This window comes from Cellulosimicrobium sp. Marseille-Q4280, assembly GCF_943181405.1.
Classification (GTDB): Bacteria; Actinomycetota; Actinomycetes; order Actinomycetales; family Cellulomonadaceae; genus Cellulosimicrobium.
In genome coordinates, this window is sequence record NZ_CALPBY010000005.1 from 171,425 (window position 1) to 228,133 (window position 56,709).

The following is a 56,709-nucleotide window of genomic DNA, read 5'->3' on the forward strand; positions in this document are numbered from 1 at the left end:
GCCGCATCCTCACGCTCAAGGTGCGCCTCGGCCTGTTCGAGGACCCGCGCCGGCCCGACGTCGCACGCCAGCAGGCCGTCATCGCGTCCGGCGAGCACACGGCCGTCAACCTCGACGTCGCCCGGCGCTCGCTCGTCCTCCTCACCAACGACGGCACGCTGCCGCTCGACGGTGGTCTCACGGCCGGCGACGACGTCCGTGCGGTCGCGCGTGCCGGCTCGCCGGCCCGGACGGTCGCCGTCGTCGGTCCCAACGCCGACGACGACCACACCCAGCTCGGCGACTGGGCCGGCGCGTCCGGCCAGGCCGACTGGCTCCCGACGGGGCACCCGCGCGAGATGACCAGCACCGTCCTCGACGGGTTCCGCGACCACGTGCCCGCGGGCTGGACCGTGACGCACGCACGCGGCGCCGACATCCTCACGCTCGAGCCCGACCCCGAGGGCGCGTTCTTCCCCGACGGCCAGCCGCGTCCTCAGGTGGTGGTGCCCGCGTCGCCCGACGACGTGCTGATCGCCGAGGCCGTCGCGGCCGCCCGGGACGCCGACTACGTCGTGGCGGTCGTCGGCGACCGGATCGAGCTCGTCGGCGAAGGACGGTCCACGGCGACGCTCGAGCTCGTCGGCGGTCAGGTCGCGCTCCTCGACGCGCTCGCCGCGACGGGCACCCCGCTGGTCGTGGTGGTCGTGGCGTCCAAGCCGCTCGTCCTGCCGCCGTCGGCGCGCGACGCGGCCGCGATCGTCTGGGCCGCGAACCCGGGGATGCGCGGCGGGCAGGCCGTCGCCGAGCTGCTGCTGGGGCTGGTCGAGCCGGAGGGCCGGCTCCCGATCTCCTTCGCCGAGCACGCCGGCCAGCAGCCGACGTTCTACAACCAGGTGCGCGGCCAGCACGGCGACCGGTACGCCGACCTCACGCAGCGCACGGCCTTCGCGTTCGGCGAGGGGCTGAGCTACACGACCGTCGAGTACGCGGACCTGCACCTGCAGGAGCCGGTCGTCGGGGTCGACGACGTCGTGCGCGCCCAGGTCACGCTCCGCAACGTCGGCACGCGGCCGGTACGCGAGACCGTCCAGGTGTACGTGAGCGACGTCGTGACGTCCGTGACCTGGACCGACAAGGAGCTCAAGGCGTACCGCAAGGTCGAGCTCGCGCCGGGCGGGACGGCGGTCGTCGACCTCGAGGTGCCCGTCGCCGACTGCACGCTCGTCGACGCCGCGGGCCGGCGGGTCGTCGAGGCCGGCGACTTCGAGCTGCTCGTCGGACCGTCGTCGCGCGACGAGGTGCTCCTGCGCGCCGGCTTCACCGTCAAGGTCTGACGGTCCGTCCGGTCGCCGAGGAAGAGCCTGCCGGGCTCTCCCTCGGCGACCGTCGTGGCGGTCAGGCGCCGCTCGTCACCTGCTCGCGGACCTCGGCGATCTGCTCGCGGTCCACCCGGGCCGCGCGCAGGCGGGACGCGATGACCGCGCCGAAGGCGATCCCGGCCGCGACGACGGCGATGCCGATGCGCAGCACCTGGTTCGCGTCCTCCGGCACGCTGAGCAGGACGACCGCCGGTGCGATGAGCACCGACACGAGGTTCATGACCTTGATGAGCGGGTTGATCGCGGGGCCCGCGGTGTCCTTGAACGGGTCGCCGACGGTGTCGCCGATGACCGTCGCGGCGTGCGCCTCCGACCCCTTGCCGCCGTACGCGCCGTCCTCGACGATCTTCTTCGCGTTGTCCCAGGCGCCACCGGAGTTGGCGAGGAACACCGCCATGAGCACGCCGGCGCTGATCGCCCCGGCGAGGAAGCCGGCGAGCGGCCCGACGCCGAGGCCGAAGCCGACGGCGATCGGCGCGAACGCCGCGAGGAGGCCGGGGGTCGCGAGCTCGCGCAGCGAGTCGCGGGTGCAGATGTCGACGACCTTGCCGTACTCCGGGCGCTCCTCGTACGTCATGATCCCGGGGTGCTCGCGGAACTGGCGGCGCACCTCGAAGACGATCGCACCGGCCGCGCGCGTCACGGCGTCGATGGCGAGGCCCGAGAAGAGGAAGACCGTCGCCGCACCGAGGATCAGGCCGACGAGCGTGACGGGCGAGATGATCTCGTAGTCGAGCATCGACGTGACGAGACCCGTGCCGACCCCCTCGATGTCCCGCAGCGCGTGGTCGACGGCGTCCGCGTAGGAGCCGAAGAGGGCCGTCGCCGCGAGCACCGCCGTCGTGATGGCGATGCCCTTGGTGATCGCCTTCGTCGTGTTCCCGACGGCGTCGAGGTCGGTGAGGATCTGCGCGGCGTCCGACTCGTCCGCCTCCGAGGCCTCGCCGAGCGACATCTCGTAGATGCCCTGGGCGTTGTCGGAGACGGGCCCGAACGTGTCCATCGCAACGATGACGCCGACCGTCGTGAGCAGGCCGCACCCGGCGAGCGCGACGAGGAACAGCGCGAGCCACACCGAGCCGCCCGCGAGCAGGAAGAGCCCGCAGATCGCGGCCGCGATGACGCCCGCCGTGTAGACGGCGGACTCGAACCCGACGCCGATGCCCGACAGGACGACCGTCGCGGCACCGGTGCGCGAGGTGGCGGCCACGTGGAGGGTGGGCTTCGACGTCGTGCCCGTGAAGTAGCCCGTGATCCACAGGATGATCCCGGCGAGGACCACACCGATGACGACCGCGAGGCTCGCGACGACGCGCGGGTCGGCGGCGATCCCCGAGAGGTCGCCCAGGTCCGCGGTCCCGTCCATCTCGCCGAACGAGGACGGGAGGTAGACGAAGGCGGCGACGGCGGCGAGCACCGCACCGACGAGCGCCGAGAGGTAGAAGCCGCGGTAGATCGCCTTGAGGCCGCTCTCCTCGCCCCGCACGCGCGTGATGAACACGCCGAGCACGGCGACGAGCGCGCCCATCGCGGTGACGATCAGCGGGAAGACGAGGCCCTCCTCGCCCATCGCGGCCTTGCCGAGGATCAGCGCCGCGACGAGCGTCACCGCGTAGGACTCGAACAGGTCGGCGGCCATGCCCGCGCAGTCGCCGACGTTGTCGCCGACGTTGTCCGCGATCGTCGCGGCGTTGCGCGGGTCATCCTCGGGTATGCCCTGCTCGACCTTGCCGACGAGGTCGGCACCCACGTCCGCCGCCTTCGTGAAGATGCCGCCGCCCACGCGCATGAACATCGCGAGCAGCGCCGCCCCGAAGCCGAAGCCCTCCAGCACAGCGGGCGCGTCCCCTCGGTACAGCAGGACGACCCCCGCCGCACCGAGCAGACCTAAACCCACGACCGACATCCCCACCGCGCCGCCGGTGCGGAACGCGATGCGCGCACCCTCCGACCGGCCGCCCGGCCGGGTCGCGGCGGCCGCGACGCGGACGTTCGCGCGCACGGCGAGCCACATGCCGAGGTAGCCGATCGCGGCCGAGAAGCCCGCGCCGACGAGGAACGCGATCGAGCGGCCGACGCGCACCCCGCCCTCGCCGGGCAGGAGGAACAGCAGGCCGAAGACGATCACGGCGAACAGGGCGAGCGTGCGGAACTGCCGGTTGAGGTAGGCGGCCGCACCCTCCTGCACCGCCTGCGCGACGTCGCGCATCGCGTCGTTGCCCTCCCGCGCGGCGAGGACCTGTCTGCGCAGGACGACGGCGAAACCGAGGGCGACGAGCGCGATCAGCGCGATCACCCCGACGATGGTGAGACTTTCGGAACCGAGGGTGGGCATCCGTCCTCCTTGACGACTGCGGCCGAGCCGGTCCCCTACCGGCACGATGGGGAGGAGTCTACGCACGTGTGTCGTACGTCACGACCACTCGTGCAGCCCGTCACAAGCGCGCCCCTCACCTGGGCCGCGCCCCGGCACCCCGCGCCGCGTCAGTCCGCGAGGCGGAACGCGAGCTCGTGGTCCCACTCGGCCATGTCGGGCTCGTCGGCCGGGTCGGTGAGGTAGGACTCGACGCGCGCGCCCCAGGACCGCTGCTCGTCGTCGGCGTCCCAGACCAGCCCCTGCGCCGCGGCCCAGGCGAGAAGCTCACCGGTCGCGCGTTCCAGGTCGTCGGGATGCCCGTGGTGCTGGACGACGACGTAGCGTCCGGCCGGCAGGACGCCGCCGTGCGGTCGGGACGCCGAGTCCTGGTCGGCGGACATGGCGTCGGTGCCGAGGTCGGGGATCGCGTCGAGCGACTCGACCGGGACGCCCGCCTCGACCACGAGCTCGCGCTCCATGTCGATCTCCCGGTAGCGGAGGAAGGGCGCGCCTGCCGGGGTCACGCCGCGCTCGCCGAGCCAGGTGAAGAGCTCGGGAAGGCGGTCCGCCACCTCAGAGATGGTCGTCATGGTCACGGTCCGGGTCACGCCCACGTAGGGCTGCGCGGCGCGGTCCTGGATCTGGGGGGTCTGCTGCTGAGCCATGCCGTCCCGACCGGGCTCGTGCCCCGGACTCATCGCTCAGGTCGTGCGGACCAGCCGCGCGACCTCGTCCGGCCGGGTCAGGGGGAACAGGTGACCCTGCTTCGCGACCCCGACCCGAGGCAGGTCCAGCCGCTCGGCGAGCTCGCGCTGCTCGCGCAGGAACCGGGCGCTCGCACGCGTCCCGGTGACGAGCAGCGGGCGGGCGGACGCGGGCAGGCGCCGCCCGTCGTCGAGCAGCCCGCGCACACGGGGCGCCTGCGCCCAGCTCGCCGCCCACTGGTCCGCGATCTCGAGCCACCCGGGGCGGCCGCCGTAACGTTCGGCCGCGACGTCGCGGGCGAGAAGGTCGGGCCGGCGCGCGACGGCGCGGACGGCGACCCGGCGCAGCGCCGGTCCGCTCGGTGCGAGGACGTCGGCGACGGCGCCGACGACCGCTCGTCCGGCGCGTGTCACACCCGTCCCCGGGTGCAGGGCGGGGCGATGCCGCTCGAACGGGCTGGAGGGGTCCAGGAGGACGAGGCGCCGCACCTCGCCGGGGTGGAGCAGCGCCCACTCGAGCGCGGCGAGACCGCCCGCGGAGTGCCCGACGAGCGCGACGTCGTCGGACCCGTCGACACCGAGCGCGGAACGGAGCGCGTCCGCCGGGTCGGTGACCGGTGTGCGCCACGCGTCGAGGACGCGGACGTCGCCGTCCGGACCGATCGCCCGGGCGAGTGGGGCGTAGTCCTCCGCCGTCAGGGCGAGCCCCGGCAGCACGACCCAGATCATCGCGCTCTCCTCTCGCTGCCCGGCGACGCCGTCACGACGGTACGCGGTCGACCTGGACGCTTCCCGGACGTCGGCCGAGGAGGGACCGTGCGGCCCGGTGCGAGACTGGCACCATGCCCGCACCGACCGCTGCCGCGCACGAGCACGCCCTCGACCTCATGTCCTTCGTCCAGGCCTCGCCGTCGTCGTTCCACGCGGCGCACGAGGTCGCACGCCGCCTCGTCGCCGCGGGCTTCACCCAGCTCACGGAGTCGGACGCGTGGCCGTCGCACGCGCCGGCGACCGGTCCCCACCGCGAGCCGGAGCGCGTGCACGAGGCGGGCGGGCGGTACGTCGTCGTGCGCGACGGCGCGGTGATCGCCTGGGTCGTGCCACGGGGCGCGACCGCGACGATGCCGTTCGCGATCCTCGGCGCCCACACGGACTCGCCGGGGTTCAAGCTCAAGCCGCGGCCGAGCCTCGTGCGCGAGGGCTGGTGGCAGGCCGGCGTCGAGATCTACGGCGGGCCGCTGCTCAACTCGTGGCTCGACCGCGAGCTCGAGCTCGCCGGGCGGGTCGTGGTGGGTGACGGCACGCGACCGGGCGACGTGCACCTCGTGCGCACCGGTCCGCTGCTGCGCATCCCGCAGCTCGCGATCCACCTGGACCGCCAGGTGAACGAGGGCCTCGCCCTCGACAAGCAGCAGCACACCCAGCCGGTCTGGGGGTTGTCGTCGACGGCGGGGGCCGCCGGCTCCGACCGAGCCGGGACGCACGACGGACCGGCGGAGGCCGACGTCCTCGCCGAGCTCGCGCACCACGCGGGGGTCCGCGCGAGCGAGGTCACGGGCTACGACGTCGTCGTCGCCGACACCCAGGAGCCGCGGGTCTTCGGGGCGCGCGACGCGTTCCTCGCGTCGGGGCGGCTCGACAACCTGATCTCCGTCCACGCCGGGCTCACGGCGCTGCTCGAGGTCGCCGACGGGTTCGGCGGGGACGACGCGGCGACCACGATCCCCGTGCTCGCCGCGTTCGACCACGAGGAGATCGGGTCGGAGTCCCGCTCGGGGGCGTCGGGACCGTTCCTCGCCGACGTGCTCGCGCGGATCGACGCGATGCAGGGCGTGACCACGGAGGAGCGTCACCGCCGGCTCGCCGGGTCGCTGTGCGTGTCGAGCGACGTCGGGCACTCGGTGCACCCCAACTACCCCGAGCGCCACGACCCCGCGAACCGCCCGCTCGCGGGCGGCGGCCCGATCCTCAAGATCAACGCCAACCAGCGGTACACGACCGACGCGCTCGGCGCCGCGGCGTGGGCGCGCGCGTGCGCGGCGGCGGGGGTGCCGAGCCAGGAGTTCGTGTCGCGCAACACGGTCCCGTGCGGCTCGACGATCGGGCCGCTCACCGCGACGCGCCTCGGTATCCGGACCGTCGACGTCGGCGTGCCGATCCTCTCGATGCACTCCGCGCGCGAGCTCACGGCCGTCGTCGACCCGTGGTACCTCGCGCGGGCCGTCGTCGAGGTGTTCCGCGGCTGACCCGCTCCGCTCGGTCCCTCACCCCGCGCAGCATCTTCTGCGTCATGAGGAAGCTCACGGGTTGCACGGCCTCGACGACGGCTCGCCCCGGCCGGCTCGTGGGACGGTAGCGCTCGCGCACGAGGAGCCGCGTGCGCGCGCCGCCCCCGTCTCCCGGCGGGAGTGCGCGGAGGACGAACGCCCACGAGAACGCGAACGGCATCACGTCGGGCTCAGCCGGACCCGGTACGCCGAGCAGCACGAGGTGGTCCTCCGGCTCGAGCAGCGCGACACGCAGGGCGGCCTGCGCTGCGAGACGGACGTCGTCGCCGACGGCGAGCGACTGCCACCGCTCCCCGATCGTTCCCGCGCTGCGGATGCCGAGGCCGGCGAGGTTCTCCAGCAGGTCATAGGAGTAGAAGCCGCCGCGCCCCTGGCCGAGCTGCACGAGCCACGGCCAGACGTCGCCCGGCGGGGCGTCGATCGTCACGCCGCGCGTCGCGACGACGCGCGCGTGCGGCACGAGGTCGTCGCCGGGCAGTCGCGCGGCGTGCTCGTCGTCGCGCGTGCCCCACGTCTGCGTCAGGCGACGCGTGAGCAGCAGCACGCCGACGCCCGCCGCCACGGCTCCGAGCACCCCGCGTCCCGTCCTCGCCATACCTCGATGGTCCACCCCCGAGCCCGGCCCGCGCGAGGGCCGCAGGTCCCGACCTCAGGGTGGGCGCGGGGTGGAAGACTCGTGGGCGTGCACCACGCTCCCGCCCCGCCGACGAACGCGCTGCTCCGCGTGCTCCTCGCGGGCGGCCGCCGCGCGGACCGGCTGACGCACGTGCGGGAGCTGCCGGCGCGCGACGGCGTGCACGGCGACTGGCCCGCGTGGTCGGACGCCGCGCTCGTGGCCGGGTACCGCGCGCTGGGCGTGCAGCGGCCGTGGGTGCACCAGACCGTCGCCGCCGACGCCGCGTGGTCGGGCCGGCACGTCGCGCTCGCGACGTCGACGGGGTCGGGCAAGTCCCTCGCGTTCTGGCTCCCGGCGCTGACGTCGGTCCGGGCCGACGTCGCGGCCCGCACGCTCGACCCCGGACGCATCGAGTCCGTCGCGCGCCGCGGGTCCGTGCTGTACCTCTCGCCGACCAAGGCTCTGGCGGCCGACCAGCTCGCCGGCCTCCAGCGCCTCCTCGACGCGGTCGGGACCCAGGACGTGCGGGTCTCGACGTGCGACGGCGACACGTCGCCCGACGAGCGGCGGTGGGTGCGCGAGCACGCGGACGTCGTGCTCACCAACCCGGACTTCCTGCACTTCGCGCTGCTGCCGAACCACCGCCGCTGGTCGCGGCTCCTGCGCGACCTGCGCTACGTCGTCGTGGACGAGGGCCACGCCTACCGCGGCGTCTTCGGCGCGCACGTGTCGCTCGTGCTGCGGCGGCTGCGTCGTCTCGCCGCGCACTACGCCCGCGAGGGGGACCCCGCGCCGACGTTCGTCGTGGCCTCGGCGACGACGGCGGACCCCGCGGTGAGCGCGGCACGGCTCGTCGGGGTGGAGCCGGCGGACGTCGTGACGGTCGCGGGCGACACGTCACCGTCCGGGCACCGGACGTTCGCGCTCTGGGAGCCGCCCGTCGTGGCCGGCTTCGGCGCGGCGGCGGGGTCGCAGCAACCGGAGGAGCACGTCGACGACCCGGCAGTGCCCACGGTGCCGACCGAGGTCCAGGAGGCCCCCGAGCACCCGCGGCGCAGTGCGACGTCGGAGGCGGCGGACCTGCTCGCCGACCTCGTCCTCGCCGGCGCGCGCACGCTCGCGTTCACGCGCTCGCGCCGGGGCGCCGAGGCGGTCGCGACGCAGACCCAGGACTACCTGCGCCCCGTCGACGCCGACCTCGCGCGCCGCGTCGCCGCGTACCGGGGCGGGTACCTGCCCGAGGAGCGCCGCGAGCTCGAGGAGGCGGTGCGCTCCGGCGCGGTCCGGGCGCTGGCCACGACGAACGCCCTCGAGCTCGGCGTCGACATCTCCGGCCTCGACGCGGTGCTCGTGGCGGGCTGGCCGGGCACGCGGATGTCCGTCTGGCAGCAGGCCGGCCGCGCGGGACGTGCGGGCGCGGACGGGCTCGTGGCGTTCGTCGCGCGCGAGGACCCGCTCGACACGTACCTCGTGCACCACCCCGAGGCGATCTTCGACGCCCCGCTCGAGGCGACGGTCTTCGACCCCGCCAACCCGTACGTCCTCGCACCGCACCTGTGCGCCGCGGCCGCGGAGGTCCCCCTCCGCTCGGAGGACCTCGCCGCGTTCGGCGACCCGGCCGCCGTGACCGACCTGCTCGGCGTGCTCGTCGCGCGGGGAGCGCTGCGGCGTCGTGCGTCGGGCTGGTACTGGACGCACGCGCAGCCCGCCGCGGGGATGACGGACCTGCGCGGCTCCGGCGGCTCTCCCGTCCGCGTGGCCGAGGCGCGCACGGGCCGCCTCCTCGGGACGGTGGACGCCGCGTCGGCCGACGGGACCGTGCACGACGGCGCGGTGTACGTCCACCAGGGCGCCACCTACGTGGTCGAGCACCTCGACCTGACCGACGGCGTCGCGCTCGTGCGACGCACCGACGTCGACTTCGGCACCTGGTCCCGTTCCGTCACCTCGATCACGATCGCCGACGACCCGGGGCCCGGTGACGCGGCCGCCGGGCGCGAGGTCGTCGAGCGGCGCTGGGGGCCCGTCGGCTGGGGGTACGGGCCCGTCGACGTGAGCTCGCAGGTCGTGAGCTTCCAGCGCCGCCGTCTGCCCGACCTGCAGATCCTGGGGTCCGAGCCCCTCGACCTGCCCGAGCACACGCTGCCGACCATGGCCGTGTGGTGGACGGTGCCCGAGTCGGTGCTCGAGGAGGCCGGGGTCGACGCGGACACCGCGCCCGGCGCGCTGCACGCCGCCGAGCACGCGTCGATCGGGCTGCTCCCCCTCCTCGCGACGTGCGACCGCTGGGACCTCGGCGGTGTGTCCACGGCGCTGCACGTCGACACCGAGCAGGCGACGGTGTTCGTCTACGACGCCTACCCGGGCGGCGCGGGCTTCGCCGAGCGCGGGTTCGAGCTGGGCGCGACCTGGCTGCGCGCGACGCGCGACGCGATCGTGCGGTGCCCGTGCCACGACGGGTGCCCCGCGTGCGTCCAGTCGCCCAAGTGCGGGTCGTACAACGCGCCGCTGGACAAGGACGCCGCCGTGCGGCTGCTCGACGCCGTGCTCGCGTACTCTCCCGACTGACCGGGCCGTGGCGTGACCACCGCCCGACCACGACGGCGCCCTGCGCCTGAGTGGGCACGCGGCGCCGACGTCCGCCGAGGACGTGTCTGCCCATTGTCGGGCGCGCGACGGGGCGGCGTGATGCACGTGGGCAGCTGCCGTGTTCGTCTGCGCCAGGGCGGTGGGTGAAACACTGGGCCATGTCTTCCGCCAGGCCCAGCGTGCTCTTCGTGACCGATCTGTCGTACGAAGCGCGAGGGCGCCGGTACGGCGATGAGGACCTCTACCTGTCCTCTCGATTGCGCGAGACCTTCGACGTGGCCCTCTGTCACCCCGTGGACGCCCGGGCGCTGATGGACCGGTTCGATGTCGTGCTCGTCCGCAACAGCGGTCCGGTCATCTACTACCCGCAGCAGTACCAGGCGTTCCGCGAGCATGCCCTGGCGACCGGAGCACGGGTCTTCAACGACCTGACGGGGAAAGCCGACATGGCAGGCAAGCAGTACCTCGTGGACCTGTCTCAGGCCGGATACCCGGTGATCCCCACCGTGGATGGCATCGAGGGCTTGGACCGGCTCCCGGACTGCGAGTCCTACGTGGTCAAACCCAAGTTCGGCGCCGATTCGGTGGGCCTGAGGATCCTGGACCCGACGCAGGTCCGAGGTATCGACGATGACGACGTGCTGATCCAGCCGCACGTGGAGATCGACTATGAAGTCTCGTTCTACTTCATCGACCGAACCTTCGAGTACGCGTTGTACGCACCCGATTCCGCGCAACGGTGGCGCCTGAGGGCGTATGAGCCGACCGAGACCGACCTGAGTTTCGCCCGGCGCTTCGTCGACTGGAACGGGATCGCTCACGGCATCCAGCGCGTCGACGCGTGCCGCACTTCCGAAGGGACGTTGTTGCTGGTCGAGCTGGAAGACCTCAACCCTTACCTGTCGCTGGACAGCATCAGCGACGAACGCCGTCGGACCTTCGTGCGGCACCTCACCGGCGCGCTGTCGGAACTTGCCTCCACCGACCCCGGCGCGGTCGGTGATGACGCCGTCGACCTGCCGACCCGGTAACCAGGATGCCCTTCCTCGGGACCTTGGATCAGCGCTCCGAGGTGCGGATGCCCATTGCGGCGCAGCGGTTCGCCAGTAACCCGGTCGATGTGGGAGAGCCGGTTGGTCCGGCAGCGCGCCGCTGCACAGGTCCAGCCGCGATCTACAGCGACTTGCGCGAGCCACAACCGGTCGCGGGGCGTCAAGACAACGTCAGCGTGGGACACGAAGGCCTCCGGTCAGTGAAGCGGTGAACGAGACAGCTCCACTTCGCATCCGGAGGCCTTCGTCTGTCAGGCAGACTCACCGATGCCGGGCGGCGGTACGACCTCCCTGGGCATCACACCTGGTCGTCGAGCGACTGCTGCGCCGTCCACTCCCAGAGGCTGAGGCCCTCCGGCGTGGTCGGAGCGTTGCGTGCCTGGTAGATCCACGACCAGTGCCCGGGGTAGGTCACCCCGTCCCACGTCACGTCGTCGTACAGCGACAGGATCGAGCCGGGCAGCTGCTCGTGCGCCCACACGCTGGTCTCGGCGTACGGGACGGTGGGGTCGTTGCGCGCGTGGACGAACCACGTCGGCGTGCCCTCGAGCGCGGCGATCTCGGCTGCGTCGATGCGGTAGGTGCCGCCCGTGTAGTACGCCGGCGCCGAGACGGCGAGGGACGCGAAGTCGTCCGGGTAGGCAGCCACCAGGCGGGTCGCCATGTACCCGCCGGCCGAGGCGCCGGCGACGTGGATGCGGTCCGTGTCGACCTTGTACCGGCCGGCGATCTCGTCGACCAGGGCGCGCAGCCGCTCCTGGTAGCCCGCGGAGTCCGCGTTGTACCAGGTGTCCGGGACCTGCGGCACGAGCACGTACGCGCCGCCGAGGATCTTCTGCGCCTCCGGCGTCGCGAAGCCGAGCGCGCCGCGGTTGGCGCGCAGCGGCGGCTCGTTGTCGTAGTAGCCGCCCAGCCCGCCCTCACCGTTGCCGTGCAGCCAGACGACGAGGGCACGGTCACCGCCGCCGCGCCGGTCCGGCGTGAACAGGCGGTAGTTGAGGCCGGTGCCCGAGACCCCCGCGCGGAACGCGTCGACCTCCGGGTCGACGAGGTCGCCCTGGACGAAGCCCCGGATCGTCACGTCGCGGCCGTTGCGCAGCTCGAGCGGGGCGTTCTGCACCATCGTGTAGGTCAGGTCGAGCAGCACGTTGCGCCCACCCACGGGCTGGTAGGTGAGCGTGTCCGCGCCGGGCGTGCCGAACCCGGACGCGAGCTCCAGGTGGATGTCGCCCGAGCGGGTCAGCTCCACCCCCGTGAGGGTCCGCTCGACGTCGAACACCTGCTGCGGCCGGCCGCCGCGGTCGACGTCGTCCGGGTAGGCGCCGACGGCCCGCACGGTGAACGTGCCGGTGCTCAGCGACGCCGGGTCGATCGTGCGCAGCCGGTGCGCGTCGATCGTGATGCCCGTGACCTGCTCCCCGGAGTCGAGCACCTCGGCGTCGAGCGTGAACGTGGTCTCGGCGACGCGGCCCGGCGGGTCGTCGCGGGGAGCGGCGACGCCCGGGGCGGCGACGGCGGTGAGGGCGAGCGACGCGACGGCGGCCGCCGCGATGCGCCAGCGGTGCGGCAGGACGTGCATGGTGCCTCCAGATCATCGTTGACCACGCCCGGCTCCGGGCGCGAGGACCTTCCGAACGCTACCGACTTCACCCGGGCTCGCCCGGGGGCAGGGCGTCACGAGGTCGGACGCGTCCGCCTGACGAAGCCCTGCGGCAGCGCCGACCTCGTGCTCACCCTGCCCGGGCCGTCGCCGGTCCGGCCCGCGCGGCCCCTGCCGCCTCGCCGAGCGTGACGCCGAGCACCGAGACCGTCGGCCCGGACACGACGTCGACGCGGACGGCGCCCGCGCCCGTCTCGGTGCACGCGACGACCCGCACGCCGTTGCGGCTCGCCGTCTCGCGGGCGCGTCCGCACGGCTCCCATCCATCGCGCAGCGCCGCGGCGGCAGCGAGCGCGGCGAGGTCGGCACCGGCCTGAGCCCGACCCCGCGCGGCCTGTGCCTGCGCGAGCCCTCCGAGCCCGACGAGCACGACGAGCAGGGCGGCGACGATCCCGAGCACGAGCACCGTGCCCGCCCCGTGCTCGCCGTCCGACGACCGCTCCGCGGCCGACCCGACGCCCGGGAGGCCCGGCCCGCGTCCTCCTCGCCGCCCGGTCACGGCTCGCCACCCGGCCACGACTCGCCGCCCGGTCACGGCTCGCCGCTTGGCCACGGCTCGCCGGTTGGTCACGACTCGCCGCCCGGTCATGGCTCGACGCGCGCCACGGCGTGCCCGCTCGCGCGCAGCGGCGCCGCCGAGAGCCAGCCCCCGACGACCGGGCAGCTCACGGTGACCTCGACCCACGGCTCGCCGCGCACGACGGTCACCTGCGCGCCGTCGCCCGCGACGTGCTGAGCCGTGGAGCGCACGGTCGCGTCGTCCTCCCCGATCGCCGCTGCCCGCGCTCCCGCCCTCGCCGCGTCCGCGGAGCGCATCTGGGCGCCCGCGGCCGCGGCGAGGGTGAGCACGGCGACGAGGACGAGCACGACCGCCGGCAACGCGACCGCGAGCTCTGCGGTGACGGCACCTCGCTCGCGCGCTGCAGGGCCGGGACCCCACGGTCCGCGGAGGGTCGCGACCGACCGCCGTGACCGCTCTCGTCGCACGATCAGCCCAGCGAGAGCGCGCTACGGACGATGCCGAGCAGCAGCTCACGCACCTCGCCGCTCCGGAGCACGACGATCAGCAGCCCGGCGAACCCCGCCGCGGCGACCGTCGCGATCGCGTACTCCGCGGTCGCGAGGCCCGCCTCCCGGTCGTGCGCGCCGTCGGCTCCGGTGAGCCGCGCAAGCACGCGGCCGGCAGCCTTCTCCGGCCTCCGGGGCCGGCCCTCTCCTGCCGTCTCCTCCGTCGCCGGGGCTCCGCCCCACGTCACCGACCCCTTCGACGCCACGTGTCCCGCCGACCTCTCGGTCCTCGTCCTGGTCATGACCCTCTCCTTCTCGCGGCCCGCGGTCGCGGGCGGTCCGGCCACTCTGGCGAGAGCAGGACGGACGGCGCAGGCGTCGCCGGGCGCGCGGTGGACGGGACACCTGTCGGCCGGGCCTGTGGACGGCCAGGACCGGCGCACTCTCCCGGGCCCCGTCGCGCCGGTTCCGAGAGCGGCTGCGCATTCTCTGCCAGAGTGGTGTCGATCTGCGCCGGTCTCGCGCGTCATCGTCACGAGACCTCGACCGAGGTCCTTCGTCCGGGCCGACCGGACGGCGGCACGACGTCAGGAGACGACCATGAGCACCGAGTACGTCATCCTCATCCACGACGACGAGAGCGCGTGGGTGGACCCCTCACCCGAGCTCCGCGCAGCCACCTACGCACGGCACGACGAGTTCGCCCGCCTCTCCGCGGCCGGTGGCCACGAGGTCACGGGTGGCGGCGAGCTGCGCAAGACGTTCACCGCGCGGGTCGTGCGGCCCGGCGCCACGCCGGACCAGGCGCTCGTCACCGACGGACCGTTCGCCGAGCTCGCCGAGCAGGTCGGTGGGTACTACGTCGTCCAGACCGCGGACCTCGACGGCCTCGTGCGCGTCCTCGCGACCGCGTTCGCGGGCAGCCCCGAGACGTTCGAGGTCCGCCCCGTGGTGTCCGAGGAGGAGCACGCGGCCGGGCACGACGCGAGCGCCGACGTGGCCGAGGTCGGCGCATGAGGTTCATGGTGCTGCTGTACGAGGACGAGCAGGTCTGGGCACGGATGCGTGACGCGCACCGCGACGAGTACCTCCGGCGCCACGACGACTTCGCCGCCGCGGTGCGCGCGCGGGGGACGATCGTGGCCGCCGAGGCGCTAACCCCCGTCGCCGCCGCCACGACCCTGCGCCGTGCCGACCAGCGCGTCACGGTGACCGAGGGCCCCTTCGCGGAGACCGTGGAGCACCTCGGCGGCTTCTACCTGGTCGACCTGCCCGACCTCGACGCCGTGGTGGACGCCGTCGCCCTCCTGCCGCCCTACACGGTCGAGGTCCGCCCCGTGGTGGACGTCGACGACCTGTGAGCCCCGAGGAGACTGGGCACACCGCCGACGACGCGCTCGCCGCTGCCTGGCGCGAGCACTGGGCACGGCTCCTCGGTGCCCTCGTGGCCCGCTACCGCCGACCGGACCTCGCCGAGGACGCGCTCGCCGACGCGTTCGCGGCGGCCGCCCGGACCTGGCCGGCGGACGGCGTCCCCGCCAACCCCGCCGGCTGGCTGCGCACCGCTGCCGGCCGGCGGGTCCTGGACCGTCTCCGGGCGGAGGCGGTCGCCCTCCGGAAGGAACCCCTGATGGTCGTCGAGGAGCGTGGTCGGCCCGGATCACCCGATCCTGGCGACGACCGCGACGAGGGCGCGCACGTCCCCGACGAACGTCTGCGGCTCGTCTTCGCGTGCTCCCACCCCGCGCTGGCCCCCGAGGCCCGCGCGGCGCTCACGCTCCGGTTCGTCGCCGGTCTCGGGGTACCCGACATCGCGCGGCTGTTCCTCGTGCCCGAGGCGACCATGGCGGCGCGCATCACGCGGGCCAAGAAGCGCCTCGCGGCGTCGGGCATCCCGTTCGCGGTGCCTGCGCCCGAGCACCTCGACGAACGGCTCGACGTCGTCGCGACGGTGCTCTACCTCGTCTTCACCGCCGGCTACGCGCCCGGGACGGGGCCCGACCTGGTCCGCGTCGAGCTCGCGGGCGAGGCGATCCGCCTGGTCCGTCTCCTCGACGAGCTGCTCCCGGGCCGCCCCGTCGTCCGCGCCCTCCTCGCGCTCCTCGTGCTGCAGCATGCGCGTCGCGACGCGAGGACCGGCCCCGACGGCGCCCTGGTCCTGCTCGCGGACCAGGACCGTTCGCGGTGGCACGCCGACGAGATCGTCGTCGGGCTCGAGGTCCTCTCCTCCGTGCCCGACGACGCTGCCGGGCTCGCGCAGGACTACCTCCTCCAGGCGCGGGTCGCCGCGGAGCACGCCGTCGCACGCACCGCGGGCGACACCGACTGGGCCGCGATCGCGACCCTCTACGCCGCTCTCGAGGACCACACCGGCTCGCCCGTCGTCCGCCTCGCGCGCGCCGTCGCGGTCGCCGAGTCCTCGGGTCCGGAGGCCGGGCTCGCCCTGCTCGACGGGCTCGACGCCGCCCTGCCTCACCACCACCGGCTCCTGGCCGTGCGCGGCGAGCTCCTCGCGCGCTCCGGGCAGGCCGACGCCGCGGTCGCCGCGCTGGAGCTCGCCATCGAGCGGTGCGCCAACGACGTCGAGCGCGCGCACCTCGAGCGCCGTCGCCGGGAGGTCGCCGGCGGGTGAGCCGTGGTTCAGCCGCCGAGGAGACCCGAACCGAGCGAGAGCAGCACGGGCAGCAGGCCCACGAGGACGAACGCCGGCAGGAAGCACGCGCCGAGCGGCAGGACGAGGTGGACGCCGAGCCGGGCCGCGGCGCTCCGCGCGGCCGCCGCACGGTCCTGCCGCAGCGCGTCCCCCGCCGCCCGCAGCGAGCCGACCGGTCCCGCGCCGTGCACCCAGGACGGCCGCAGGGCACGGCGCACCACGTCGAGGCGTCGGGGGACGTCGTCCCACGCGCCGTCCCAGGCCGACCCGAGCACGAGCGCGGCGCTCGCCCGGCGCAGGCACGCGCCGTCGGGCCCGCCGACCGCGGCACCCACGGCGTCGAGGGCCCGCGGCACCGACGCCCCCGCTCGCACCGCCGCGGCGAGGAGCTCGAGGATCACACCGGTCTCGATCGGCGTCTCCCTCGCGGGGCGTCCGGCAGCGCGGTCGGCCGCACGCCGGACCGCGCCGTTCCGCGCGATCCCGCGCGACGCCGCGCCGAGCCCGACGACCCTGCGCTCGGCCGCGGACCGGGCGAGCCACCACGGCGACGACGCGACGAGGACGCAGCCGGCGACGACCAGCGCGAGCCCGCTCACGGCTCCTCTCCCGCGACGCGCGCCCGGTCGACCAGCCGCGCGGACCATGCGCGACCGACGGCGAGCAGCAGGACGCCGAGGAGCAGGGCGCCCGTCCCGACGCCTCCGTCGAGCGCGGTGGCGACCGGGTCCGCACCGAGCACGTAGCCGAGGAGGACGCCCACGGCGGGCAGCCAGAGCAGCACGCGCGTCGTCGCCCGAGGTCCGGCGAGAGCCGCCTCCCGCGCGGCGCGCGACTCGGCCTCGGCGGCGATCGACGCGGCCACCTCGTCCAGCACGGTGGCGAGCGGCGCCCCCACGTCGCCCGCGACGCGGCACGCGGCCACCACCGCCCGGGCCGTGGCGTCGCCGCCCACGTGCGCGGCGAGGTCCGTCGCGCGCGGTGTCCCGGTCGCGTCGACCCGTACGCCGGTCGTGCGCTCCCAGGCCGCCCCGGGCGGCTGGCCCGCACGCAGCAGCGCACCGACCTGGGTCACGACGAGGCGCACGGCGTCCGCCTCCGCCGGGTCGTCCCGACGACTTCCCCGTCGCCGACCACGGCGGTCCGCCCCGCCCGAGCGCCCGCCGACCGCTCGCGCCCCACCCGCGAGCGTGCCGGGCGCGAGGCCGCCTCGCACCGCCACCGACGCACGACGCCCGCCCGGGTCGACGACGCACCACACGGCGAACGCGACGAGCACGCCCACGACGGCCGTCACGCCACGCTCCCCACGTTCGTGCCACGCACGCTCATGCCGACCACCGGCGCACCAGCTCGCCCCACGCCGGACCCGGCCGGGGATCACCGCTGCCGTCCCACGACGCGGCGAGGTCGACGACCAGACCGGTCCGGTCGTCCCGGCGGACGAGCCCGACCTGGGCGAGGAACCGTCGCCGCGCGACCTCGACCCCGCCACGCCGCAGGTGCAGCACGACGTCGAGGCCGCTCGCCGCCTGCGCCGCCACCGCGACGCGGTCCATCCCGGCGAGCGCCGCGAGCGCCTCCAGCCGCGCGGGGATCACCCCGACGTCGTTGGCGTGGAGGGTCGCGAGCCCGCCCTCGTGGCCCGTGTTCAGCGCCATGAGGACCTCACGGACCTCGGCTCCCCGGCACTCGCCGAGCACGATCCGGTCGGGCCGCATGCGCAGCGCGGCGCGGACGAGGTCCGCGAGCTCGACGCCGCCCGCGCCCTCGACGTTCGGGCGGCGCGCGGTGAGCGGCACGACGTGCGGGTGGTCGGGCACGAGCTCCCGGGCCTCCTCGACGCACACGACGCGCTCGTCGTGCGGGACGAGCGCGAGCAGGGCCGCCAGCAGCGTCGTCTTGCCGGTGCCCGTGCCGCCGGAGACGAGCATCGAGGCGCGCCGCGCGACGAGCACCCGCAGCAGCGGCTCCCACGTGGGAGGGACCGTCCCGTGCGCGACGAGCTCGGCCAGGCCGAACCCGCTCGGCCGGAGCACGCGCAGCGAGATGACCGCACCCGCGGCGCACACGGGCGCGACCACGGCGTGCAGGCGGGTCCCGTCGGGAAGGCGCGCGTCCACGACCGGGCTCGCGTCGTCGAGCCGCCCGCCTCCGGCCGCCGCGAGCCGGGCGGCGAGGGCGCGCACGTCGTCCGGACCACCGAGCGAGACCGGCACGCGCTCGAGCCCGGAGCCCCGGTCGACCCACACGTCGTCCGGTCCGTTGACCAGGACGTCGGTGACACCGGTCTCCTCGAGCAGGTGCTGCAGCGGCCCGGCCCCGTAGAGCTCCGCCCGCGCGGCGCGGGTGAGCTCGCGCAGAGCCGTGGAGCCGATCACCCGGCCCGAGGCCCGGAGCGCGTCGGCGAGCCGGGCGTCGACACGACGTGCATCGTCGTGCCCGGTGCCGTCGTGCCCGGTGCCGTCGTGCCCCGCGCTGTCGTCGCCGGGCTCCCGCCCTGCGCGCGCGAGCCGGTCCCGCACGCCGTCGAGCAGGCCCGCGGTCGTGGACGTCATGCCCGCCTCCCCGGCTCGAGGTAGCGCGCTGCGAGCACCCGGCCCGCGCGCTCGACGGGACCGCCCGGGGGGCACGGCCCGTGGCCCCGCTCGACCGCTCCCGCGACCCGGCGGTCCCACCGGACGCTCGCGGCGACGTCGAGGCCGACCGCGTGCGCGACCTCCGCCACGGACAGCCGTCCGGGCGCGGGGTGCCGCACGACGAGCGCGGCCGGACGACCCGCGAGGTGTGCGCCGAGGGCGACCGCTCCGCCGACGGCGGGGACGTCGAGCGGCGTCACGACGAGCACCTCGTCGCACGCGGCGAGCAGCTCGCCGACGGGCCGCCAGAGGGTCGCACGCCCGACGTCGAGCACGACGAGCCCGCCGCGCGGCACGACGTCCTCGGCCAGCGCCGCGACGACGTCCACCACGCTCTCGGGCACGGGACCGCCCTCGGTCGTCGCGCTGACCACCGCCACGTCGGACCAGCGGGGCAGCCTGCCGAGCAGGTCGACGCCGTCGAGGCGGCCTCGCGCGTCGCCCAGGTCGGGCCAGCGCACGCCCGGCTCGTCCTCGACGCCGAGCAGGACGTCGAGCCCGGCACCCGCACCGGCGAGGTCGACGAGGCACGCGGGCGCGCGGCGTCGGACCGCGGCGCGCGCGAGGGCGGCCGCGGCGACGCTGGCTCCTGCCCCTCCCCGCGCCGCGGCGACCCCCACCACCGCACCCGTGCTGCCCACGTGCCCTCCGTCCCGCGTCCGCCCGCCCTGCCCGCCCTGCCTGTGCCCACCGACCTGTCTCCCGGCACCTGCTCCCCGAGCGGTCCCGTTCCGCACACCCTGGGTCCTCGCGGAGCGGTCGCGCGACCGGCCCGGCACGCCCTGTGGACGGCACCCCGGCACGCCGGGCCTGTGGACGGCCACGCTGCGCCGCTAGGCTCACCGCGTGAACTCGCCGACGGACCACTCGCCACCGCGCACCGACGGTCGCGTCGCCGCGTTCTTCGACCTGGACAAGACGATCATCGCGACGTCGTCGGCCGCGGCGTTCTCCCGACCCTTCTTCGCGGGAGGCCTGATCAACCGTGCCGACGTGCTGCGCAGCGCGTACGCGCACTTCCTGTTCATGGTGGGCGGCGCCGACGCCGACCAGACCGAGCGGATGCGCGCCCACCTGTCGAGCCTCGTGACGGGCTGGGACGTCGCGACCGTCTCGCGCATCGTCGAGGAGACCCTGCACGAGCACATCGACCCGGTCGTCTACGCGGAGGCGGTCGAGCTCATCGACTCCCACCACGCGCACGGCCACGACGTCGTCGTCGTGTCGGCGTCGGGGAGCGAGGTGGTCGAACCCATCGCGGCGGTGCTCGGCGCCGACCACGCCATCTCGTCGCGCATGGCGATCGAGGAGGGCCGCTACACAGGCGGGATCGACTTCTACGCCTACGGCGAGAACAAGGCCGCCGCGATCCGCGAGCTCGCCGAGCGTGAGGGCTACGACCTCGGCGCGAGCTACGCCTACTCCGACTCGGTCACCGACGCGCCCATGCTGGCGGAGGTCGGCCACGCGTCCGTGGTGAACCCCGACAGGGCGCTGCGTCGTCTCGCCGCGGAGCACGGCTGGGGCGTCCTCGCGTTCACCAAGCCCGTCGCGCTGCGCTCCCACCTCGCGCCCACGACGCCGGCGCTCGCCGCCGCGGGCCTCGTCACGCTCGCCGTCGTGGGCTGGGTCGTGTGGCGGGCGGTGCGCCGCCGGCGCCGCCACGGGCGCGCGACGGAGGCCTGACCGGACGTCCCGGACCAACCTCGCGAGGCGGGCTCGAACACGGGTAGAACACGCTGTGAGGGTCTGCCCACGGGCTTGCGGACCGGCCGTGGCGGGGCTCTCATGGAGGGACAACAGCATCGCGGAGGTACCCACGCGCAGGTAGTCCACGCGGAGGACTCGCTGACCGGGCGGGACGGCCACGACGGCCCCCCGAAGCCGTTGCAGCGGCTACGAACCGAGCACGCCTTGATAGCCACCGAGATGCTGGCGGGACGGCGCCCGAGAGGGCGCCGTCGTCGTGTCCGTACGTGCCGGCCGCCCGCCGGCGCCTCGGTCCTGGGCCGATACTGGTGCTCATGACCTCTGCGCCGAGCGTGTCCTCCTCCATCACCGTCCGCCTGCAGGTCGAGGCGCGACCCACGGCCGTGAGCGAGCTGACGACGGCGATCGAGCACACGGGCGGCATCGTCTCGGCGCTCGACGTCACGGCGTCCGGGCACGAGCGCATCACCGTCGACGTCACCGTGGCGACCCGCGGCGAGGAGCACGCGGGCGAGATCGTGGCTGCCCTGCGGGGTCTGCCGGGCGTCGTCGTGGAACGGGTCTCGGACCGCACGTTCCTGCTGCACCTCGGCGGCAAGCTGAAGATCGAGTCCAAGGTGCCGATCCGCAACCGCGACGACCTGTCGATGATCTACACGCCGGGGGTCGCGCGCGTGTGCGAGGCCATCGCGGCCAATCCCGACGACGCGCGCCGCCTCACGATCAAGCGCAACACCGTCGCGGTCGTCACCGACGGATCGGCGGTCCTCGGCCTCGGCGACATCGGCCCCCTCGCGTCGCTGCCGGTCATGGAGGGCAAGGCTGCGCTGTTCAAGCGGTTCGCGGACATCGACGCGTTCCCCATCGCGCTCGACACGACCGACGTCGACGAGATCGTGCGGACCGTCAAGGCCATCGCCCCGGTGTTCGCGGGCATCAACCTCGAGGACATCTCGGCGCCGCGCTGCTTCGAGATCGAGGCGCGGCTCCGCGCCGAGCTGGACATCCCGGTGTTCCACGACGACCAGCACGGCACGGCGATCGTGGCGCTCGCGGCACTGACGAACGCCCTCAAGGTCGTGGGCAAGAACCTGTCCGACGTGCGGATCGTGCTGTCGGGCGCGGGCGCGGCGGGCACCGCGGTGCTCAAGCTGCTCCTCGCGGCGGGAGCGCACGACGTCGTGGTCGCCGACGTGGAGGGCGTCGTCCACCCGGGCCGCCCCGGGCTCTCGCCGTCGCTCGCGTGGACCGCGGTGAGCACCAACCCGCGCGGCGTCACGGGCACCCTCAAGGACGCGGTCGTCGACGCCGACGTGTTCGTAGGCGTCTCCGCGCCCGACATCCTGACGGGCGACGACGTCGCGCGCATGGCCCCGGACTCGATCGTCTTCGCGATGGCGAACCCCCGCCCCGAGGTCGACCCGGTCGAGGCGGCGAAGCACGCCGCGATCGTCGGCACCGGCCGGTCGGACTTCGCGAACCAGATCAACAACGTCCTCGCGTTCCCCGGCGTCTTCCGCGGGTTGCTCGACGCGCAGTCGCACGTCATCACCGACCGCATGCTGCTCGCCGCGGCGCGCGCGCTCGCGTCGGCGATCCACGAGGACCAGCTCAACCCGACGTACATCATCCCGAGCGTCTTCAACCCCGAGGTGACCAGCCTGGTCGCCGCCGCCGTGGAGCGGGCGGCGCGGGAGGGGGACGACAGCGAGCCGGCGGCCCTGACCGGCGGCGTCCCGCGCGTCGCCCCTTCCCCCGGCCCGTCCGCCACCACGGCCCCGACCCCCGCCACGGAGGCCTGAGCATGCAGCGCGTCACGACCCGCAACGCCGCGTTCCAGCAGTGGGAGGCGCTGCTGAGCAACCGGACCAAGCGGCACCGCGCCGGCGAGCTGGTCGTCCAGGGCGTGCGCCCGATCACCGTCGCCGTCGAGTCCGGGTGGACGGTCCGCACGTGGCTCGTCGACGCCGACCGGTCGCTGTCGACGTGGGCGCACGCGATGCTCGACCGGGTCCGCGCGCACACCTACGCGGTGTCGACCCCGCTGATGCGCGAGCTCGGCGGCAAGGAGGACGACGCGCCGGAGCTGCTCGCCGTCGTCGAGATGCCGCCGGACGACCTCGCACGGATCGCCGTCGGCGCGGCGGGCACGGACGGCACGCCGGGCACGGCCTTCCTCGGCGTCGTGCTCGACCGCCCGAGCAGCCCCGGCAACGTCGGGACCGTGGCACGCTCGCTCGACGCGTTCGGCGGGAGAGGTCTGGTCGTCGCGGGCCACGCCGCGGACCCGTACGACCCCCGTGCGCTGCGCGCCAGCACCGGGTCGCTGTTCTCCGTGCCCACCGTCCGCGTGCCGTCCGGGCGGGAGGTGCTCGACTGGGTCGCCGCGCAGCGCGCCGCGGGAAACCCGCTCACGCTCGTCGGCACCGACGAGGACGGCGACGTCGAGCTCGCCGAGCACGACCTCACCGGCCCGACCCTGCTGCTCACCGGGAACGAGACGACCGGGCTCAGCGCGGGCTGGCGCGAGGCGTGCGACGTCATGGTGAGCATCCCCATGGGTGGCTCGGCGAGCTCGCTGAACGCCGCGAGCGCCACGACGGTCGTGCTGTACGAGGCCGTGCGCCAGCGCCGCGCGCGCTGACGCCCCGAGCGCCTTCGCGCACGTCGCCGCGGATTTGCGAGCGTCCCCGCCAAATAGCGGTCACGTGTGACCGTGCTCACGGGGACGGGTCTAGACTCCCCAGGGTCGGGGCCCGTCGCGGCGGGCGCCCGGCCGCCGCGCGCCCGCCGCCGCACCCCGGCAGCCCGCGCAACGCGCCGCACCAGAGTCGATGCGCACCGGAGGTCAGCGTGCCAGAGAACGAGTCCGACGCCGCAGCAGCGGCCGCCACACCCAGCCTGGAGAACCTTCTCCACGAGACCCGGAGCTTCGCGCCGAGCCCTGAGCTCGCCGCGCAGGCGAACGCGCAGCCCGGGATCTACGAGGAGGCCGCTGCCGACCGGCTCGCGTTCTGGGCGGAGCAGGCGAGAGACCTCGTCGCGTGGCGCACGCCGTTCACCGAGACCCTCGACTGGTCCCAGGCCCCCGTCGCGCGGTGGTTCGCCGACGGCACGCTCAACGCCGCGTACAACGCGGTCGACCGCCACGTCGAGGCCGGCCTGGGCGACCGCGTCGCGCTCCACTTCGAGGGCGAGCCGGGCGACACGCGCACGGTCACGTACGCCGAGCTCCAGCGCGAGGTGTCGCGCGCAGCCAACGCGCTCGCGGCGCTCGGCGTGACGACCGGCGACAGGGTCGTCATCTACCTGCCGATGATCGTCGAGGCCGTCGTCGCGATGCTCGCGTGCGCGCGCATCGGAGCCCCGCACTCCGTCGTGTTCGGCGGGTTCTCCGCCGACGCGCTGCGCAGCCGCATCGCCGACGCCGAGGCGACGCTCGTCGTCACGGCCGACGGCGGCTACCGCCGCGGGTCCGCGTCGGCGCTCAAGCCGGCGGTCGACGACGCGCTCGCTCCCAAGGAGGGCGCTCCCGCCACGACCGTGCAGCACGTGCTCGTCGTGCGCCGCACCGGCCAGGACACCGCGTGGACCGAGGGCCGCGACGTCTGGTGGCACGACGCGCTCGAGTCAGCCGACACGACGCACGAGCCCGTGTGGGTCGAGGCCGAGCACCCGCTGTTCATCCTCTACACGTCCGGCACCACGGGGAAGCCCAAGGGCATCCTCCACACGACCGGCGGGTACCTCACGCAGACGGCGTTCACGCACAAGAACGTCTTCGACCTCAAGCCCGAGACCGACGTCTACTGGTGCACCGCCGACGTCGGCTGGGTCACCGGCCACTCGTACGTCGTCTACGGGCCGCTGCTCAACGGCGCGACCCAGGTCATCTACGAGGGCACGCCCGACACCCCGCACCAGGGCCGCTGGTGGGAGCTCGTCGAGAAGTACGGCGTGTCGATCCTCTACACCGCGCCCACCGCGATCCGCGCGTGCATGAAGTGGGGCGCGAAGATCCCCGCGAAGTTCGACCTGTCGTCCCTGCGCGTGCTCGGGTCGGTCGGCGAGCCCATCAACCCCGAGGCGTGGATGTGGTACCGCCGCGTGATCGGCGGCGACCGCACCCCCATCGTCGACACGTGGTGGCAGACCGAGACCGGCGCGATCATGATCTCGCCGCTCCCCGGCGTCACGGCCGCGAAGCCCGGCTCCGCGCAGGTGCCCCTCCCCGGGATCTCCGCGACCGTCGTCGACGACGAGGCGCACGAGGTCCCGAACGGTGGCGGCGGGTACCTCGTCGTCTCCGAGCCGTGGCCGTCGATGCTGCGCGGCATCTGGGGCGACCTCGAGCGCTTCAAGGACACCTACTGGTCGCGGTTCCCCGGCATCTACTTCGCCGGTGACGGCGCGAAGAAGGACGAGGACGGCGACATCTGGCTCCTCGGCCGCGTCGACGACGTCATGAACGTCTCCGGCCACCGCCTGTCGACCACGGAGATCGAGTCGGCGCTCGTGTCGAACGACCTCGTCGCCGAGGCCGCCGTCGTGGGCGCGTCCGACGACCTGACCGGCCAGGCCGTCGTCGCGTTCGTCATCCTGCGCGGCGAGCACGCGGAGCGGGCCGCCGACGAGGAGGGAGCCGCGGCGGTGCAGGCCGAGCTGCGCAACCACGTGGCCAAGGAGATCGGCCCGATCGCGAAGCCCAAGAGGATCCTCGTCGTCGCCGAGCTGCCGAAGACGCGCTCGGGCAAGATCATGCGGCGCCTCCTGCGCGACGTCGCGGAGAACCGGGCCGTCGGTGACGCCACGACGCTCGCGGACTCCTCCGTCATGGACCTCATCACGACGGGTCTGCAGAAGCCGCAGTCGTCGGAGGACTGACCGGCCTCGCGCCGAGCACGACATGAGGGTCGTCATCCGCTGGATGGCGACCCTCAGGTCGTGCTCGGCAGCGGGTGGGTGTCGTGCTCACCGCGTGGTCCCACGGGTCCCGGTCTCGCCTAATCGGTTCAGTCCGCGCCCGACGCCGGTCGGTCGGCCCACGATGTCGGGGCACGCCGACCCGGGCGTGCGTCGCCGACAGAGACGAGGACGTCCGATGAGCCGCTCCGCTCCCCTGCCAGACGCCGCCCCCCGCCCGCCGGGGTCAGGTCGGCTCGCCCCGGTCGTGGCGGCCCTGACCACCGCCGCTCTGCTCGCGACGACCGCGGCCGTGGCGACCGCGACGGCGCGGTCCGCCGCCGCCGCGGAGGCCGACGTGCCGCCCGGCATCCACGTGGTCGACGGCCGGATCGCCGAGGCCGACGGCACGGATCTCGTGCTGCGCGGCGTGAACCACGCGCACACCTGGTACACGCACACGACCGACTCGTTCGCCGACATCAAGGCCGCGGGCGCGAACTCGGTTCGCGTCGTGCTGTCCAGCGGCGACCAGTGGACGCGCAACACCCCGGAGGACGTCGCGAACGTCGTCGACCTGTGCGAGGAGAACCGCCTCGTCTGCATCCTCGAGGTGCACGACACGACGGGCTACGGCGACCAGTACGCGCCGGCAGCCGGGACGCTCGACCAGGCCGTCGACTACTGGGAGGACCTGTACCCGACGCTCGCCGGGACCGAGGACTTCGTCATGGTCAACATCGGGAACGAACCGTTCGGCAACGACGCGACCGTGAACCAGCGGTGGGCCCCGGAGACGTCCGACGCGATCCAGCGCCTGCGCACCATCGGGTACGAGCACGCGATCGTGGTCGACGCCCCGAACTGGGGGCAGGACTGGACGAACATCATGCGCGCGGAGGCGGCCGGCGTGTTCGCGGCCGACCCAGACGCCAACACGGTCTTCTCCATCCACATGTACGGCGTGTACGCGGACCCCGCGACGGTCACGAGCTACCTCGAGCACTTCGTGGACGCCGGGCTGCCGATCATGGTCGGCGAGTTCGGCTGGAGGCAGACGTCGTCCGACGTGGACGAGGACGTCGTCCTCGCCGAGGCCGCGCGGCTCGACCTCGGCTGGCTCGCGTGGTCCTGGAGCGGCAACACCGACCCGTACCTCGACATGGTCCTCGGCTTCGACCCGGCGACCCCGAGCGCGTGGGGGACACGCATCATCGACGGACCGCAGGGCCTGCGGGAGACGGCGGTCGAGGCGTCCTGGTTCGACGGCCCGACCGACCCGACCGATCCGACCGACCCGACGGATCCGACCGACCCGACCGACCCGCCGGCCGACGACGTGTGCACCGCGACGGTGCGGGTCGCGGGCTCGTGGCCGGGCGGCTGGCAGGGCGAGCTCGTCGTGACGGCCGGCGACGAGGCGATCGACGACTGGACCGCGACGTTCGCCCTCCCGGCCGGCGTGACCGTGGCCCAGCTCTGGGGCGGCGTGCACACCACCACCGCCGCCGGCGTCCAGGTGACGAACGCCGCGTGGAACGGCTCGCTCGCCGCGGGCGGCTCGGCCACGGCCGGGTTCATCGGCACGGGCACGGCGCCGAGCACGGCCCCCGAGGTCGCCTGCACCTCGGGCTGACGCGCTCGACCTGCCGAGCCCCGGGTCGTGCGCCGATCAGCGTCGTCTGAGGCGCACGACCCGGGGTTCGGCGTGCTGGACGGCGGAGATGCCGTCGGCGTTCGCGCCGAGCGACCGGGGAGACCCGCAGAGGTCGACGGCGTCGCGGACTACCCTCACGAGGTGGCCCTCTCCGACCGCGCCCTCCTGCTCGAGCAGCTCGACCTGCGCACCGACTGCTCGCGCTGCACGGGCCTGTGCTGCGTCGCGCTGACGCTCACGCGCTCGGCGGACTTCGCGATCGACAAGCCCGCCGGCGAGCCGTGCCCCAACCTCCGCGAGGACTTCGGGTGCGCCATCCACGCCCGGCTCCGGTCGTCCGGGTTCCCCGGCTGCACGGCGTACGACTGCCTCGGCGCGGGCCAGCGCGTCACGGCGGTCGTCCGCGCCGCGCACGGCGGCGCGACGTGGCGCGACGACCCTGCGGCCGCGCGCGACGCGTTCGCCGCGCTCCCCGTCGTGACCCAGGTCCACGAGCTCCTCTGGTACCTCAGCGAGGTCCTCGCCCACCCCGACGCCGCCCCTGTGCACGACGACGTCCGCACGGCCCTCGACGGGACCTCGCCACTCGCGGACCTCGCCCCCGCAGACCTGCTCGCGCTCGACGTCGACGCGGTACGCCGTCGGGTCGGCCCGGTGATCGACCGGGCGAGCGCGCTGGTGCGTGGTGCTGCCGCCGGTCGTCGTCCCGCCGCCACCCGCGAACGTCCCTCCGCCACGCGAACTCGTCCTTCCGGCACCGGCACCGGCACCCATGCCGCACCGAGCACGTCACGTCCCGCGGCGACCGTGCGCCGTCGGCTGCGACCGGGAGCGGACCTCGTCGGCGCGCAGCTCCGAGGCCTCGACCTCACCGGTGCCGACCTGCGGGGCGCCCTGCTGCTCGGCGCCGACCTGCGGGGGGCGGACCTCGCCGCCGTCGACCTGCTGGGCGCGGACCTGCGGGGCGCGGACGTCCGTGGCGCCGACCTCTCCCGCGCGCTCTTCGTGCTCCCGGCCCAGGTCGGCGCGGCGCAGGGCGACCCCGCGACCCGGCTCCCGGCTGTGCTCGACCACCCGTCGCACTGGACCTGAGCGCGACCGTCCGGTACCTGGTGCGCGGATCAGCAGCGCGAGCCGACGACGGCGAGCACCGGGTGCCCACCACCGCACGTCCTGCCGAAGGGTCGCGCCTCAGCGTCGCCCCGCGTCGCCGGTCCGCTCCACCCTGCCGAGCCTGAGCGCGGCGGGCACGGCGACGACGAGGAACGCCACGAGGATCGCCGCCGCACCCCAGGCGAGCGCCGAGTACGACCACAGCGCGATCACCCCGCCCGCGAGGAGCCCGCCGAGGGCGCCCCCGGCGTTCATCGAGAGGTCGGAGACGCCCTGCACGGCCGTGCGCGACGACGCGGGCGTCGCGTCCACCAGCAGCGCCGATCCGGCGACGAGACCGCACGACCACCCGATGCCCAGCAGCACGAGCCCGACGGTCAGCCGCGCCGAGTCGTCGCTCGGCGCCCCCGCCACGACGACGGCCGCCGCGAGCAGCACCACGCCGCCGACCACCAGGACGCGCGCGTGGCCGACACGGTCCGCGAGCCACCCGATCACCGGGCTGAGCGCGTACATCCCGGCGATGTGGGCGCTGATGACGAGCCCGACGACCTGGAGCGTCGCCCCGCCGTGGTTCATGTGCACGGGCGTCATCGACATGAGCCCGACCATCACGAGGTGGCTCACGACCACCGCTCCGAGCGCGAGCCGGGCCGCTCCCGACGACCGCACCACGTCCCACCCGGCCCGGATCCCGCCCGCGGCTCGTCCCGTCGCCGGTCCTGCTGCTGTCCCGGGCGCGGGCGCCGCTGCCACGGCCGGCGGCACGGTCGGCGGCACGGTCGGCGGCACCGTGCCCGACGGCGCACGGGCCGCGGCGGCGACGTGCAGCGGGTCCGGGCGCAACCACACCCACACGACGAGCGCTGCGGCGACGAACGCGACGGTCGCGAGGAGATAGGGCGCGGCGGTCGGCCCGGCGTCGCCCGCCACCTCGGCGGCGGTGTGGCCCGCGTGGTCCGAGGTCGTGGCGGCGCCGGAGCCGACACGGTCGGCGAGACCGCCGAGCGTCGGCCCGAGGACCGAGCCGATCGTCGTCGCCCACACCACGACCGACAGGTCCGTCGCCCGGCGCTCCGGCGTCGCGAGGTCGGTCGCGGCGAACCGCGACGCGAGGCCCGCCGCGGAGCCCGCGCCGAACAGGACCATCGCGACGACGAGCGCAGGCCACGACCCGAGCCACGTCGCGACCGCGGCCCCGAGGGCCCCGACCGCGGCGAGCCCGAAGCCGCTGGTGAGCGAGCGCCGTCGGCCGTGCCGCGCGGCCAGGCGCGCGAGGGGCAGCGCCACGGCCGCCGCACCCACGACGGCCGCGGTCTGCGTGAGGCCCGCCACGGCATCGGACCCGGACAGCTCGGACGCGATGAGCGAGCTCACCGCGATCCCCGTCGCGACGCCGACGCCGGCGAGCACCTGGCTCGCGGCGAGGGTCGCGACCGTCCGGCGCTGGGTGCGGGCGATGTCGGGGCTCGTCGTCACGTGGCGACACTAGGTGCCGGGCGGCCCGGGTGCGAGCACCGGCCCGGGCCGCCGGTCGACCTCGGTCGTCAGCCCGCCGTCACGTCGTGGTCGGTGAAACGGTCCGTGAAGAGGTCCCCGGCCGCGACGTCGCCCAGGTCGCTCCCCTCGCCGGCGAGCACCTCGACGAGGTCCGCGACGAACGCGTCGACCCGCGCCATGTCGTACGTGCTGACGGACCCGTCGTCCTCCGGAGCGAGCAGACCCTCGTCGACGAGCGTCTCCGCGCTGTACGCAGCCTCGCCCGCGGAGTACGGCGAGTAGGAGCCGTCCTGCTCGACGACGCCCACGATGATCTCGTTCACCGCGTCCGGCGAGGCGGCGTAGTCGGCGTTGGCCTGCTGGATCATCGGCACGAGCAGCTCGAGGCACGGCGCGAGCTCGTCGAGCCGGTCCGCGCGGACGGACACGTTGGACGCGTACACGTCGTACCCGGCGTCCTTGACGTAGGCGAACCCGACGGGCTTCGCCCACGCCGGGGTCTCGTGCTCGTAGGTGTACGGCTCCGAGTTGCCGAAGCCCTGCTGGACGACGGTCGGGTCGCCCACGAACCGTGCAGGGTTGCCGTCGTAGCTCGTGTCGACCTGGTCGGCGTCGAGGAGGTCGTGCGCGACCATCCACGCGGGGTAGATCTGGTCCGCGGAGACGACCACCGGGGCGCCCGAGGCCTGCACGTCCTCGATGCCGGTGAGCTCCGGGTGGGACTCGGGGTCCCACATGAGGATCGCCGGGCTGTGCTTGAGCAGCGGCGCGACCCCGACGACGGGCGCCTCGGCCGCCGCCGCGACGAGCTGGTCGCCGTGCACGAGCCCCACGGTGATCGCGTCGTCGACGTACATCTGCGACGGCACGGACTGGAACCCGATCGCCGGGCCGCCGGCGCGCAGCGTGAGCGCCACGCCGGTGTCCTCGCCGCCGGAGACGAGCGGGCCGGTGACCGAGTGCTGCTCGGCGTCGACCGTCCACCCGTCGCCGAGCAGCCCGAACACGCCGCCCTGGTCGGACTGCGGCTGCCACTGGAGCTGGACGACGACCTCGTCCGGGCACGTCCCGGCGAGGACGCCGTCGCCGGACGCGGCGGCCGTACCGGACGCGTCGGCCGCGGAGCCCGGCTCGGTGGCGTCGCCGCACGCGGACAGGACGAGGAGACCGACGACGGCGACCGGCAGCGTGCCGAGGCGCGTGCGGGAACGACGTGGGGGAACGGTGCGGGCGGTGCGGGGCGTGACCATGGTGGCGCTCGCTCTCTGACGGGGGCGTGACGACGCTCACTCTGGCGCCCGAACGATGACATGCAATCTCCATCTGGTTTCGGGACTGTAAAACCTCGATCGCATACCGCGATGCCCCTTGACGGCACTAGGCCGTGCTGGATTACATGGCATCACCGTCCAGCGACACCGCCAGGGACCGGACCTCCAGAGGGAGTCACCATGACCGACACCTACGCACTCGCCGAGCTGCAGAAGGAGTCGAGGATGGGCGGCGTCGGCACCGAGAACGCCGACCGCACCATCCCGCGCATCGACCTGTCCGACTTCGAGTCGCGGCGCGCCGAGATCACCGAGGAGCTGTGGACCGCCGCGACGGAGATCGGCTTCTTCCAGCTCGTGAACCACGGCATCCCGCAGGACCAGGTGGACCGCGTGTTCGCCGAGTCCGCACGGTTCTTCTCGCTGCCCGACGACACCAAGGCCCGCTACCCGCTCGCGCCGGGGACGAACGCCGGCTGGGAGAAGCTCTCGCAGACCCGCCCGTCGGTGGGCACGCCGGACCAGAAGGAGTCCTTCCAGGTCACGCGCCCCCGCATGGAGGGCCTGTGGCCGGACGACACCGAGCTCGCGGGCTTCCAGGACTTCGTGCTCGGGTTCGAGGCGCAGTGCTGGGACCTCGCCATGCGCGTCCTGTCCTGCTTCGCCGAGAAGCTCGGGTTCGACCGCGACTTCTTCGCCCGCGCGCACGACCCGGAGTCCGCCGAGTACCAGTCGACCCTGCGGCTCATCCACTACCTGCCCGTCCCCGAGGAGCAGAAGGGCCGTCCCGGCGTCTGGCGCGCGGGCGCGCACACCGACTTCGACTGCCTCACGCTGCTGTTCCAGCGCGACGGCCAGGGCGGGCTGCAGGTGTGCCCCGGCCGCGACGCCGACGCGCAGGAGTGGACGCCCGTCACGCCGTCGGACGACGCGATCACGTGCAACATCGGCGACATGCTCATGCGCTGGAGCGACGACCGCCTGCTCTCCAACTTCCACCGCGTGAAGCTCCCCGGTGAGGGTGACTACACGGGGTCGCGCTTCTCCATCCCGTTCTTCGCGCAGGCGAACCGCGACGTCCTCATCGAGACGCCGCTCGGCACCTACCCGCCGATCACCGCGCACGACTACCTGCAGGAGCGGGTGCGCGCGAACTACCGCAAGGGCTGAGATGCAGGGCGCCGGCCTCGGTTACAGTGCCGCATGACCACCGCCGAGACCGGCGCCCTCCTCGCCGAGTCCGTGTACCGCTCGCTCGTCGACAAGATCTTCGAGGGCGCGCTTCCGCCCGGCGCACCGCTGAGCGTCCCCGCCCTCGCCGCGAGCCTCGACGTCAGCCGCAGCCCCGTCCGCGAGTCGGTCCAGCGCCTCATCCACGAGGGCCTCGCGGTGCACGTCCCGCACGCCGGCTCGCGCGTCCTGCGGCTCGACGAGGACGCGGTGCGCGACGTCCTCGCGGTCCGCGAGGTGCTCGACGGCCTCGCCGCCCAGGAGGCGGCGCGCCGCGCGTCGTCCGCCGAGGTGGGCGAACTCGGCGGCCTCGTCGACCGTCAGGCCGCGCTCCTCGAAGAGCCGGCCGACCCTCTGCGTGACGCCCGGCTCGACGTCGAGCTCCACTCCCGCGTCCGCGAGCTCTCCGGCAACCGCCCCCTCGTCGACGCCCTGCGGCGCCTCGACGCCCAGGCGCACCTGTACACGTCGGGCATGTGGGCCGAGCGGGCCAACCGCGCGCACGCCGTCGTCGAGCACCGCCGCATCGTCGAGGCCGTCGCGGCAGGCGACGCCGACGGCGCCCGCACTGCCGCGAGCGCCCACGTCGCCGCGATCGGCGTCCGCATGCGCCGCTGGCGCGCCGCCCCCGACACGGTGTCCTGACGCTCCGCGAGCCGTGCGAGACTACGCGCGTGACCAGCGATAACGGTGCACCGCGGCGGCGGGCATGGAAGCGAGACTGGAGCGCCACCGTCGTCACCATGATCGTCGCCGTCCTCCCTGTCGCCGGGGCGTTCGGCCTGGGCGTCCTGGGCATGCACATCCGTGGAGATCTCTCCACCACAGGGCTGCTCTGGGTCTTCGGCGGAGTCGTAGTCCTCGTACTCGCGATCGCCACGGTGATCACCGACGCCCAGCATCGGCAGTTCCAGGCGGTCGCTCGCGCGTTCCCACGCACCGTGCGGCTCATTGTCGGGCCGATCGGCATGGCCCCGGCGGATCCCCCGGTCAACCACCGACGCATCCGGTCGCTCAAGGACCTGCCGCCCCTCTACGTACTCGTCATCTCGCAGGCGCAGGTCGACCTCCGAATTCTCTCGACCCTGGCCCTCGTCACGCGGCTGCGACGTGAGGGCCTGTCCGTCCGTGAGCGGTTCGAGACCTTCGGCCCTATCCACGACCGCAGGACGATCGAACTGACGAACCACGGTGACCGCATCCACGTCGCCGTCCAGGCGTCGCCGCCCGGCCGGTTCGGCCAGCGTGCGGCGCTCCGGAGCCATGACCTCGCCCTCCGTGCTCTCGGCCGGATCTCCCCGGACCTCAAGATCTCCTCGCCCTCCTGATCGACGTCAGTGCCCCCGGCGCCGCGCACCGGAGGAGACGAGCTCCTCCGCACTCACCGCGAGCCGACGCCCGTCCGCGTGGGCGGCGCGCTCGATGCGCTCGGCGAGCTCGGCGTCGGCCCGCCCGGCGAGGGGCGCCGTCGCGCGGCCGTCCCGCGCGACGCACCGCCCGCCCACGTAGGTCGCCCGCAGGTTGCGCAGCCCGCACGCGAGCACGTAGGTCGCGACGACGTCCCACACGGGTCCGGTGCTCGGCGAGCGGTGGTCGACGAGCACGAAGTCGGCGTGCTTGCCGACCTCGAGGCTGCCGACGCGGTCGGCGACGCCCAGGACCTCGGCTGACCCGAGCGTGTGCAGGCGCAGGACGTCGCGCGCGGACATCACACCGGCGTCCTGGTGCAGCGCGCGCTGGGCGTACAGCCCCTGGCGCATGTTGGCCCACGGGTCGGAGATGTCGGTGCACGACTGGTCGTCGAGGCCCACGCCGACCTGGATCCCGGCGCGGCGGTACCGCACGACGTCGGCGTGGCCCGAGCCCAGCCGGCCGTTCGAGGTCGGCTGCCAGACGACGGGGCTGCCGGCGGCGGCCACCCGCTCGACCATCTCGTCGGTGGGGTGCACGAAGTGCCCGAGCAGCAGGTCCGGACCCAGCGCGCCGGCCTGCTCGTACCACGCGAACTTCGCGCGCTGCACGTCGAGGCCCTCGGCGGTCTCGACGAAGTGCGCCTGGTCGGTGAGGCCGTGCTCGCGCATGACGTGTACCTCGAGCTCGGCGGTCCGGGGCTCGCTCGCCCACTGCACCGCACCCATGACGGACACGCCGAGACGCTGGTCGCGGCCTGCGCGCTCGGGGGCGCGCGCGGCGTCGACCATGCGGGCGAACCGCGTGAGCACCTGGTCCTCGGGGCCGGCCTCGTCGTCGAGCCGGATGGCATGGACGGCGCGCAGCCCGGCGTCGACGGTGCCGTCCATCTGCCGCGTCGTGTACTCGTCGGGGTGGACGCGTCCGAGGACGTTGCGGGCGGTCGCGGGGTCGTAGAGCCACGTGACGCCGGACTGCATGAAGTTGTACGCGCTCGTCACGCCGTTGGCGAGGAAGTCCATCGAGCCGTGCAGCGTCGCCCAGTACATGTCCTCGGCGTCGGTGTGGCGGAAGAGCTCCATCATGGAGCGCACCCACGGGTAGAGCGTGGCGTCGGGCGCGATGCCGCGCAGGCCGGACGTGAACAGGTGCGAGTGGGCGGACACGAAGCCGGGCGCGACGATCGCGCCCTGCGCGTCGAGCACGGGCGCCGTCTCCCACCCGGGCGGCGGCTCGCCGGGGCCGGTCCCGGTGATGCGCCCGTCGGTGCCCACCTGGAGCCAGCCGAAGTACCACTCGGGGCCGCCGTCGGCGCCGGGCAGGACGAGCGCGTCGACGACGGTCAGCGCGGGCGCGGGGGTGCTGGTCATGGGTGGAGGACTCCGTCCTGGACGTGGTCGGCCGGGAACAGGTCGACCGGGTAGGGTGCCGGCGCGGTCGACGGCTCGGCCACCGCGTCGAGACCGGGGGGCGGGACGAAGAGCCCGTGCGGGTCGAGGCGGCCGCGCAGCGCTCGGACGCGCTGCACCCCTCCGTCGGTCCAGCAGCGGGCGAGCCGTTCCGGGGTGCGGCGCAGGTCGGTCTCGCCGACGTAGTGGCCGGTCGTGAGGTCGGCGAGCGGCGCGAGGGCGCGGCTCGGCCACGCGAGGTTCGCCTCGTCGTCGACGCCCGGCTCCCACACGGCGTACGCCGCGACGGTGAGCGTGCCGAGCGGTCGGTGCAGCGGGGGCGACGGCGCGGGCGGGCCCGGCAGGGCGGAGCGGCGGTACGACGCCGAGCTGACCAGCACGCTCGACGTGCCCGACAGCGCCTGGCCGAGCCCCGTCGCCAGGCGCGGGAGGACCTCGGCGTACCCGGCGGTCGTCCAGGCCTGCTGGGCCACGCAGCCCGGTCGGACCGGCCCGACTGGCCCAACCTGCCCGACCGGCCTCTCCGGCACCGTGTCGGCGCGCAGGAGGCCGGCGATGCTCGTCGCGCTGCGCACGACGGCGGTCGCCGCCGCGGGCAGCGGGCCGTCGAGGGGCGCGAGCAGGGTGTCGGCGTGCGCGGCGTCGCGACCGAACGCGGTGAGGTTCGCGACGACGGCCGGGGTCCCACCCGCCACCGGGACGAGCACGAGCGTGAGCTCGACCTGCGGTGCGACGACGCGCGCGAGCGCGTCGGCCCAGGCGCCGACGTCCGTGAGCCCGGCCCGGCCGTGGTCACCGGCGCCGCGAGGCCGCAGGTGGACCGTGCGGCGTCGGACCACGGGCTCGGGCCACAGGCGCAGCCGGAAGCACGTCACGACGCCCGGGAACGCAGGGCCCGCGCCGCGCAGCACGGCGAAGGCCTCGGGGTCGTGCTGCGCGTCGACCTCCACGACGCGCCCGTCGGCGAGCACGACCTGCGCGCCGACGACCGACTCGCACGCGCTCCCCCACTCCCCCTGGTTCCAGCCGTTGCCGCCGGCGAGCAGGAAGCCCCCGAGCCCGACGCCCGCCTTGTGCCCGACGGGGAACGCGAACCCGGTCCCGTCGAGCGCGTCGGCGAGCGCGAGCGAGGTGGCCCCCGGCCCGACGTCGGCGGTGCCCGACGCCGCGTCGAGCACGACGCCGTCGAGCCGGGAGACGTCGAGGGCGAGAGCCCCGTCGCGCAGCGCGGTGAAGGCCGTGCCGTGACCGCCCGACCGGACGGTGACGCCGGTCCCGCGCGCACGCGCACGGCCGAGCGCGGCCACGACGTCGTCGACGCCGCGCGCCCGCACCACGAGCGCCGGCCGGTCCGCGGGGGCGACGCCGGAGACCGCCAGCCCACGACGCGCCGCCTCGTAGCCGGCGTCGGACGGCACGACCGTCGGAGGGGCCGTCACGGCAGGCACGGCAGGCACGACAGGTCCGGTCACGCGGGCGCCCCGGGCAGGAGGAGGCGGTGGAACGCGCGGTCGAAGTGCACGAGCGCGCTCGCAGGGTCGACGGGGCCGGCCCCGTCCGTCCGCCCCGTGGTGCCGCGGTGGACCTCGGCGACCTGCCCCAGCAGGAGCACGTGGTCGCCGGCGTCGATCTCCTGCCACGTGTCGCACTCGAGTGCGTAGCGCGCGTCGGCGGCGAGCACGGGGATGCCGTGCCGCCCGGGCCGCACGTCGAGCCCCGCGAACTTGTCCGCCGCCTTGGAGGCGAACACCGAGGCGGTGCGTTCGCGGTCGTGGTGCAGGACGTGCAGCACGAACGCGTGCGCGTCCCGCAAGGTCTGCAGGGTACGGCTGGTCCGCCCCACACCGACCGCGACGAGCGGTGGGTCGAGGCTCACGCTCATCACCGCGGTGGTCGTCAGCCCGGCGGGTTCGCCACCGGCCGTCGTCGTCACCACGCACACCCCGCTCGCCAGCCCGGCCATCGCGTCGCGGAAGCCGTCGACGACGGCCTCGGGACGCGATGTTGATGTCATCAACATGCGCCCATCGTGTGCCTCCGATGTTTCGCTCGCGTCACACCGGCGCACGGAGTCTGTTACGGCTCGCACGACCCCGCACCGGACGCCCGCGGCAGGGCCGCGCGCTCCCCTACCATCGAGCCATGGCCGCCACCAGCGACGACGCCCCCGCCGCGCCCGACGGTGCCGGCAGGTCCCCGGACCCCCTCGACCGCTCCGTCGAACGCCTGGGACAGAGGATCCGCACGCTGCGCCACGCGCACGGGCTCACGCTCGTCCAGCTCGCGGAGGCGACGGACCTGTCGCACTCGTTCCTCAGCCAGGTGGAGCGCGGCCGCGCGCGGCTGAGCATGTCGTCGCTGTTCCGGGTCGCGACGACGCTCGGCACGACGCAGCAGGTCCTGCTCGCCGAGGCGACGACGCCCGCGGCGGGCGCGTCGCCCGTCCTGCGCCGCACCGACGAGGCGTCCGCGACCGCCGGGGGCGGCACGGTGCGCGCGCTCGCCCCCGCGGGCGACCGGCCGTTCGACCCGCTCGAGTACACGGGGACGTCTCAGGACCCCGGCGAGTACTGGGTGCACGACGAGGACGAGTTCGCCTACGTCGTCGAGGGGCGCGTGCTGCTCGACCTCGACGGCGTCGTCGACCTGCTCGAGCCGGGCGACTCCGTGTTCTACCTCCGGGGGACCGGGCACCGCTGGGCGAGCGCGGACGGCGGCCCGTACCGGCTGCTCGTGGTCAAGCAGCGACTCGCTCGACGCGACGCGTGAGCACCCGCGCGACCTCGCGCTCGTCGGCCGTGACCAGTCGCCCGTCGCGCACGACGACGCGCCCGCCGACCACGACGTGCCGCGGTCGGCGACCCGGCGACGCCCACAGCAGCCCGGCGACGGGGTCGGCCACGCCCGCGTCGGGGACGCCCGAGACGTCCCACACGCAGAGGTCCGCGGCGGAGCCGGGGCTCAGCCTCCCCAGCTCGGGACGGCCCAGCCCGTCGGCCGAGCCCGCGGTCGCGGCGTCGAGCACCTCGCGCGCCGCGAGCTGACGGCCCGCGAGCGCCGACACCTGCATCGCGAGGCGTGCGTCGGCGAGCAGGTGCCCCGCGTCGTTGGACCCGCCGCCGCTCGTGCCGAGCCCGACGCGCACGCCCGCCGCGAGGAGGCGCGCGACCGGCGCGACGCCCCAGCCCATCGGCACGTCGCAGCCGGGCGCGTGCGTGGCGCTCGCACCGGACGCCGCGACGCGCGCGATCTCGTCGTCGGTCACGTCGCACAGGTGCGCGACCGCGACGTCGGGCGCGAGCCATCCCCAGTCGGCGAGCAGGTCGAGCGGTCGCCGACCGTAGCGCTCGAGCGCGGCGGCGACGTCCACCTGCTCGTTCGCCTGCGTGCGCCGGCGCAGGCCGCGGCGTGCCGCGACCTCGCCGAGCAGGCGGAAGGTCGTCTCACCGTCGCTGTGCACGCCCGCCGGCCCGACGGCGACCTGGACGCGGCCGTCCGGGCGCACGCCCCCGGGGCTCGCGCCGACGAGCGCGGCGGCGATGGCGTCGGCGCTCAGGGCGGCCCGCTCGGCGTCGTCACCGGCCGTCCCGCGGACGAGCACGAGCCGGGCCCCGACCTCGTCCGCGGCAGCCGCCGCGGCGCGCGCGAGGTCGACGGACCCCGCGACGTCGACGTGCGCGGGCCACGTCAGGTGGTGGTCCGCGACGGTCGTGACGCCGCACAGGAGCGCCTCGGCGAGCCCGGCTCGCGCGGCCGCGCCGACGAGCTCCGCGTCGACGTGCGCACGCTCGTACGCCGCGGCCATCGCGGGCAGCCAGTCGCGCATCGGCACCCCGCGCGTGCCGGGAAGGGTCCGGAACGCCGTCTGCAGCAGGTGGTGGTGGGCGTTGACGAGCCCGGGCGTGACCACGCACCCCGTCGCGTCGAGGCGCGCCCCGTCCGGCCCGGCCGCACCGCCCCGGCCGACGTCGGGCCCGACGTCTCGCGCGGCGTCGGGCCCGACCGCGACCACCCGTCCGGCCGCGTCGACCACGACGTCCCCGCCCGGCTCGGGTCCCGCCTCGCCCGGACCGCCCGGGCCGGTCCGTACGGCGAGCGCGCCGGTGACGACGAGGCTCATGCCCGGTCGCGCGCGACGAGCCCGGCCGCGCCGTCGGCGGGGGTCGTGAAGCGGGACGCCTCGACGAGCGTGCGCGCGAGCTGACCCACGGCGTGCTCGAACATCTCCTTGCCGGCCTCCGCGCTCGCGCCCGTCGGGTCGCCCACGTGGCCGTCGGGGCCGAAGTCGCTGGACAGCCACCCGAACGAGACGGCCTTGCCGAACCCGATCTGCTCGTAGGCGAGCATCTCCTCGGGCACGCGGCGCACGGCGAGCTCCAGGTGCACGAGCTCGGGGCGCAGGTGCAGCATGAGCGACGTCTCGCCGTGGCCGCCGTGCACACCCAGACCGTGCTCGTCGCCGTGGGCAGGCGCGCCGCCCTGGTCGCGCGGCGTCGCGACGTGCGCGAGGAACGTCCGCAGCCCGAACCGGCGTCGCAGCTCGCGGTTCGCCACCTGGGCCAGGGCCGAGTTCCCGCCGTGGCCGTTCACGAGCACGAGGCGCTCGATGCCCGACGCCGCGAGCGAGCGCCCGACGTCGACCAGCACCCGCATGAGCGTGTCCCAGGACAGCCAGACGGTCCCGGGGAACCCGGCGTGCTCGTCCGACTTCGTGTACGCGAGCCCGTCGAGGAGCACGACCGACGCCTCGCCCGAAGCCGTCACCGTCTCGACCGCGGCAGCCGCGGTCTCGCTCGCGGTGACGTAGTCGGTCGAGACGGGCAGGTGCGGCCCGTGCTGCTCGACCGCGCCCAGCGGCAGGACGGCGACCGTGCCCGCCGGGAGCGCGGCGACCTCGGGCCAGGTCATGTCGAGGAACCGGGGCACGCGGGGCGCCATCAGCGCACCCCGATGTTCAGGCGCGTGTCGGCGGGCGGGTCGTCGACGAGCTTGCCCGGGTTGAGCAGCCCCTTCGGGTCGGTCGTCCGCGCGGTCTCGCGCGCGAGCTCGACGTTGCGGTCGACGTACCACTGGTGCGGCGAGTGCACCCCGAGCCCGAGCGCCTCGAGGCGCGGGATCCCGGCGAGCACCTCCTCCTCCGACACGTAGTCCGCCACGACCATCGCGAGGGGCGCGTGCCCCATGAGCTCGACGTGGAGGTGGACGTCGCCGTCGTAGACCGCGCGGACGTCGTCCGGGGCGTCCCAGTGCGCGAGCCCGCCGGTCTCCATGTGGAACCACGAGCGGTCCGGGTGCGCCTTCTGCAGGAAGTAGACCGGGTGGTTGTAGGACATCGAGGAGAGCTTGTCGGTCTCCGCGTAGTCCGCGAGGCTCGCGACGACGGCGCCACCTGCGGCGACGACCGCGGCCTCGACGTCGGTCACGGTCGACGCCTCCGCGATCACGCGCAGGCTGAACCGGTCCGGGTCGAGCGGGACCGACGCCGGCAGGCTCGGGACCAGCGCGGGCGGGTCGGCCGACGCGAGACGCGGCAGGACCGGCAGGTCGAGCAGCGCGCGGTGCACGCTCGTCGTCGAGGCCCAGTCGTCGAACGCCGCGTAGATCGCGACCCAGTCGCGCGCCGGGTCCGTGGCGACCTCGACCTCGACGACGACACCCGTCACGCCGTACACGTGGACGTAGGGCGCGACGTCGGGACCGCTGACCGTGAAGGTCGTCCCGCTGCCGTCCATGGGGGCGACGGTCAGCGACAGCACGAACCCGTCGGTCGTCGACCCGTGCTCGATCGTCCCCGTCCCGGCGGAGCCGCCGCCGACGAACCCGCCAATCGTCGACCCCTTGGTGGACGGGTAGATCCAGATGTCGCGGCCCGCAGCCCGTGCGGCCACGTCCATCGCGGTGATCTTCGCCCCCGCGCCGGCGGTGACCGAGCCCGAGTCGTTCACCCGGATCGTGTCCAGGCCGCGCAGGTCGAGGACGAACCCGCCGTCGAACGGCGTCGCCTGCCCGTAGTTGCCGGTGCCCGCCCCGCGCGGGGTCACCGGCACGTCGTGCTCGTACGCGACCCGCAGGACCTGGGCGACCTCGTCCGCCGTGCGCGGGCGCACGACGGCGTCCGGCATGAACCGCCCCGCGGGCACCTTCTCCTGCAGGACCGGGGACATGCGCGACCAGTCGGAAGAGGTCTTGAGGAGCAGCTCGGCGTCGGTGGACACGGCCTCCGGGCCGAGCAGCTCCGCGACCTGCGCCGCGGCGAGCGCGGACCGGACCGCGACGGTGTCCTGGGCGCGGCCCGCGGAAGCTCCCGCGGGGGTGCTCGTCGTGCTCGTCATCTGCGCTCCTCAGCTGCCCATCGAGACGGAGTCGTCGATGAACTCGTTCGTGTACAGGGTCTCGGGGTCGATGTCCGCGGACGCGATCTGACCCGCGTCGACGAGGATCGGGCCGAACGTGCCGACGATCTCGCTCATGCGCTCCGGGTCGATCTGGCCGAACACGCCCGACGCCGGGTCGTCCGTCACGAGGCCGAGGTCCTTCTGCGCCTGGACGGAGAAGTCCGCGACCCCGAGCGAGTAGGTCCACCCGGTCTGGTACTGCTCGACGAGGTCCACGATCAGCTCGTTCGCCGCGGCGGGGTCCTCGAGGTAGTCGATCTGCGACTGCTGCATGATCGGGACGAGCTTCGCGAGGCAGTCGGCGTTCTCCTCCAGCGTGTCCGCGCGCACCGTGAGCGCCTCGGGGTAGACCGAGTAGCCCACGTCGGCGAGCAGCTGGTAGCCGACCGGCTTCGCCCACTGCGGGATCTCGTTCTCGTAGATGTACGGCTCGGCCGTCGCGAAGCCCTGCTGCATGATGCTCGGGTCGGAGACGAACCGCTGCGGCGTGCCCTCGTAGCTCAGGTCGATCTGGGACTCGGTGATGATGCCCTGCGACTCGAGCAGGCGCGGGAACACGTCGCCGGACGACACGAGCGGGTCGCCGCCGGCGGCCGCCTCCTCGATCGTGGTGGCGCCGTCGTGGCTCTCGGGGTCCCACATGACGATCTGCGGGCTGGTCGTGAGCTGCGACGCGACGGCGACCACAGGGTTGTCGGCGAGAGCCGTGATCTGCGCGTCGGTCGTGACCGCGCCCAGCATGATCGAGTCATCGAGGTACATCAGGGACGGCACGGGCTGGAAGTTGACGTTCGGCCCGCCCGGCCGCACCTCGACGTCCACGCCCGTGTCGACGCCCTGCGCGACGAGCGAACCGGTGACCGACTTGGTGTCCGTGTCCACGGTGTAGTCCGCCCCGACGAGCGCGTACATCGCGCCGTGCTCGGACTCGGGCTGCCAGTCCTGCTGCATGACGACGGTCGCGGGGCACACGTCGGACAGGTCGAGCGGTCCGCCGGCCTCGGCGGCTTCGACGTCGAGCTCGTTCCCGGCGGCGGGGTCGCCGCCGGCTTCGCCGCTGCTGCACGCGGCGAGGGCCACCAGCGGGAGGAGGGACAGCGCCGTGAACGCGGCGCGACGGGGACGCGAGAGGGTCATCGAGTGCTCCAGTGCTGGGAGGGGACCGGTGGGAGACGCGGCGGGCGAGGGGTGGTGCGGGGCGAGACGGGCTGAGGCGACGGGGCCGGTCAGCGCCCGGCCGTGCCGTACCAGCGGCCGATGACGGCCCGGTCCAGCGCGGCGAAGACGGAGAACACGACGACGCCGAAGAGCGCGGTGAGGATGATCGCCATGAACAGGGCGTCCATGTTCAGCCGCAGCGTGTAGGTGCGCAGGAGTCCGCCGATCCCGGGCGACCCCTGCTGGAAGAAGAAGTCGCCGACGATCGCGCCGATGACGCTCAGACCGGCGGCGTTGCGCAGGCCCGTGAAGATCGAGGGCAGGGCGGCGGGGAACTGGAGCTTGAAGAGCCGCTGGGCGCGCGTCGCCCTGTTGAGCGTGAAGAGGTCGTGCGCGGCGGCGCTGGCGGACTGGAGCCCGAACAGGGTGTTCGAGATCATCGGGAACAGCGCGATGATCACGCAGACGACGATGCGCGCGCTGAACCCGTACCCCATCCAGATCCCGATGAGCGGCGTCAGCGCGAGGATCGGGATGGTCTGCAGGATGACGGCGTACGGGTAGAGGGTCTTCTCCGCCCACCCGGACTGCACCATGACGACCGCGTACCCGATCCCGAGGACCACGGCGATCCCCAGGCCGCACAGCGCGACGCCGACCGTCTGCCACAGCGCGTCGAGCATGGGGCCCATGACGTTCGGGTTCCCGAGCGTGTTCGCGAGCACCTCGTGCACCGGCGGCAGGAGGAACTGGCGTTCCGCGCTCAGCACGACGAAGCTGACGAGGTACCAGACGGCGACGATCCCCCCGAGCGCCGCGAGCACCGGGCCGACCTTGGCGAGCGCGGCCGACGCGCGCCCCCGTCCGCGGTTCCCGCCCCGCGCGGACGTCCGTGCCGCCGGGCCCGCCGTCGGCCCGCCGGCCGGCTCGTCGGCGGGCGGGGTGGCGGGGACGGTGGGGGACGGTGGAGCGGACGACGGCGCGCCCGCGGGCACGGGGGACGGCGCGGCGTGGCCGCTCGTGCGGACGTGCTCGGACGTGGGCTGTGAGGTGGACATGGTGGCCTCCTGCGGTCCGGTCTCGGTGACCGGCGGGTCAGTGGGCGGTTTCACGACGGGGACGCTCACGAGTGCTCCCCGAGGGCGGCGGACACCTCGCCGGTCAGCGCGGCGAACTCGGGCTCGAAGCGCAGCTCCGGCGGGCGGGGGTAGGCCCACGGCACGGGGATGTCCGCCACGATGCGACCGGGACGGCCGCTCATCACGAGGACGCGCGTGGACAGGTAGACGGCCTCGGACACCGAGTGGGTGATGAACAGCCCGGCGAACTCCTTGAGGGCGAACAGCCTCTGGAGCTCGGTCTGCAGGTGCAGGCGGGTGATCTCGTCGAGTGCGCCGAACGGCTCGTCGAAGAGCGCGAGGTCGGGCTCGGCGACGAGCGCCCGGGCGATCGAGACGCGCATGCGCATGCCGCCCGAGAGCTGGCGCGGGTGCTGCTTCTCGAACCCGGTGAGCCCGACGAGGTCGAGCGCCTCCTGCGCGGCCCGCCGCCGGTCGGCCTTGCCGACACCGCGCAGCTCGCCGACGAGCTCGACGTTGCGCAGCGCGCTGCGCCACTCGAGGAGCGTCGCCTCCTGGAAGACGTACGACGTCGAGTGCGCGTTGACCTCGATGCTGCCGCCGCTCACGTCGTCGAGCCCGGACGCGAGCCGCAGCAGCGTGGACTTGCCGCAGCCGGACGGCCCGACGACGGAGACGAACTCCCCCGCCGAGACGCTCAGGCTCACGTCCTCGAGCGCGACGGTGCCGGTGGCGAACTGCTTGGTCACGTCGTCGAGCACGAGCGTGCGCGTCATGGAACGGGGTCGCGTGGTCGTGGTGCTCACTGGTGTCACCTCACGAGCTGGTCGGGCCGGTGGGCCGCGGGCGCGGCATCCCGGGAGTGCGGGTCGGTGGGCCGGGTCGCGACGGGGTCGAGCGCGAGGGCGCGGGTGACGCGCGTGTCCGCGACCACGCGCCCGCCGCTCAGGACGACGCGCGCGTGCTCGCCACCGGCGAGGACCTCGCCGAGCGCGGCGTCGGGGACGAGGACGAGGTCGGCCCGCTGCCCCACCGCCACGCCTGCCGGCGGCAGGCCGAGCACGGTGCGTGCGCCCGCGGTGACGGCGTCGAGCGCCTCGCGGGCCGTGAGGTGCGCGGCCGTCATCAGGAGGGACGTCGTCTCGAAGGGGTCGCAGGTGCCCACGGGGTTGAAGGGGTCGCGGACGTTGTCGGCCCCGGCGGCCACGGGGACGCCTGCGTCGATCAGCGCACGGACGGCGGTGAGCCCGCGCGGGGCCAGGTGCGTGGCGTCGCGGCCCTGGAGGTACAGGTTCGTGATCGGCAGCGTGACGACCCCGAGCCCGGCCCGCGCCACCAGGTCGACGAGCGGGACGAGCCGTTCGGGCGGCAGCGCGCCGAGCCGGACGGCGTGGCTCGCCGTGACGCGCTGCTCGAGGCCGCGCGCGATCACCTGGAGCGCGACGTCCTCGACGTCGAGGAGCCCGCCCGCCGGGAGCGTGGTCTGCTCGTCGGCGTGCAGGTCGACCGGGAGCCCGGTGCGCTCCGCGAGGTCCAGGACGCGCCGGATCTCGACCGCCGGGTCAGGCGCGAGGTGGGGGCAGCCGCCCAGGACGTCGACGCCGCGTGCCACGGCCTCCGCGTAGACGGCGTCGCTCGTGTGCGAGCCGCCGAGCAGGCAGACCTGGAGGGTGACGGAGCCCGCGAGCTCGTCCCGCAAACCGAGCAGGGCGTCGAGCATGCGCAGCGGGTCCCCGACCGCAGGGGCGTCGACGTGGGTGCGGATCGTCGTGATGCCCCGCGCGACGTAGCGCTCGACGGCGCGGCGCGCACGGTCGGCCACGTCGGCACCGTCGATGCCCGGTGCGAGCTCGCGCCAGCGCGCGACGGCGCCGACCAGGTCCTCGCCCCCACCGGGGTCGAGGCGCGAGGCCGTGAGGGTCTTGTCGAGGTGTGCGTGCGGCTCGCACGCGGCGGGCAGCGCGAGCCAGCCGCGGGCGTCGAGGAGCAGCCCGGGCACAGCGGCGGCGTCCCGGGTCGCGGTGGCCGAGACCGCGACGACGCGGCCGTCGGCGATCCGGAGGTCGACGGTGCGGCCGTCCACCGTGCGGACCCCGAGCACGCCGGTGACGTCCGCGCCGGCGAGCGTCGCGGCGCCGTCGGGCGCGCCGACCGGAAGGACCGCTGCCTCGTCGTGGTGCACACCGCCTCCTCTCCGTCGTGTGGACGGACTCGCAGAAAATGTTGATCAGAGGAACATCGAGAACGCTAGGCGGGGCCTGTTTCGGCCGCGTAACCGTGGGGGCGCGGGTGTGTGAACGCGACGAGGACGGGCAGGATGGAGTGGTGGACACCTCGATCCTCTGGCACCCCGGACCGCTGATCGACGACGTCGAGATCACCCAGGTGCGCGAGCTCGCCGCCGCGGCCGAGCGGGCCGACGGCGTCGCCCCGCTCTCGGAGCAGCCGCTGCTCAACCTGCGGGAGGCGGACGACGACGTCGTCCACCTGCTCTCCTGGTGGCGCGGCGACCTCGCCGGCTACGCCCAGGTGGACCGCCGCGGGCCGGTCCCCAGCGCCGAGCTCGTCGTCCGGCCCGAGCACCGACGCCACGGCCTCGGGTTCCACCTGCTCGCGAGCGCGACCGCCCGCGCGCAGGAGCGTCGCGACGTCGTGCCGACGGACGGGCAGCACGACGCCCGGCGCGACGACGACCGGGCCGCGCTGCACGTGTGGGCCCACGGGGACCTCCCCGCGGCCCGGGCGCTCGCGGCGCGGTCGGGGTTCGTGCCCGTGCGCGAGCTGCTCGTGCTCGCCCGGCCCCTGGGCGGCCCGGACGAGCACCCGTTCCCCGACGTACCGCCGGACCTGCGCCTGCGCACTTTCGTCCCGGGAGCCGACGACGCGGCGTGGGTCCGCGCCAACGCCCGCGCGTTCGCGCACCACCCCGAGCAGGGGCGCCTCACGGTCGCCGACCTGCGCGCGCGGGTGGACGAGGACTGGTTCGACGCCGCGGGGCTCTACCTGCTCGAGGACACCGGGTCCGTCAGCGGGGGGACCGCCGGGCCGGACGGCGCCGTCGTCGGCTTCGTCTGGACGAAGATCCCGACGGGCACCGCTCCCGACCCGGCCGTGTCCGGCGGGCCGACCGAGCCACCCGCGGAGGGCGAGATCTACGTCGTCGGCGTCGACCCCGACGCGCAGGGGCGCGGCCTCGGGACCCTGCTGACCGCCGTCGGGCTGGCTCACCTGGCCCGCGCGCGCGTGCGGGAGGCGGTCCTCTACGTCGACGGGGACAACGCGCCCGCCGTCCGGACCTACGAGCGCGCGGGCTTCGTGCGCCGCACCGCCGACGTGCAGTACGCGGCCGCGCCGAGGGCGGACCGACCGACCGGCCGGTGACCCGTGTCACGCACCGTTCACCAACTGGTGCCACCATGAACCCATGACCGAGACGTCCACCCAGCGCACGCTCGACCCGGATCTCGCGGCGCACATCGCCGAGCACATCGCCGAGGAGCCGGAGCTGGAGATCGCGCCGGTCGACAGCGCGCCGCTGCCCGACGACCGCTTCGCGGACCGCGAGCTGAGCTGGCTCGCGTTCAACCAGCGGGTGCTCGAGCTCGCGGAGGACCCGCGGCAGCCGTTGCTGGAGCGTGTGCGCTTCCTCGCGATCTTCGCGTCGAACCTGGACGAGTTCTTCATGGTGCGGGTCGCCGGCCTGAAGCGCCGCATGGCGACGGGCATCGCGGTCACGGCCGCTTCCGGTCTGTCCCCGCGCCAGGTGCTGGACGCGATCAGCGAGCGCGCGCACGAGCTCATGGCGCGCCACGCGAGCGTCTTCGCCGACGACGTCCAGCCCGCGCTCGCCGCGGAGGGCATCACGCTCGTGCACTGGGACGAGCTCGAGACGCGCGAGCAGGAGCGCCTGCACAAGTACTTCCGCAAGCAGATCTTCCCGGTCCTCACGCCGCTCGCCGTCGACCCGGCGCACCCGTTCCCGTACATCTCGGGGCTGTCCCTCAACCTCGCGGTGGTGGTCGCCAACCCGACGACGGGCAAGGAGCACTTCGCCCGCGTCAAGGTGCCGCCGCTGCTGCCGCGGTTCATCGCGGTCGACGCGCGGGGTCGCCCGTCGGCACCGACGTCGCAGACGGGGGCCGCCGACCGCGGCCCCACCTCGTTCGTGCCGATCGAGGAGGTCATCGCCCAGCACCTCGACCACCTCTTCCCGGGCATGGAGGTGCGCGAGCACCACACCTTCCGGGTCACGCGCAACGAGGACGTCGAGGTCGAGGAGGACGACGCCGAGAACCTCCTGCAGGCCATGGAGAAGGAGCTGCTGCGCCGCCGCTTCGGCCCGCCGGTGCGGCTCGAGCTCACCCACGGCATCAGCCCGCGCATCCGCGCGCTGCTCGTGCGGGAGCTCGGGGTCGTCGAGGAGGAGGTGTACGAGCTCCCCGAGCCGCTCGACCTCACGGGGCTCAACCTCCTCGCGGACCTGGACCGTGCGGACCTGCACTTCCCGCCCTTCGTCCCGACGACGCACCGCGTGCTCGCCGAGGTGGAGAGCGCGTCGCCGACCGACGTCTTCGCCGCGATCCGCGAGCGCGACGTGCTGCTGCACCACCCGTACGACTCGTTCTCGACCTCGGTGCAGACGTTCCTCGAGCAGGCCGCCGCCGACCCGAAGGTCCTCGCGATCAAGCAGACGCTGTACCGCACGTCGGGCGACTCCCCCATCGTCGACGCGCTCATCGACGCCGCCGACGCGGGCAAGCAGGTCCTCGCCCTCGTCGAGATCAAGGCACGCTTCGACGAGGAGGCGAACATCTCCTGGGCCCGCAAGCTCGAGCAGGCGGGCGTGCACGTCGTCTACGGGATCGTCGGGCTCAAGACCCACTGCAAGCTGTCGCTCGTCGTCCGGCAGGAGTCGGACGGCCTGCGCCGGTACTGCCACGTCGGCACGGGCAACTATCACCCGAAGACCGCGCGGCTGTACACCGACCACGGCCTGCTGACGTGCGACCCGGACGTCGGGCAGGACCTCACGCGCCTGTTCAACCAGCTCTCCGGCTACGCGCCGCAGTCCCGGTTCCACCGGCTCCTCGTGGCGCCCCGCACGGTGCGCACGGGACTGGTGGAGCGCATCGAGCGCGAGTCGGCGGCGGCGCGCGACGGCCACGAGGCCTGGGTCAAGATCAAGGTGAACTCCGTCGTCGACGAGGCCACGATCGACGCGCTCTACCGGGCGTCCCAGGCGGGCGTGAAGGTCGACCTCGTCGTACGGGGCATCTGCGCGGTCCGGCCCGGCGTCCCGGGGCTGTCCGAGAACATCCGGGTCCGCTCGATCCTCGGCCGGTTCCTCGAGCATTCCCGCATCTTCGCGTTCGCGAACTCCGCGGGCCCGGCCATCGGTGAGGGGCCCGAGAGCGGCGCGGAGGTCTTCATCGGGTCCGCCGACCTCATGCACCGCAACCTCGACCGCCGCGTCGAGGCGCTCGTGCGCATCACGGACCCCGACCAGGTCCGCGAGCTGATCGACCTGCTCGACACCTCGACGGCCGACACGACGGCCTCGTGGCACCTCGACGCGGACGGGACGTGGCACCGCCCCGACGCCGGTCCCGACGGCCGGCCGCTCGTCGACCTGCAGGCGAGCCTGGTGAGCCGTCAGCGCCGCCGTCTCGCCGGGAGACGGTGAGCCGCGGATGGGAGTCCCGCCCGCCGCGGTGCAACCGGGCGTCCCGCTGCGCCCTGCGCTCGGCCCCACGCACGTCGAGCACGCGCCCGTCATCGAGTCCGCCGGTGCGCTCGTGTGGCGCGTGCAGGGGGGCGAGCTGCAGGTCCGGCTCGTGCACCGCCCGCGCTACGACGACTGGTCCTGGCCCAAGGGCAAGCTCGACCCGGGCGAGACCTTCCAGGCCGCTGCGGCCCGCGAGGTGGCCGAGGAGACGGGCAAGCCCGTGGTCCTGGGCGTGCCGCTGCCGGGTCTGCAGTACCTCACTCCCGAGGGCCGCGTGAAGCGGGTCCACTACTGGGCAGCGCGCCGTGCGTCGCGCACGCGGGACGCCGGCGCGCTCGCCGCGCGGGCCCCGGTCCCCCCGGTCTCGCCGCAGGAGATCGACGCGTCCGCGTGGCTCCCGGTCCAGGACGCCGCGCGCCGGCTGACGCGCTACGCCGACCGGACGCCGCTCGACGCGCTCGTGCGCGAACGGGACGAGGGGCGGCTCGCGACGCACGTCGTCGTCATCGCCCGGCACGGCAAGGCGATGACGCGCGGGGTGTGGCACGGCGAGGAGCGGGACCGTCCGCTCACACCGACCGGGCACGCGCAGGCGATGGCCCTCGTCCCGGTGCTCGCGGCCTACGGCGTCGAGGCGGTCGTCACGAGCCGGTGGGACCGGTGCGCGCAGACCATCGCGCCGTACGCGAGCGCCGCGCACCTCGCGACCGTGAGCAGCGAGCACCTCAGCGAGGCGCAGCACGAGCGCTCCCCGGGGCGGGTCGCCCGGACCGTGCGCGAGCTGCTCGAGACGGAGCGGTCGACGGTGCTGTGCACGCACCGGCCGGTGCTGCCGACCGTCCTCGACGTGCTGGGCCAGCACTCACGCCGCGCCGTCGCGAACGCGCTCCCGACCCAGGACCCCTACCTGGAGCCGGGCGAGGTCATCGTGGCGCACGTCGCGCACACGCCGAAGGGGCCTCGCGTCGTCGCGGCGGAGAAGGTCGCCCCGCCCCTGCACTGACCTGTCAGGGCCATGGATCACCCCGGTGTCCCCTCGCCCTGACACGTCACGGCGCGCGCCAACGTGTCAGGGCGACAGGCCACTCCGGTGACCTGCGGTCCTGACACGTCGCGCACGCTCACGCGAGAAGATGCCGCGCGAGGATCGCGACGACGCGCAGCGGCTCGATCCGCAGCGCCGCCGCCGGCAGCCGGATCGCCGTCGTGCGGTCGTCGTGACCGAGCTCGGCGTCGCGCAGGAGGTCGTCGTACCAGCGGCCCACCTCCATGTGCCCGACCCCGTCGACCTCGACGACCAGCCGCCGCCCGTCCCGCAGACGCCACTCCGCGTCGAGGAAGCGCGTCCGACCGCGCGCATCCTGCCGGCGCACCTGGCGGGACGGCTCGGGCAGGCCGTGCGCGCGGCACAGCCGCACGAGGTCGATCTCGCTCAGGGCGTCGGCACCGCCTCGGACGTCCGCGAGGCTCGCGCGCAGCAGGCGGTGGAACCGCACCTTCCCGACGCGGTCGAGCTGCTCGCCCAGGCGGTCGGCGGTCGTCAGCCGCTGCTGCACGACGGCCGCGAGCAGCCCGACGGCGGTGCGCGGCGAGTCCTGCCAGGCAGCGGCGTCGACGGCACACCGCTCGACCCGGTGCACAGGTAGCCCGTCGACACGCACGATGTCCTCCGGCGCGGGGCGCCGCGACTCGTGCACGACGACGCCCGACCGCCTCGCCACCGTCGCGCCGCGAGCGACGACGACGTGGATGCCCGGCCGCGCCCAGCCCACGAGACCGTGGCGCGCCAGCCCCGTCCACGAGCCGAGCGCCACGGGGTCGGGGGCGCACAGGACCGCGGTCCACAGCGCGGTCTCGACCGTGGGAGGCCCGTTGTGCAGCACGACGACGTCGCTCGACACCGCGGTCCAGCGGTGTGCGGCGAGCTGGGTGGCGACGTGCCGCGACGTGATGCCGAGCGCACGGAGCTGGGTGCGCGTGGCGACGTGCGCCTGGGCGGCGACGAGCCGGGAGAAGCCGGGGAGGCGGTCGACGTCGCGGGAGCCGGTCACGGGGTGAGTCTGACGGCGGTGGAGGCTGCGCCGTCGGGCACGACGACCGGCCTGTGGACGGGGCCCTACGTCCGGAGCCTGTGCACGGCCAGGAAGCCCGGAGCGGTCAGGACCACGGGTCACCCCGGTGACCCCCCGTCCTGACACGCTCGCGGCGCACCGTGGGTGTCCGGGCCGTGGGCCACCCCGGTGATCCCACGCCCTGACACGCCACCGCGCCGTCAGAGGAGGATCGGGCTGAGGACCCAGTACATGACCGCGGCCACGAGGGCGGCCATGGGGATGGTGAGGACCCACGCCACGCCGATGTTCTTCGCGACGCCCCAGCGGACAGCCGAGAGCCGCTTCGTCGCGCCGACGCCCATGATCGCCGACGTGATCGTGTGCGTCGTCGAGACCGGCGCGTGGAAGATGAACGCGTTGGCGTAGAGCACGAGCGACGCCACGGACTCCGCCACGAAGCCGCGTGCCGGGTCGAGCTCGATGATCTTGCGGCCCAGCGTGCGCATGATGCGCCACCCGCCCGCGTAGGTGCCGAGCGAGATCGCCGTCGCGGCGGACAGCTTGACCCACAGCGGGATGGTGTTGTCGTCCTGGAACCCGCCCGCGACGAGCGCGAGCACGATGACGCCCATCGTCTTCTGCGCGTCCTGCAGGCCGTGACCGAGGGCCATCGCCGCGGCGGAGGCGGTCTGCGCGATGCGGAAGCGGCGGAACGCCTTCGCGGGCGCCGCGTTCCGGAAGATCCACAGCACGCCCACCATGAGCGCGAACGCCAGGCCGAAGCCGATGAGCGGCGAGAAGATCATGGGCAGCACGACCTTGTCGAGGATCGCGTCCCAGTGCACGGTGATGCCCGACGCGATCCCGACGCCCGCGAGCCCGCCGATGATGGCGTGCGTCGACGACGACGGCAGCCCGAGCCACCAGGTGATGAGGTTCCACGTGATCGCGCCGACGAGCCCGCACAGCACGATCACGAGGCCCTGGTGGGGCGGGACGTCGTTCACCGCCACGATGTCCTCGGCGATGGTCTGCGCCACGGCCGTGCCGAGCAGCGCGCCGATGAGGTTGAAGACCGCCGCCATGATCAGCGCGGCCCGCGGGGTCAGGGCCCGCGTGGAGACCGACGTCGCGATCGCGTTCGCCGCGTCGTGGAACCCGTTGGTGTAGTCGAACGCCAGCGCGAACGCGACGACCACGACGACGAGGACGACCTCGCTACCCACCGTTCTCAGGACTCCTTGAGCGCGATGGTCTCGACCGTGTTCGCGACCTTCTCGAACGCGTCCGCGGCCTCCTCGAGGATCTCGACGATCTCCTTGAGCTTCATGAGGAGGATCGGGTCCGCCACGTCGTCGAACAGCTCGGCGAGCAGCTTGCGGTGCAGCTTGTCGGCCTGGTTCTCCAGGCGGTTGACCTCGACCCAGTACTCGGCGAGGTCGCTCATCGACCGCAGGCGCGGCATCGCCTCCGCCGTGAGCTCCGATGCGCGCTGCAGCACCTGCACCTGCTCGGACACCCGCGCCGGCAGAGCCTCGACCTTGTACAGGACGATGAGGTCGGCGGCCTCCTCCATGTAGTCCATGCAGTCGTCGAGTGCGGACGCCAGCGCGTAGATGTCGTCCCGGTCGAACGGGGTGACGAACGTCTGGTTGAGGCGACGCATGATCGAGTGGGTCGCGTCGTCCGCGAGGTGCTCGGTCTCGCTGAGCTGCTTCGCCAGGACCTTGCGGGTCGGCCGGTCGGCGCCGAGCAGCTCGGCGAGGAGCGTGGAACCGGTGACGAGGTGCTGCGCCAGTGCGGCGAGGAGATCGAAGAACGAGGTGTCGCGCGGTGTCAGGCGCAGGCGCACGGGAGGCTCCGGAGGTGGGGCGGGGTCGGGTTCGGCGCGGTGTCGGAACGCTCTCGTCGTCCGTGTCGTCGAGAGCGCTGTCGGTACTGCGGCGATGAGTCTCGAGGGGTGCTGCAGGTGTGGTACGGGTGAACACGGGTCGAACTCTCGTCAAATGTAGCCGACCGCGAGCCGTGCTCCCGCACTGGTCCCTGTGCGTCCGCCACGAGGTGCCGCACGGCCTGCCCACGCCGGGGCGGAGGTCCCGCACGGATTCCGTCGGGAAAGGGACGCCGACGCCGCCCGCCTCGTCGCGGGCCGCGCGGCCACGGAGCGACGCCGGACCGGGAGCGCCTCTCGGCGCGTGGCCGCTCGTAGCGGCTGAGTGTGGAGCCCGGGGCTACCGCGGCCCGGCGTCGTCGTCCATCGTACGTGCCGGTGCCCGGCACGGGAACCCGGACGGGTGCGTGTTCGCGCACCGCGAGACTCCCCCGGCCGGCGTGCGAGCCGGCCACGGACGTGCGGGGGCGAGCGGTCAGTCCAGCCGGTCCGCGCGCCACAGCGTCGCTGCGTGCTCCAGCTCCTCGGCGGTCCGCTGGAGCGACGACGCACCGCGGGTCGTGCGCAGCGCGCCGTCCGGGTCGACCACCTCGCGGGCGTCGGCGTCGAAGGCCGCCCCGGTCGCGAGGATGCGGCAGAACGAGGCCGCGCGCTCCAGCGCGACGGCGAGGTCTCCGGCGAAGACCCCCGAGAGCACCGCGTCGGCGAGCTCGAGCAGGTCCTGCGGCTCGGGCGGGCGGGGGACGCCGGCGATCGCCTCGTGCACCGGGGCGACGTCGACGCCCAGCCGGTAGCGCAGCGTCACGGTCTGCGGGTCGCGCCGCACCCACTCGCGCAGCACGTAGAGCCGCCACAGCGCGCCCGGCAGGGAGTTGGGCGGCGCGTCCGCCCACAGCGCCGCGACGACGTCGAGCCCCTCGGTCTCGACGAGGTGGACGAGCCTGCCGACGACCTCGGGGTCCTCCGCGTCGCGGGCCTGGTGGACGATGGCGTGCGCCGTGGTGTGCGCGACCTCCTCGCGCAGCGCGGGGTCGAGCTCGCCGGGGAGCTCGTCGGCGTCGCGCGGGTCGAGCATCGCGGGGCGCCGCGGTCGCACGGTGCGGTCCGGGCGGCCGGGGTCGGGGACGCCCTCCGGCACGGCGGGGGACGGCTCACGAGGACGCTCGGGCGGGAGGTCTGGGACGTCGGGCACCGACCCAGTCTGCACCGGACCGCCGTCGGTCACGTGCCCGCGACGGGTGTCGCGGAGACCACTGCGAGGGCGTGCCACTTCGGCGCGCCGGGTCGGACAGGCCGCCCTACAGTGACGAAAGGGTCCGCGGCAGGGCCCGTGAGCGACCGGAGGGAACCCATGTCCAGCGACGCCGCAGGTCACCAGACCGTCACCGCGAAGAGCGCGCACCGCAAGGCCATCGGTCTTGCGTTCGCCGCCGCCGTCGGTGGCTTCCTCTTCGGGTTCGACAGCTCGGTCATCAACGGCGCGGTCGCCGCGATCGAGGGGCAGTTCGACCTCGACGCGGCCGTCACCGGCCTCGTGGTCGCGATCGCGCTCCTCGGGTGCGCGCTCGGCGCGTGGTCCGGCGGCAAGCTCGCCGACCGGTGGGGGCGCACGCGCGTCATGGTGTTCGGCGCGATCCTGTTCTTCGCCTCGTCGATCCTCTCCGCGATCGCGTGGTCGGCGCTCGACCTGGCGCTCTGGCGGTTCATGGCCGGCGTGGGGATCGGCATCGCGTCGGTCATCGCCCCCGCGTACATCGCCGAGATCGCCCCGGCGAAGCTGCGCGGCCGCCTGGGCTCGCTCCAGCAGCTCGCGATCACGGTCGGCATCTTCGCGGCGCTGCTGTCCGACCAGCTCCTCGCGGAGACGGCCGGCGGAGCCGCCAACGAGCTGTGGCTGGGCTGGGAGGCCTGGCGGTGGATGTTCCTCGTGTGCGTGATCCCCGCCGCGGTCTACGGGATCCTGGCAATGCGCATCCCCGAGTCGCCCCGCTACCTCGTCGCCAAGGGCCGCGACGCGGAGGCGAGGGACGTGCTCGCGTCGGTGCTCGGACCGGACGAGGACGTGGACGACCGCATCGCGCAGATCCACCGCTCGATCGCCGTGGACGAGAAGAACGCCCAGGAGGGCTCGCTCAAGGGCTCGAGCTTCGGGCTCAAGCCGATCGTCTGGGTCGGCATCCTGCTGTCGGTGTTCCAGCAGTTCGTCGGGATCAACGTGATCTTCTACTACTCGACGACCCTGTGGCAGGCCGTCGGGTTCGACGAGAGCCAGTCGTTCCTCGTCTCGACCATCACGTCGGTGACGAACGTCGCCGTGACGTTCATCGCGATCGCTCTCGTGGACAAGGTCGGTCGCCGCCCCATCCTGCTGATCGGCTCGGCCGGCATGACGCTCTCGCTCGGCATCATGGCCCTCGCCTTCACGCAGGCGAGCGGGAGCGGCGACAACATCACGCTGCCCGACCCGTGGGCTCCGATCGCCCTCGTCGCCGCGAACGCGTTCGTCGTCTTCTTCGGTGCGTCCTGGGGGCCCCTGGTCTGGGTCCTGCTCGGCGAGATGTTCCCGAACCGGATCCGCGCCGCCGCGCTGGGGGTCGCGGCGATGGCGCAGTGGCTCGCGAACTTCGCGATCACCCTGTCGTTCCCCCCGATGCTCGACGCGTTCGGCGCGACCATCCCGTACCTCATGTACGCGATCTTCGCGGCGCTGTCGTTCGTCTTCGTGCTCTCGAAGGTCCCGGAGACCAAGGGCATGGAGCTCGAGGACATGGGCAACGAGGCGGCTGCCCGACACGGCTGACCCGTTCGGACCACCCCGACGAGCCCGGGGTCGCGCGGCACCCTGTGCCCCGCGGCCCCGGGCTCGCCGCGTCCGGGAGTCGCCCACGACGACTGATGGTTGCTGCAAGCAACTGCATCCCGTATGCTTGCCTGCAGCAACCAAGGAGTCACCGTGCCCGTCACCACCCTCGCGCCCGACGGCGCAGCCACCACCTCCCCCGACCGCACCCCGACCTCGGGGCTCGTCCGCGCGCTCGACGACCTCGCGCGCGTGCAGCGGGAGAGCGCGGTGCGCATCGCGCGGGACCTCGACATCCCGCGCGCGTCGCTCGGCGTCCTGCGCATGCTCGACCGCTGCGGTCCCGTCCAGCTCGGCGACGTCGCGGCCAGGCTCCGCGTCGACCTGTCCGTCGCGAGCCGGCAGGTCAGCCACCTCGTCGACGGCGGCCTCGTCCTGCGCTCGGTCGACGACGACGACCGGCGCGCACGGACCGTCGC

Annotated in this window: 49 protein-coding genes and 2 pseudogenes (1 of these 51 running past the window's edge); 22 read left to right on the forward strand and 29 right to left on the reverse strand. The window is 74.4% G+C overall.

Translation table 11 applies throughout. The annotated features are described in order from the left end of the window. Window positions 1-1,316, forward strand: the 3' portion of a protein-coding gene (locus tag NFS20_RS14080) for an exo-beta-d-1,3/1,6-glucosidase (RefSeq protein ID WP_251152423.1). 973 nt of this gene lie to the left of the window's left edge; 1,316 of the gene's 2,289 nt are visible here — the last part of the coding sequence; its start codon lies beyond the left edge, outside the window; it ends in the stop codon at window positions 1,314-1,316. Between the two features lie 61 nt (window positions 1,317-1,377). On the opposite strand, the gene NFS20_RS14085 is transcribed toward NFS20_RS14080, so the two are convergent. The 3 genes from NFS20_RS14085 to NFS20_RS14095 all read right to left on the reverse strand — a co-directional run bounded on the left by NFS20_RS14085 (window position 1,378) and on the right by NFS20_RS14095 (window position 5,150). Beyond that, window positions 1,378-3,696, reverse strand: coding sequence for a sodium-translocating pyrophosphatase (locus NFS20_RS14085; RefSeq protein WP_251152424.1), 2,319 nt, complete (start codon window positions 3,694-3,696; stop codon window positions 1,378-1,380). A 149-nt stretch (window positions 3,697-3,845) separates the two neighbouring features. Then, window positions 3,846-4,382 carry a GyrI-like domain-containing protein gene (locus NFS20_RS14090; protein WP_251152425.1) on the reverse strand — a complete coding sequence of 179 codons (537 nt, stop codon included), beginning with the start codon at window positions 4,380-4,382 and terminating at the stop codon, window positions 3,846-3,848. Between the two features lie 36 nt (window positions 4,383-4,418). Further along, on the reverse strand, window positions 4,419-5,150 hold the full coding sequence (locus NFS20_RS14095) for an alpha/beta fold hydrolase (RefSeq protein ID WP_251152426.1): 732 nt from the start codon (window positions 5,148-5,150) through the stop codon (window positions 4,419-4,421). 113 nt (window positions 5,151-5,263) lie between these two features. Here NFS20_RS14095 and NFS20_RS14100 point away from each other — a divergent pair, with 113 nt between their 5' ends. Further along, entirely contained in the window at window positions 5,264-6,667 is a 1,404-nt protein-coding gene (locus tag NFS20_RS14100; RefSeq protein ID WP_251152427.1) for a M18 family aminopeptidase, read from the forward strand. Here NFS20_RS14100 and NFS20_RS14105 read toward each other — a convergent pair. Further along, a complete protein-coding gene (locus tag NFS20_RS14105; RefSeq protein ID WP_251152428.1) occupies window positions 6,606-7,304 on the reverse strand; it encodes an SRPBCC family protein in 699 nt (232 codons plus the stop codon). The two genes, NFS20_RS14100 and NFS20_RS14105, sit on opposite strands and share 62 nt — an antisense overlap. An 87-nt stretch (window positions 7,305-7,391) precedes the next feature. Here NFS20_RS14105 and NFS20_RS14110 point away from each other — a divergent pair, with 87 nt between their 5' ends. Both NFS20_RS14110 and NFS20_RS14115 read left to right on the forward strand, forming a co-directional pair. Further along, window positions 7,392-9,893, forward strand: coding sequence for a DEAD/DEAH box helicase (locus tag NFS20_RS14110; RefSeq protein ID WP_251152429.1), 2,502 nt, complete (start codon window positions 7,392-7,394; stop codon window positions 9,891-9,893). Between the two features lie 209 nt (window positions 9,894-10,102). Then, the gene (locus NFS20_RS14115) at window positions 10,103-10,945 is read left to right on the forward strand and encodes an ATP-grasp domain-containing protein (protein ID WP_251152430.1); all 843 of its coding nucleotides are present in this window, start codon (window positions 10,103-10,105) and stop codon (window positions 10,943-10,945) included. Between the two features lie 26 nt (window positions 10,946-10,971). On the opposite strand, the pseudogene NFS20_RS14120 reads toward NFS20_RS14115, so the two are convergent. The 5 genes and pseudogenes from NFS20_RS14120 to NFS20_RS14140 form a co-directional block, all read right to left on the reverse strand. Then, window positions 10,972-11,151: pseudogene (locus tag NFS20_RS14120) on the reverse strand (IS481 family transposase); the annotation flags it as partial. A gap of 113 nt (window positions 11,152-11,264) precedes the next feature. Beyond that, complete coding sequence (locus NFS20_RS14125; RefSeq protein WP_251152431.1) at window positions 11,265-12,545, reverse strand: prolyl oligopeptidase family serine peptidase; 1,281 nt, start codon at window positions 12,543-12,545, stop codon at window positions 11,265-11,267. 151 nt (window positions 12,546-12,696) lie between these two features. Continuing rightward, on the reverse strand, window positions 12,697-13,125 hold the full coding sequence (locus tag NFS20_RS14130) for an Rv3654c family TadE-like protein (protein WP_251152432.1): 429 nt from the start codon (window positions 13,123-13,125) through the stop codon (window positions 12,697-12,699). An 86-nt stretch (window positions 13,126-13,211) separates the two neighbouring features. Further along, window positions 13,212-13,493, reverse strand: a complete 282-nt coding sequence (locus NFS20_RS14135) for a TadE family type IV pilus minor pilin (RefSeq protein ID WP_251152433.1) — start codon at window positions 13,491-13,493, stop codon at window positions 13,212-13,214. Between the two features lie 122 nt (window positions 13,494-13,615). After that, the gene (locus NFS20_RS14140) at window positions 13,616-13,936 is read right to left on the reverse strand and encodes a DUF4244 domain-containing protein (RefSeq protein WP_251152434.1); all 321 of its coding nucleotides are present in this window, start codon (window positions 13,934-13,936) and stop codon (window positions 13,616-13,618) included. A 298-nt stretch (window positions 13,937-14,234) separates the two neighbouring features. On the opposite strand from NFS20_RS14140, the gene NFS20_RS14145 reads away from it, so the two are divergent. The 3 genes from NFS20_RS14145 to NFS20_RS14155 are packed head-to-tail and all read left to right on the forward strand — an operon-like array spanning window position 14,235 to window position 16,266. Then, on the forward strand, window positions 14,235-14,651 hold the full coding sequence (locus tag NFS20_RS14145; RefSeq protein ID WP_251152435.1) for a YciI family protein: 417 nt from the start codon (window positions 14,235-14,237) through the stop codon (window positions 14,649-14,651). Beyond that, the gene (locus NFS20_RS14150) at window positions 14,648-14,995 is read left to right on the forward strand and encodes a YciI family protein (RefSeq protein ID WP_251152436.1); all 348 of its coding nucleotides are present in this window, start codon (window positions 14,648-14,650) and stop codon (window positions 14,993-14,995) included. Before NFS20_RS14145 ends, NFS20_RS14150 begins: the two co-directional genes overlap by 4 nt. Then, the gene (locus NFS20_RS14155) at window positions 14,992-16,266 is read left to right on the forward strand and encodes an RNA polymerase sigma factor (RefSeq protein ID WP_251152437.1); all 1,275 of its coding nucleotides are present in this window, start codon (window positions 14,992-14,994) and stop codon (window positions 16,264-16,266) included. The genes NFS20_RS14150 and NFS20_RS14155 overlap by 4 nt, the downstream gene beginning before the upstream one ends. A gap of 8 nt (window positions 16,267-16,274) precedes the next feature. On the opposite strand, the gene NFS20_RS14160 is transcribed toward NFS20_RS14155, so the two are convergent. Genes NFS20_RS14160 through NFS20_RS14175 form a run of 4 tightly spaced genes read right to left on the reverse strand, consistent with a single transcriptional unit; the run spans window position 16,275 to window position 19,567 of the window. Continuing rightward, window positions 16,275-16,886, reverse strand: a complete 612-nt coding sequence (locus tag NFS20_RS14160) for a type II secretion system F family protein (RefSeq protein ID WP_251152438.1) — start codon at window positions 16,884-16,886, stop codon at window positions 16,275-16,277. Next, window positions 16,883-17,584: a type II secretion system F family protein gene (locus NFS20_RS14165; RefSeq protein ID WP_251152439.1), complete on the reverse strand. Its 702-nt coding sequence runs from the start codon at window positions 17,582-17,584 to the stop codon at window positions 16,883-16,885. Before NFS20_RS14165 ends, NFS20_RS14160 begins: the two co-directional genes overlap by 4 nt. A gap of 31 nt (window positions 17,585-17,615) precedes the next feature. Beyond that, window positions 17,616-18,845, reverse strand: a complete 1,230-nt coding sequence (locus NFS20_RS14170; protein ID WP_251152440.1) for a TadA family conjugal transfer-associated ATPase — start codon at window positions 18,843-18,845, stop codon at window positions 17,616-17,618. Then, complete coding sequence (locus NFS20_RS14175) at window positions 18,842-19,567, reverse strand: CpaE-like family protein (RefSeq protein ID WP_251152441.1); 726 nt, start codon at window positions 19,565-19,567, stop codon at window positions 18,842-18,844. Before NFS20_RS14175 ends, NFS20_RS14170 begins: the two co-directional genes overlap by 4 nt. Before the next feature lie 205 nt (window positions 19,568-19,772). Between NFS20_RS14175 and NFS20_RS14180 the strand changes: the two genes are divergently transcribed. The 6 genes from NFS20_RS14180 (at window position 19,773) to NFS20_RS14205 (ending at window position 28,287) form a co-directional block, all read left to right on the forward strand. Next, on the forward strand, window positions 19,773-20,612 hold the full coding sequence (locus NFS20_RS14180) for an HAD family hydrolase (RefSeq protein WP_251152442.1): 840 nt from the start codon (window positions 19,773-19,775) through the stop codon (window positions 20,610-20,612). A 338-nt stretch (window positions 20,613-20,950) separates the two neighbouring features. Further along, window positions 20,951-22,438 carry an NAD-dependent malic enzyme gene (locus NFS20_RS14185; protein ID WP_251152443.1) on the forward strand — a complete coding sequence of 496 codons (1,488 nt, stop codon included), beginning with the start codon at window positions 20,951-20,953 and terminating at the stop codon, window positions 22,436-22,438. Window positions 22,439-22,440: 2 nt separating this feature from the next. After that, window positions 22,441-23,280 (forward strand): TrmH family RNA methyltransferase, encoded by an 840-nt coding sequence (locus NFS20_RS14190; protein ID WP_251152444.1) that lies wholly within the window; start codon window positions 22,441-22,443, stop codon window positions 23,278-23,280. Window positions 23,281-23,489: 209 nt separating this feature from the next. Beyond that, entirely contained in the window at window positions 23,490-25,520 is a 2,031-nt protein-coding gene (acs, locus tag NFS20_RS14195; protein ID WP_251152445.1) for an acetate--CoA ligase, read from the forward strand. A gap of 217 nt (window positions 25,521-25,737) precedes the next feature. Next, on the forward strand, window positions 25,738-27,174 hold the full coding sequence (locus NFS20_RS14200; RefSeq protein WP_251152446.1) for a cellulase family glycosylhydrolase: 1,437 nt from the start codon (window positions 25,738-25,740) through the stop codon (window positions 27,172-27,174). Between the two features lie 162 nt (window positions 27,175-27,336). After that, entirely contained in the window at window positions 27,337-28,287 is a 951-nt protein-coding gene (locus tag NFS20_RS14205) for a pentapeptide repeat-containing protein (RefSeq protein ID WP_251152447.1), read from the forward strand. A gap of 99 nt (window positions 28,288-28,386) precedes the next feature. On the opposite strand, the gene NFS20_RS14210 is transcribed toward NFS20_RS14205, so the two are convergent. Next, entirely contained in the window at window positions 28,387-29,787 is a 1,401-nt protein-coding gene (locus tag NFS20_RS14210; protein ID WP_251152448.1) for an MFS transporter, read from the reverse strand. 68 nt (window positions 29,788-29,855) lie between these two features. After that, complete coding sequence (locus NFS20_RS14215; protein WP_251152449.1) at window positions 29,856-31,058, reverse strand: hypothetical protein; 1,203 nt, start codon at window positions 31,056-31,058, stop codon at window positions 29,856-29,858. Window positions 31,059-31,259: 201 nt separating this feature from the next. Between NFS20_RS14215 and NFS20_RS14220 the strand changes: the two genes are divergently transcribed. The 3 genes from NFS20_RS14220 (at window position 31,260) to NFS20_RS14230 (ending at window position 33,637) form a co-directional block, all read left to right on the forward strand. Beyond that, on the forward strand, window positions 31,260-32,249 hold the full coding sequence (locus NFS20_RS14220) for an isopenicillin N synthase family dioxygenase (RefSeq protein WP_251152450.1): 990 nt from the start codon (window positions 31,260-31,262) through the stop codon (window positions 32,247-32,249). 33 nt (window positions 32,250-32,282) lie between these two features. Further along, on the forward strand, window positions 32,283-32,954 hold the full coding sequence (locus NFS20_RS14225; protein WP_251152451.1) for a GntR family transcriptional regulator: 672 nt from the start codon (window positions 32,283-32,285) through the stop codon (window positions 32,952-32,954). A gap of 98 nt (window positions 32,955-33,052) precedes the next feature. Continuing rightward, a complete protein-coding gene (locus tag NFS20_RS14230; protein WP_251152452.1) occupies window positions 33,053-33,637 on the forward strand; it encodes a hypothetical protein in 585 nt (194 codons plus the stop codon). 6 nt (window positions 33,638-33,643) lie between these two features. Here the strand turns inward: NFS20_RS14230 and NFS20_RS14235 are convergent, their stop codons facing one another. The 3 genes from NFS20_RS14235 to NFS20_RS14245 are packed head-to-tail and all read right to left on the reverse strand — an operon-like array spanning window position 33,644 to window position 37,148. Beyond that, entirely contained in the window at window positions 33,644-35,089 is a 1,446-nt protein-coding gene (locus tag NFS20_RS14235) for an amidohydrolase family protein (protein WP_251152453.1), read from the reverse strand. Next, window positions 35,086-36,567 (reverse strand): FAD-binding oxidoreductase, encoded by a 1,482-nt coding sequence (locus NFS20_RS14240; RefSeq protein WP_251152454.1) that lies wholly within the window; start codon window positions 36,565-36,567, stop codon window positions 35,086-35,088. Before NFS20_RS14240 ends, NFS20_RS14235 begins: the two co-directional genes overlap by 4 nt. A 29-nt stretch (window positions 36,568-36,596) precedes the next feature. Then, entirely contained in the window at window positions 36,597-37,148 is a 552-nt protein-coding gene (locus NFS20_RS14245) for a flavin reductase family protein (protein ID WP_251152455.1), read from the reverse strand. Between the two features lie 122 nt (window positions 37,149-37,270). Between NFS20_RS14245 and NFS20_RS14250 the strand changes: the two genes are divergently transcribed. Beyond that, complete coding sequence (locus NFS20_RS14250) at window positions 37,271-37,897, forward strand: helix-turn-helix domain-containing protein (protein WP_251152456.1); 627 nt, start codon at window positions 37,271-37,273, stop codon at window positions 37,895-37,897. Here NFS20_RS14250 and NFS20_RS14255 read toward each other — a convergent pair. The 7 genes from NFS20_RS14255 to NFS20_RS14285 form a co-directional block, all read right to left on the reverse strand. After that, on the reverse strand, window positions 37,866-39,248 hold the full coding sequence (locus tag NFS20_RS14255; RefSeq protein ID WP_251152457.1) for an amidohydrolase family protein: 1,383 nt from the start codon (window positions 39,246-39,248) through the stop codon (window positions 37,866-37,868). The two genes, NFS20_RS14250 and NFS20_RS14255, sit on opposite strands and share 32 nt — an antisense overlap. Next, window positions 39,245-40,066, reverse strand: coding sequence for a creatininase family protein (locus NFS20_RS14260; protein WP_251152458.1), 822 nt, complete (start codon window positions 40,064-40,066; stop codon window positions 39,245-39,247). The genes NFS20_RS14255 and NFS20_RS14260 overlap by 4 nt, the downstream gene beginning before the upstream one ends. Beyond that, complete coding sequence (locus NFS20_RS14265; RefSeq protein WP_251152459.1) at window positions 40,066-41,460, reverse strand: FAD-binding oxidoreductase; 1,395 nt, start codon at window positions 41,458-41,460, stop codon at window positions 40,066-40,068. The genes NFS20_RS14260 and NFS20_RS14265 overlap by 1 nt, the downstream gene beginning before the upstream one ends. A 9-nt stretch (window positions 41,461-41,469) precedes the next feature. Continuing rightward, a complete protein-coding gene (locus NFS20_RS14270) occupies window positions 41,470-42,660 on the reverse strand; it encodes a substrate-binding domain-containing protein (protein ID WP_251152460.1) in 1,191 nt (396 codons plus the stop codon). An 89-nt stretch (window positions 42,661-42,749) separates the two neighbouring features. Beyond that, a complete protein-coding gene (locus tag NFS20_RS14275) occupies window positions 42,750-43,739 on the reverse strand; it encodes an ABC transporter permease (RefSeq protein WP_251152461.1) in 990 nt (329 codons plus the stop codon). Window positions 43,740-43,804: 65 nt separating this feature from the next. Next, a complete protein-coding gene (locus NFS20_RS14280; protein ID WP_463106393.1) occupies window positions 43,805-44,536 on the reverse strand; it encodes an ABC transporter ATP-binding protein in 732 nt (243 codons plus the stop codon). A gap of 35 nt (window positions 44,537-44,571) precedes the next feature. Continuing rightward, the gene (locus tag NFS20_RS14285) at window positions 44,572-45,942 is read right to left on the reverse strand and encodes an amidohydrolase family protein (protein WP_251152463.1); all 1,371 of its coding nucleotides are present in this window, start codon (window positions 45,940-45,942) and stop codon (window positions 44,572-44,574) included. A 143-nt stretch (window positions 45,943-46,085) separates the two neighbouring features. On the opposite strand from NFS20_RS14285, the gene mshD reads away from it, so the two are divergent. The 3 genes from mshD to NFS20_RS14300 are packed head-to-tail and all read left to right on the forward strand — an operon-like array spanning window position 46,086 to window position 50,488. Continuing rightward, complete coding sequence (mshD, locus tag NFS20_RS14290; RefSeq protein WP_251152464.1) at window positions 46,086-47,141, forward strand: mycothiol synthase; 1,056 nt, start codon at window positions 46,086-46,088, stop codon at window positions 47,139-47,141. Window positions 47,142-47,184: 43 nt separating this feature from the next. Continuing rightward, window positions 47,185-49,443 (forward strand): RNA degradosome polyphosphate kinase, encoded by a 2,259-nt coding sequence (locus NFS20_RS14295; protein ID WP_251152465.1) that lies wholly within the window; start codon window positions 47,185-47,187, stop codon window positions 49,441-49,443. A 7-nt stretch (window positions 49,444-49,450) separates the two neighbouring features. Next, window positions 49,451-50,488 (forward strand): NUDIX hydrolase, encoded by a 1,038-nt coding sequence (locus tag NFS20_RS14300; RefSeq protein WP_251152466.1) that lies wholly within the window; start codon window positions 49,451-49,453, stop codon window positions 50,486-50,488. Between the two features lie 118 nt (window positions 50,489-50,606). On the opposite strand, the gene NFS20_RS14305 is transcribed toward NFS20_RS14300, so the two are convergent. The 4 genes from NFS20_RS14305 to NFS20_RS14320 all read right to left on the reverse strand — a co-directional run bounded on the left by NFS20_RS14305 (window position 50,607) and on the right by NFS20_RS14320 (window position 54,505). Further along, a complete protein-coding gene (locus NFS20_RS14305) occupies window positions 50,607-51,536 on the reverse strand; it encodes a hypothetical protein (RefSeq protein ID WP_251152467.1) in 930 nt (309 codons plus the stop codon). Window positions 51,537-51,757: 221 nt separating this feature from the next. Then, window positions 51,758-52,765, reverse strand: coding sequence for an inorganic phosphate transporter (locus tag NFS20_RS14310; RefSeq protein WP_251152468.1), 1,008 nt, complete (start codon window positions 52,763-52,765; stop codon window positions 51,758-51,760). Between the two features lie 5 nt (window positions 52,766-52,770). After that, window positions 52,771-53,391, reverse strand: a complete 621-nt coding sequence (locus tag NFS20_RS14315; RefSeq protein WP_251152469.1) for a DUF47 domain-containing protein — start codon at window positions 53,389-53,391, stop codon at window positions 52,771-52,773. Between the two features lie 514 nt (window positions 53,392-53,905). Continuing rightward, entirely contained in the window at window positions 53,906-54,505 is a 600-nt protein-coding gene (locus NFS20_RS14320) for a hypothetical protein (RefSeq protein WP_251152660.1), read from the reverse strand. Window positions 54,506-54,781: 276 nt separating this feature from the next. Between NFS20_RS14320 and NFS20_RS14325 the strand changes: the two genes are divergently transcribed. Both NFS20_RS14325 and NFS20_RS22375 read left to right on the forward strand, forming a co-directional pair. After that, complete coding sequence (locus tag NFS20_RS14325) at window positions 54,782-56,230, forward strand: sugar porter family MFS transporter (protein WP_251152470.1); 1,449 nt, start codon at window positions 54,782-54,784, stop codon at window positions 56,228-56,230. A 123-nt stretch (window positions 56,231-56,353) separates the two neighbouring features. Next, a pseudogene (locus NFS20_RS22375) lies at window positions 56,354-56,686 on the forward strand (MarR family winged helix-turn-helix transcriptional regulator); the annotation flags it as partial. Between the last annotated feature and the right edge of the window lie 23 nt (window positions 56,687-56,709).

What these genes read in the sequence shown, in the direction of transcription:
- NFS20_RS14270 (WP_251152460.1), bottom strand. Translation starts at nt 42,660, where the DNA reads ATGACCCTCTCGCGTCCCCGTCGCGCCGCGTTCACGGCGCTGTCCCTC.
- NFS20_RS14325 (WP_251152470.1), top strand. Translation starts at nt 54,782, where the DNA reads ATGTCCAGCGACGCCGCAGGTCACCAGACCGTCACCGCGAAGAGCGCG.
- NFS20_RS14245 (WP_251152455.1), bottom strand. Translation starts at nt 37,148, where the DNA reads ATGTTGATGACATCAACATCGCGTCCCGAGGCCGTCGTCGACGGCTTC.
- NFS20_RS14300 (WP_251152466.1), top strand. Translation starts at nt 49,451, where the DNA reads ATGGGAGTCCCGCCCGCCGCGGTGCAACCGGGCGTCCCGCTGCGCCCT.
- NFS20_RS14190 (WP_251152444.1), top strand. Translation starts at nt 22,441, where the DNA reads ATGCAGCGCGTCACGACCCGCAACGCCGCGTTCCAGCAGTGGGAGGCG.
- NFS20_RS14260 (WP_251152458.1), bottom strand. Translation starts at nt 40,066, where the DNA reads ATGGCGCCCCGCGTGCCCCGGTTCCTCGACATGACCTGGCCCGAGGTC.
- NFS20_RS14105 (WP_251152428.1), bottom strand. Translation starts at nt 7,304, where the DNA reads ATGGCGAGGACGGGACGCGGGGTGCTCGGAGCCGTGGCGGCGGGCGTC.
- NFS20_RS14275 (WP_251152461.1), bottom strand. Translation starts at nt 43,739, where the DNA reads ATGTCCACCTCACAGCCCACGTCCGAGCACGTCCGCACGAGCGGCCAC.
- NFS20_RS14145 (WP_251152435.1), top strand. Translation starts at nt 14,235, where the DNA reads ATGAGCACCGAGTACGTCATCCTCATCCACGACGACGAGAGCGCGTGG.
- NFS20_RS14215 (WP_251152449.1), bottom strand. Translation starts at nt 31,058, where the DNA reads ATGGTCACGCCCCGCACCGCCCGCACCGTTCCCCCACGTCGTTCCCGC.
- NFS20_RS14265 (WP_251152459.1), bottom strand. Translation starts at nt 41,460, where the DNA reads ATGACGAGCACGACGAGCACCCCCGCGGGAGCTTCCGCGGGCCGCGCC.
- NFS20_RS14280 (WP_463106393.1), bottom strand. Translation starts at nt 44,536, where the DNA reads ATGACGCGCACGCTCGTGCTCGACGACGTGACCAAGCAGTTCGCCACC.
- NFS20_RS14125 (WP_251152431.1), bottom strand. Translation starts at nt 12,545, where the DNA reads ATGCACGTCCTGCCGCACCGCTGGCGCATCGCGGCGGCCGCCGTCGCG.
- NFS20_RS14185 (WP_251152443.1), top strand. Translation starts at nt 20,951, where the DNA reads ATGACCTCTGCGCCGAGCGTGTCCTCCTCCATCACCGTCCGCCTGCAG.
- NFS20_RS14150 (WP_251152436.1), top strand. Translation starts at nt 14,648, where the DNA reads ATGAGGTTCATGGTGCTGCTGTACGAGGACGAGCAGGTCTGGGCACGG.
- NFS20_RS14250 (WP_251152456.1), top strand. Translation starts at nt 37,271, where the DNA reads ATGGCCGCCACCAGCGACGACGCCCCCGCCGCGCCCGACGGTGCCGGC.
- NFS20_RS14100 (WP_251152427.1), top strand. Translation starts at nt 5,264, where the DNA reads ATGCCCGCACCGACCGCTGCCGCGCACGAGCACGCCCTCGACCTCATG.
- NFS20_RS14235 (WP_251152453.1), bottom strand. Translation starts at nt 35,089, where the DNA reads ATGACCAGCACCCCCGCGCCCGCGCTGACCGTCGTCGACGCGCTCGTC.
- NFS20_RS14095 (WP_251152426.1), bottom strand. Translation starts at nt 5,150, where the DNA reads ATGATCTGGGTCGTGCTGCCGGGGCTCGCCCTGACGGCGGAGGACTAC.
- NFS20_RS14090 (WP_251152425.1), bottom strand. Translation starts at nt 4,382, where the DNA reads ATGGCTCAGCAGCAGACCCCCCAGATCCAGGACCGCGCCGCGCAGCCC.
- NFS20_RS14220 (WP_251152450.1), top strand. Translation starts at nt 31,260, where the DNA reads ATGACCGACACCTACGCACTCGCCGAGCTGCAGAAGGAGTCGAGGATG.
- NFS20_RS14295 (WP_251152465.1), top strand. Translation starts at nt 47,185, where the DNA reads ATGACCGAGACGTCCACCCAGCGCACGCTCGACCCGGATCTCGCGGCG.
- NFS20_RS14255 (WP_251152457.1), bottom strand. Translation starts at nt 39,248, where the DNA reads ATGAGCCTCGTCGTCACCGGCGCGCTCGCCGTACGGACCGGCCCGGGC.
- NFS20_RS14225 (WP_251152451.1), top strand. Translation starts at nt 32,283, where the DNA reads ATGACCACCGCCGAGACCGGCGCCCTCCTCGCCGAGTCCGTGTACCGC.
- NFS20_RS14170 (WP_251152440.1), bottom strand. Translation starts at nt 18,845, where the DNA reads ATGACGTCCACGACCGCGGGCCTGCTCGACGGCGTGCGGGACCGGCTC.
- NFS20_RS14200 (WP_251152446.1), top strand. Translation starts at nt 25,738, where the DNA reads ATGAGCCGCTCCGCTCCCCTGCCAGACGCCGCCCCCCGCCCGCCGGGG.
- NFS20_RS14085 (WP_251152424.1), bottom strand. Translation starts at nt 3,696, where the DNA reads ATGCCCACCCTCGGTTCCGAAAGTCTCACCATCGTCGGGGTGATCGCG.
- NFS20_RS14320 (WP_251152660.1), bottom strand. Translation starts at nt 54,505, where the DNA reads ATGCTCGACCCGCGCGACGCCGACGAGCTCCCCGGCGAGCTCGACCCC.
- NFS20_RS14140 (WP_251152434.1), bottom strand. Translation starts at nt 13,936, where the DNA reads ATGACCAGGACGAGGACCGAGAGGTCGGCGGGACACGTGGCGTCGAAG.
- NFS20_RS14230 (WP_251152452.1), top strand. Translation starts at nt 33,053, where the DNA reads ATGATCGTCGCCGTCCTCCCTGTCGCCGGGGCGTTCGGCCTGGGCGTC.